General features: G+C 47.5%; 33 protein-coding genes and 2 pseudogenes (2 of these 35 cut by a window edge). 17 read left to right on the forward strand and 18 right to left on the reverse strand.

Annotated features, from left to right (window positions below):
* From NYE56_RS01345 to NYE56_RS01355, 3 genes are all read right to left on the reverse strand, one after another.
* Positions 1 to 655, reverse strand: the 5' portion of a protein-coding gene (locus NYE56_RS01345) for a TIGR03943 family putative permease subunit (protein ID WP_268555841.1). It extends 203 nt beyond the left edge of the window; the window shows 655 of its 858 coding nt (coding positions 1–655); the start codon lies at positions 653 to 655; the stop codon falls past the left edge of the window.
* A 4-nt stretch (positions 656 to 659) separates the two neighbouring features.
* Entirely contained in the window at positions 660 to 1544 is an 885-nt protein-coding gene (locus tag NYE56_RS01350; RefSeq protein WP_163189219.1) for a permease, read from the reverse strand.
* A gap of 99 nt (positions 1545 to 1643) precedes the next feature.
* Entirely contained in the window at positions 1644 to 2498 is an 855-nt protein-coding gene (locus tag NYE56_RS01355; RefSeq protein ID WP_335451350.1) for an alpha/beta fold hydrolase, read from the reverse strand.
* A 162-nt stretch (positions 2499 to 2660) separates the two neighbouring features.
* Between NYE56_RS01355 and ffoR the strand changes: the two genes are divergently transcribed.
* Entirely contained in the window at positions 2661 to 3671 is a 1011-nt protein-coding gene (ffoR, locus tag NYE56_RS01360) for a ferredoxin--NADP(+) reductase (protein WP_160244292.1), read from the forward strand.
* Between the two features lie 30 nt (positions 3672 to 3701).
* Here ffoR and cobA read toward each other — a convergent pair whose 3' ends face one another.
* From cobA to nasB, 5 genes are all read right to left on the reverse strand, one after another.
* Entirely contained in the window at positions 3702 to 5153 is a 1452-nt protein-coding gene (cobA, locus tag NYE56_RS01365) for a uroporphyrinogen-III C-methyltransferase (RefSeq protein WP_341283349.1), read from the reverse strand.
* 60 nt (positions 5154 to 5213) lie between these two features.
* Positions 5214 to 5534: a nitrite reductase small subunit NirD gene (nirD, locus tag NYE56_RS01370; protein ID WP_160221330.1), complete on the reverse strand. Its 321-nt coding sequence runs from the start codon at positions 5532 to 5534 to the stop codon at positions 5214 to 5216.
* A gap of 31 nt (positions 5535 to 5565) precedes the next feature.
* Positions 5566 to 7983, reverse strand: coding sequence for an NADPH-nitrite reductase (nasD, locus tag NYE56_RS01375; RefSeq protein WP_341283350.1), 2418 nt, complete (start codon positions 7981 to 7983; stop codon positions 5566 to 5568).
* 120 nt (positions 7984 to 8103) lie between these two features.
* Positions 8104 to 10236, reverse strand: coding sequence for an assimilatory nitrate reductase catalytic subunit NasC (gene nasC, locus NYE56_RS01380; protein ID WP_341283351.1), 2133 nt, complete (start codon positions 10234 to 10236; stop codon positions 8104 to 8106).
* 6 nt (positions 10237 to 10242) lie between these two features.
* Positions 10243 to 12558 (reverse strand): assimilatory nitrate reductase electron transfer subunit NasB, encoded by a 2316-nt coding sequence (gene nasB, locus NYE56_RS01385; protein WP_341283352.1) that lies wholly within the window; start codon positions 12556 to 12558, stop codon positions 10243 to 10245.
* 179 nt (positions 12559 to 12737) lie between these two features.
* Between nasB and NYE56_RS01390 the strand changes: the two genes are divergently transcribed.
* The 5 genes and pseudogenes from NYE56_RS01390 to zinU all read left to right on the forward strand — a co-directional run bounded on the left by NYE56_RS01390 (position 12738) and on the right by zinU (position 17169).
* The gene (locus NYE56_RS01390; protein WP_341283353.1) at positions 12738 to 13943 is read left to right on the forward strand and encodes an MFS transporter; all 1206 of its coding nucleotides are present in this window, start codon (positions 12738 to 12740) and stop codon (positions 13941 to 13943) included.
* Positions 13944 to 14059: 116 nt separating this feature from the next.
* Positions 14060 to 14974 carry a GTP cyclohydrolase FolE2 gene (gene folE2 / locus NYE56_RS01395; protein ID WP_341283354.1) on the forward strand — a complete coding sequence of 305 codons (915 nt, stop codon included), beginning with the start codon at positions 14060 to 14062 and terminating at the stop codon, positions 14972 to 14974.
* Positions 14971 to 15543, forward strand: a complete 573-nt coding sequence (locus NYE56_RS01400; RefSeq protein ID WP_341283355.1) for a L,D-transpeptidase — start codon at positions 14971 to 14973, stop codon at positions 15541 to 15543. The genes folE2 and NYE56_RS01400 overlap by 4 nt, the downstream gene beginning before the upstream one ends.
* 221 nt (positions 15544 to 15764) lie before the next feature.
* Positions 15765 to 15948, forward strand: a pseudogene (locus tag NYE56_RS01405) (hypothetical protein).
* A gap of 27 nt (positions 15949 to 15975) precedes the next feature.
* Positions 15976 to 17169 (forward strand): zinc metallochaperone ZinU, encoded by a 1194-nt coding sequence (gene zinU / locus NYE56_RS01410; RefSeq protein WP_047182063.1) that lies wholly within the window; start codon positions 15976 to 15978, stop codon positions 17167 to 17169.
* A gap of 49 nt (positions 17170 to 17218) precedes the next feature.
* Here the strand turns inward: zinU and NYE56_RS01415 are convergent, their stop codons facing one another.
* Positions 17219 to 17899: an amino acid ABC transporter permease gene (locus tag NYE56_RS01415; RefSeq protein ID WP_015382730.1), complete on the reverse strand. Its 681-nt coding sequence runs from the start codon at positions 17897 to 17899 to the stop codon at positions 17219 to 17221.
* Between the two features lie 9 nt (positions 17900 to 17908).
* Positions 17909 to 18772 carry a transporter substrate-binding domain-containing protein gene (locus NYE56_RS01420; RefSeq protein ID WP_009966510.1) on the reverse strand — a complete coding sequence of 288 codons (864 nt, stop codon included), beginning with the start codon at positions 18770 to 18772 and terminating at the stop codon, positions 17909 to 17911.
* Between the two features lie 161 nt (positions 18773 to 18933).
* On the opposite strand from NYE56_RS01420, the pseudogene NYE56_RS01425 reads away from it, so the two are divergent.
* The 4 genes and pseudogenes from NYE56_RS01425 (at position 18934) to bglC (ending at position 21604) form a co-directional block, all read left to right on the forward strand.
* Positions 18934 to 19130: pseudogene (locus NYE56_RS01425) on the forward strand (hypothetical protein).
* 48 nt (positions 19131 to 19178) lie between these two features.
* Positions 19179 to 19604 (forward strand): RDD family protein, encoded by a 426-nt coding sequence (locus NYE56_RS01430; RefSeq protein WP_341284371.1) that lies wholly within the window; start codon positions 19179 to 19181, stop codon positions 19602 to 19604.
* Positions 19605 to 19684: 80 nt separating this feature from the next.
* Positions 19685 to 20017, forward strand: a complete 333-nt coding sequence (locus NYE56_RS01435; protein WP_047182065.1) for a YckD family protein — start codon at positions 19685 to 19687, stop codon at positions 20015 to 20017.
* Between the two features lie 153 nt (positions 20018 to 20170).
* Positions 20171 to 21604 (forward strand): 6-phospho-beta-glucosidase, encoded by a 1434-nt coding sequence (gene bglC, locus NYE56_RS01440; RefSeq protein WP_123373936.1) that lies wholly within the window; start codon positions 20171 to 20173, stop codon positions 21602 to 21604.
* Between the two features lie 36 nt (positions 21605 to 21640).
* Here bglC and nin read toward each other — a convergent pair whose 3' ends face one another.
* From nin to hxlA, 5 genes are all read right to left on the reverse strand, one after another.
* Positions 21641 to 22039: a DNA-entry nuclease inhibitor gene (gene nin, locus NYE56_RS01445; RefSeq protein WP_341283356.1), complete on the reverse strand. Its 399-nt coding sequence runs from the start codon at positions 22037 to 22039 to the stop codon at positions 21641 to 21643.
* Positions 22040 to 22065: 26 nt separating this feature from the next.
* Complete coding sequence (gene nucA, locus NYE56_RS01450) at positions 22066 to 22515, reverse strand: DNA-entry nuclease (protein ID WP_014475770.1); 450 nt, start codon at positions 22513 to 22515, stop codon at positions 22066 to 22068.
* A gap of 167 nt (positions 22516 to 22682) precedes the next feature.
* The gene (tlpC, locus tag NYE56_RS01455; protein ID WP_341283357.1) at positions 22683 to 24404 is read right to left on the reverse strand and encodes a methyl-accepting chemotaxis protein TlpC; all 1722 of its coding nucleotides are present in this window, start codon (positions 24402 to 24404) and stop codon (positions 22683 to 22685) included.
* A gap of 110 nt (positions 24405 to 24514) precedes the next feature.
* Positions 24515 to 25072, reverse strand: a complete 558-nt coding sequence (hxlB, locus tag NYE56_RS01460; RefSeq protein ID WP_341283358.1) for a 6-phospho-3-hexuloisomerase — start codon at positions 25070 to 25072, stop codon at positions 24515 to 24517.
* A gap of 5 nt (positions 25073 to 25077) precedes the next feature.
* Complete coding sequence (gene hxlA, locus NYE56_RS01465) at positions 25078 to 25710, reverse strand: 3-hexulose-6-phosphate synthase (RefSeq protein WP_003234604.1); 633 nt, start codon at positions 25708 to 25710, stop codon at positions 25078 to 25080.
* Between the two features lie 231 nt (positions 25711 to 25941).
* Here hxlA and hxlR point away from each other — a divergent pair, with 231 nt between their 5' ends.
* The 6 genes from hxlR (at position 25942) to NYE56_RS01505 (ending at position 54353) form a co-directional block, all read left to right on the forward strand.
* Positions 25942 to 26304 carry a transcriptional activator HxlR gene (hxlR, locus tag NYE56_RS01470; protein ID WP_003246265.1) on the forward strand — a complete coding sequence of 121 codons (363 nt, stop codon included), beginning with the start codon at positions 25942 to 25944 and terminating at the stop codon, positions 26302 to 26304.
* 575 nt (positions 26305 to 26879) lie between these two features.
* Entirely contained in the window at positions 26880 to 37643 is a 10764-nt protein-coding gene (gene srfAA / locus NYE56_RS01475) for a surfactin non-ribosomal peptide synthetase SrfAA (RefSeq protein WP_341283359.1), read from the forward strand.
* Between the two features lie 12 nt (positions 37644 to 37655).
* Positions 37656 to 48404 carry a surfactin non-ribosomal peptide synthetase SrfAB gene (srfAB, locus tag NYE56_RS01490; protein ID WP_445684720.1) on the forward strand — a complete coding sequence of 3583 codons (10749 nt, stop codon included), beginning with the start codon at positions 37656 to 37658 and terminating at the stop codon, positions 48402 to 48404.
* A 36-nt stretch (positions 48405 to 48440) separates the two neighbouring features.
* Positions 48441 to 52268: a surfactin non-ribosomal peptide synthetase SrfAC gene (gene srfAC / locus NYE56_RS01495; RefSeq protein ID WP_341283360.1), complete on the forward strand. Its 3828-nt coding sequence runs from the start codon at positions 48441 to 48443 to the stop codon at positions 52266 to 52268.
* 28 nt (positions 52269 to 52296) lie between these two features.
* A complete protein-coding gene (srfAD, locus tag NYE56_RS01500; RefSeq protein WP_042977202.1) occupies positions 52297 to 53025 on the forward strand; it encodes a surfactin biosynthesis thioesterase SrfAD in 729 nt (242 codons plus the stop codon).
* Between the two features lie 101 nt (positions 53026 to 53126).
* On the forward strand, positions 53127 to 54353 hold the full coding sequence (locus tag NYE56_RS01505; protein ID WP_341283361.1) for an MFS transporter: 1227 nt from the start codon (positions 53127 to 53129) through the stop codon (positions 54351 to 54353).
* A gap of 14 nt (positions 54354 to 54367) precedes the next feature.
* On the opposite strand, the gene NYE56_RS01510 is transcribed toward NYE56_RS01505, so the two are convergent.
* Positions 54368 to 54925 carry a YcxB family protein gene (locus tag NYE56_RS01510; RefSeq protein ID WP_341283362.1) on the reverse strand — a complete coding sequence of 186 codons (558 nt, stop codon included), beginning with the start codon at positions 54923 to 54925 and terminating at the stop codon, positions 54368 to 54370.
* Positions 54926 to 54978: 53 nt separating this feature from the next.
* Entirely contained in the window at positions 54979 to 55917 is a 939-nt protein-coding gene (locus NYE56_RS01515; RefSeq protein WP_341283363.1) for a DMT family transporter, read from the reverse strand.
* Between the two features lie 123 nt (positions 55918 to 56040).
* On the opposite strand from NYE56_RS01515, the gene NYE56_RS01520 reads away from it, so the two are divergent.
* The gene (locus NYE56_RS01520) at positions 56041 to 57375 is read left to right on the forward strand and encodes an aminotransferase-like domain-containing protein (RefSeq protein WP_341283364.1); all 1335 of its coding nucleotides are present in this window, start codon (positions 56041 to 56043) and stop codon (positions 57373 to 57375) included.
* Here the strand turns inward: NYE56_RS01520 and NYE56_RS01525 are convergent.
* Positions 57370 to 57671 carry the 3' portion of a 4'-phosphopantetheinyl transferase gene (locus tag NYE56_RS01525; RefSeq protein WP_003234549.1) on the reverse strand. The gene runs 373 nt beyond the window's last position, so the window shows 302 of its 675 coding nt (coding positions 374–675); its start codon lies beyond the right edge, outside the window; it ends in the stop codon at positions 57370 to 57372. The two genes, NYE56_RS01520 and NYE56_RS01525, sit on opposite strands and share 6 nt — an antisense overlap.

Here is a 57671-nt window from a genome sequence, read left to right on the forward strand (position 1 = left end):
AGTGAATGATGCCAAACCTTAATACGAACAGCTGATTTTTGTTAATTGCGTTTCCTTTGTAAGCAAATCCATGAAAATCTATCGTCCGTCCGAGAAATTCACCCGGATAGTTATAGATGGTTTCCATTCCTTTTAGGAAATCGTCATCGGTCAGAGAAATCTCTTTTTTGCTGGAATACTTATTAAACAGCTGTTTCATTTGTTTGTCATAGCTGTCTTGCGCGTAATACAAGCTGGCATCAGGCCGCAAATACTGTGTTTGGGAGTAGTGATCTCCGCTCTCCATCGCCTTAAACGAGAACCCTTTTGTTTTGACTATGGATGAGTCAAGCGTTGCAATCGGGAAGAAGATGCCTGACACCAAAGGAAAAAGAAAAACAACATAAATCAAATAACGCTGATAAAATGGCTTGTTTTGTTCATGGTCATGCTCGTGATCATGGCCGCACCCGCAATCATGGTCATGGTGATGCCCGCTTTTTTCAGGCGACTTGATAAATAGATATGCTTGGACGGCGGTCAGAATAGCCAGCAGGAAGATCGCAATAAAGGAAAGATAGGCATATTTCATATTGATATATTTTGTTAGATTTCCTGAGGCATGCAGATGATAAAAGAAAAACGTAAATCCCATCAGCACAAATAAACGAAACATCCAATCACCCCTTTACCAGTAGTGATCCCGCTAAAACAATCACGACAATGTATGTAATCAGCAGGAAAACAAATCGTTTTTTGAAGGCCGCAAGCATCATCAATAGATTCTTAATATCCACCATTGCGCCAAAGACGAGAAAGGCGATTAACGATCCTAATGAAAATGTGCTGCTGAAGGAAGACGCGATGAACGCATCAACTTCTGAACAAAGCGACAGGACAAACGCCAGACCCATCATCACGAGGGAAGAGGATACATCATTCTGCCCGATCGCAAGCAGAGTGGATGTTTTGACATACGTCTGCATAGCGGCTGCGATAAAGGCGCCGATGATTAAATATTTCCCCACGGAGAAAAATTCATCAATGGCATGCCGCAAGGTCCCGCCCAGTTTTTGGAGCAAGGTGCCGTGATAATGATGGTGGTGCCCGGGTTCATCAGGCTTCAAAAGCTGGTTATCCTTAAATTGATAGGATAAGATGACCCCGATGATCAGCGAAACGGCGAGAGCCAGTCCGCCTCTGTAAAAGACAACGCTCCATCTATTCCCGAACGCAATATAAGTAGAAAATAAAACGATAGGATTAATGATAGGCGCGGTCAGCATGAAAGCAACGCCCGCATGCAGAGGAACTCCCTTTAACAGAAGCCGCCTCGTAATCGGGATGATGCCGCATTCGCAGGCGGGAAATAAAACGCCGGCCAGCGCACCGAATAAAACGGCGAGAAAACGGTTTTTCGGCATGATTCTTGCAATCATTTCTTCAGAAACAAACATTTGAATGATTCCGGAAAGTATGACGCCAATCAGAATAAACGGAATGGCTTCTATTAAAATGCTGATAAAAATAGAATTCAGCTGAAGAAAAGATGATTGTGCTGTCACAATAAAACCTCCGCTCATGTTAAGCTGCCTTTCTTATGATACCAGAAAAAAAGGCACTGCTTGTTTGACGGAGGAGGGGAAAGGATCGTTTCACTTTGGTTAGGATTCCAAAAAGCCGAGTAGGATACTGTCTGTTTCTGCAGCTTCTTTTCCGAGCCAAATCAGGTGTCCCCATGAGTGAAGCAAACAGAGAGCAGCGCCATGAATGTGCTCTTTTGCATGATGTGCATGTGACAAGTCAACCAATCCATCATAAACACTTTGCATAATCAGCACGGGACATATGATGGCTTGCAGGTCTTTTAAAGAGACAGCGGCGGTTTGTGACAAGTCAAGCAGAAATCCTTCACTCGAGCGCTGCCGGCTGTTCATTTTCCGAAATGCTTCTATGTCTTTTTCATTCATCAAGGACTTGATTCGCTGAAACGGAAGCGTGCTGAATTGGGGGCTCATAGCTCGAAACATCAAACGCGGGAAAGCGTTATTCAAAGAAGAAATCAGCTTCCATATCCACTTTTCCACCGGCGGGCGGAAGAGAATTCTCCCCAATTTATATTCAGTGTCTTTTGGGGTGAGCCACTCTTTGGTGACCGCGGATTGCAGGGTCAATGTATTTATTCTTTCCGGATAATGTGAGGCAAAGCATATGCCGCTCGGCCCTCCTGCTGAGATGGCGATCACATGGACACTGTAGATTTGTAAATGATCTAATAATTTCACATAGAAACGGCAGGCGTTGGCAAGACTTTTTCCAATTTCTTTTGACGTTCGTCCATAGCCGGGCCTTGAAGGCGTAATGATGGAATACCCTTGCTCAATCAACGCTGTGTATCCGAATTCCTCGTAACAATTTGAATGCCCGCCATGCATGACAAGGATGGGGGCACCCTTTCCAGCCACTGAATATTCTAGTGTATGTCCTTCGAAGGTGATCGTTTCGACTCGTCTTTTCATCTGTTTCACCCAATTGGTTTTTGCCTATTATAGGGTTTTCAGCAATTGATCACAAGGTGAAGAAATGAATAAACACAGGCTCGTGAAATATGATATACTTTGTGTTGATATTCATTCTCAATTAAAATGATTTGATATAGATGTGAACGGGAGGCAGGACGGATGGCTGAGAATCAAGAGGTATATGACGTTACGATAATAGGGGGCGGGCCGATTGGGCTGTTTACTGCTTTTTACTGCGGGATGCGGGAGCTGAAAACAAAGGTAATCGAATTTTTGCCGAAGCTCGGAGGGAAGGTGTCTTTATTCTTTCCTGAGAAAATCATTCGCGATATCGGCGGCATACCGGGGATTGCGGGAAAACAGCTGATCGAGCAGCTGAAGGAGCAAGCGGCAACGTTTGATCCTGATATCGTATTGAATCAGCGTGTGACCGGGTTTGAACGCCTGGATGACGGCACCATTGTACTGACGGGTTCTGAAGGGGAAAAGCACTATACAAGAACTGTGATTTTGGCTTGCGGCATGGGTACGCTTGAGGTCAATGAGTTTGACAGCGAGGATGCGGCCCGATATGCGGGCAAAAATCTTCATTATGGAGTGGAGAAGCTCGATGCGTTTAAAGGGAAACGCGTGGTGATATCAGGCGGCGGAGATACTGCGGTCGATTGGGCTAATGAGCTTGAACCGATTGCGGCGTCTGTGACTGTCGTTCATCGGCGTGAGGAATTCGGCGGAATGGAAAGCAGCGTGACGAAAATGAAGCAATCATCGGTGCGGGTGCTTACTCCTTATCGGCTGGAGCAGTTGAGCGGCAATGAAGAGCGCATCCAAAAAGTGAAGATTTGCCATACGGAGACTGGCCAGAGGGAAGAGATAGCGGTTGATGAACTGATCATTAATCATGGCTTCAAAATTGATCTCGGGCCGATGATGGAGTGGGGGCTGGAGATTGAGGAAGGCAGGGTGAAAGCTGACAGACATATGCGGACGAATCTTCCGGGCGTGTTTGTGGCGGGCGACGCGGCTTTTTATGAAAGCAAGCTGAGATTGATTGCCGGCGGATTTACGGAAGGCCCGACAGCAGTCAACAGTGCTAAGGCTTATTTGGATCCTAAGGCTGAGAATATGGCGATGTATTCAACCCATCATAAAAAATTGGTGAATAAATAAAACAGCCCTTGAAAAAAGGGCTGCCAGCCATCAGCTGTGAAGGAGCTTTTTCTGAGTCTGTTGATTCTGAATGAAAGCTAGCAATTCATCCTGTTCTTGTACAGCTGTGAATCCATAAGCTTCGGCAGCTGAGTCATCGCCTATACAGACGATAGGGGGCCGGCTTGCTGACGGTTCCGGCAAAATGCCAATTTGTTCGCCACCATTGATCAATTGCTGAACGGACAGCTTGTTTGGGCAAATGACCATGTGCAGCGGGGATTCACTGATGGTACGCTGAATCATGTGGGTGAACCGGTCATCTATGACGTTTTCATGAGTGATATAAAACGAACAGGATTCATGCTTTTGCATGAATTCCACTGCATGGCGGCTCCCAACAACCAGAGTTTTTTCTGAATCAGGCTCAGTGGTGGAGACGAGAAAGCCCCGTTTCTCAAGCTCTGTCTTTGCTTGCTCAGATGCTGCACTCAGTTTGGCTGTCAGCTGGCGGATGTCGATTTTCTGAGAAGCCAGTGCTCTGAAAAATTCACAAACTGCCCGGCGCGATGTGAAAAAAACGTCTTCAAAGGTGCCAATCTTTCGAAGAATGTCTTCATTGACAGGCATGTTTTCGGTCCGCCATTTCGGCCACTCGATGACATCGGCGCCGGAATGGCGCAGCTTGTCTGCAAGCGGGTCTTCATCTTCGCCATGAGTCACAACCATCAAATGCCGTCCGATGAGCGGTTTGCTTTCAAACCAGCTGTGTGTTTGAAAGTTGACGATGTCTCCGATGACGATAATCGCGGGGTTTGTAATCTGGTGTTCCTGCACTTTTTGCTGAATGTTCTCAAGTGTTCCTTTCACACTCCGCTGGCGGCCCCACGTTCCCCATTGGATGACAATGACAGGGACAGAAGGTGATTTCCCGTATGAAATAAGCTGCTGGCAAATATAAGACAAGTTCTTGACACCCATGTAAAAAACAAGGGTTTGAACGCTTCGGGCAAGCCCTTCCCAGTCAAGGTTCGGCGTGCCTTTTAATGATTTATCATGCGCTGTAATCATGGCAAAAGACGATGCGAAATCCCGATGCGTGACGGGGATGCCCGCATATAGCGGCGCTGCAATTCCAGAGGTGATTCCCGGCACCATTTCATAGCGAATGCCGTGCTCATGAAGAGCATCTGCTTCCTCGCCGACTCTGCCGAATACGCTCGGATCTCCGCCCTTCAAGCGAACGACGGTTAGCCCATTTAATGCTTTTTCAACCAGCAGGGCGTTAATTTCTTTTTGTTTCATAAAATGGCGGTCTGGCAGTTTTCCGCAATAAATAAACTGGCAGTCCGGTGATGCAAATTCGAGCAGCTTCGGGTTGGCGAGCCGGTCATATAAAATCACATCTGCTTCCTCGAGCGCCTGTTTTCCTTTGATGGTGAGCAGGCCTGGGTCGCCGGGTCCGGCTCCCACGAAATATACGATTCCGTTCTTCATGATCATGTCATCCTTCCGTCACTGTAAAAAATGAAGGACCACTAGAAAAGTGATCCGGTCTTTTGATCAATATACGAGATAAACATGTTCTCCTTCGATCAGCGTTTCATATGTTTTGACGCATCCGTGGTCAGGTTCTTGGACGATTCCGTCTTTTAAGGAAATTTTCCAGTCATGCATCGGGCAGAAAACATATTCACCGCTGACGATGCCTTCTGCCAGGACGCCGCCCTTATGCGGACAGCGGTTTTCGATGGCGCGGATGCTTCCGTCTGAAAGCTTGAAAACCGCGAGCTCCTTATCTTCAATATACACTGTTTTGCCTAATTGTTCAGGCAATTCTTCAATTTTTCCGATACATACTTTTGTTACGTCTTTGTTTACCATGTCCATTCCTCCTCAATGATTGTTTTTGTCATTATGATGTGGTCACGACATTTTCAAATAATTCTTTCGAGGTTTGTTTATCCTCTAAAAAGTCTTTCCACGGATCCTTGTGGACAGAGAGTGTTTCATTCATTCGATCGTTCAGCTCCTGCCGCTTTTCCGGATCGTTTAACACGGATTGGACATGGGATAAACCGACGCGCTCAAGCCATGCGGACGTACGCTCCAGATAGTTTGCGGTTTCCCTGTAATATTGCAGGTAAGCGCCTGCGTATTCTAAGACTTCTTCATTTGTTTTCACCTTCATCAGCAAATCGCCGGCACGCAAGTGGGTTCCGCCGTTTCCGCCGACATAAAGCTCCCAGCCTCCGTCGATGCCGACAACGCCAAGGTCCTTAATGCCGGATTCCGCACAGTTTCGCGGGCATGCAGACACGGCCATTTTGACTTTGTGCGGCGTGTTCAGCCCTTCGAATTTTTTCTCAAGCGCAATGCCCAGTGCCATGGAGTCTTGTGTGCCGAAGCGGCAGAATTGCTCGCCTACACATGTTTTCACTGTGCGGAGCGTTTTTCCGTACGCGTAGCCCGACGGCATATCAAGATCTTCCCATACCTTCGGAAGGTCTTCTTTTTTCACGCCGATAAGATCAATTCGCTGGCCGCCTGTCATTTTCACGAGCGGGATCTCATATTTGTCAACGACATCGGCAATCTTGCGCAAATCTGTGGAGTTGGTCACGCCGCCGTACATCCGAGGAACGACTGAGTATGTTCCGTCTTTTTGAATATTGGCGTGCATTCGTTCATTAACAAAGCGGGATGTCCGGTCATCCTCGTATTTGGTTGGATTGATCATGCCTAAGTAGTAGTTCAGAGCGGGCCGGCATTTGGAACAGCCTTCTGGCGTTTTCCAGCTGAGCACGTTCATGACTTCTCTTGTATGTGACAGCCCTTTGGCTTTGATTTCTTCTACGACTTCATCTCTCGACAATGTGGTGCAGCCGCAAATGGCTTCTTTTTGCGCTGACGCATCAAAGTCTGATCCGAGCGTATGCTGGAGGATTTCTTCTACGAGCGGCTTACAGCCTCCGCATGAGCGGGATGCGCCGGTGCATGCTTTGATTTCGTCCGTTGACGAGCAGCCCTTTTCCTGTATGGCTTGAATAATCGCACCTTTTGACACGCCGTTGCAGCCGCAGATGATTTCATCGTCGCTCATCGCTGCGGTTATGCTTGTGCCTGCTTCTTGGTTGAGAGGCTGTAAGATTGATATTTTAGAGGTTTCAGAGATATCGGCTTCTTTTTGAATCATAGAAAACAGGCGATTGCCTTCGCTGCTGTCGCCGAATAAAACAGCACCGACTATTTGATTGCCTCTCAGGACGATTTTTTTATAGATGCCGTCCTGCTCATCGAAGACTTTAATCGCTTTTTTCTCTTCTGATTCGTTAAAGTCACCGGCAGAGAAAACCTCGACGCCTGATACCTTTAACTGTGTGGAGAGAACGGAGCCCTCATACGGTTTTGTTTCGATGCCGCAAATATGCTTCGCCAGAACTTTTGCCTGTTCATAGAGCGGCGCCACAAGCCCGTAGGCGATTCCGCGGTGCTCGGCACATTCGCCAACCGCGTAAATGTGCGGGATTTCAGTCTGCATATAATCGTTGACGATGATGCCGCGGTTAACCGGAATGCCGCTCTCGGCGCCGAGTGTTGTATTCGGGCGGATGCCGACAGCCATGACGACTAAATCGGCTTCAATGCTTGTGCCATCTTTGAAGCGAAGGCCTTCGACACGGTCATCACCGACAATTTCTTCTGTTTGCTTTTCAAGTAAAAAGGTCATACCTTGTTTTTCTAACTCGTTTTGCAGCAGGCGTCCTGCCGTTGCATCAAGCTGGCGCTCCATCAGGAATGGGGCAAGGTGGATGACGGACACATCCATGCCAAGATTCAGCAGTCCGCGAGCTGCTTCCAAACCAAGAAGTCCTCCGCCGATGACGGCTGCTTTTTTATATTGTTTTGACGCGGCGAGCATTGTGTCTGTATCTTTTATATCCCGGAAAGCTGTGACGCCTTTTTTGTCTGCGCCCGGAATCGGAAGGATAAAAGGGACCGAGCCTGTCGCCAGGATCAATTCATCGTAAGGCTGGATTCTGTCTGCATCTGTGATGACTGTTTTGTTTTCCGTGTCCACTTTGATGACTGTTTCATTTGTATACAATTGAATGTTGTTTTCTTCGTACCAGTCCCAATCGTTTAACGTAATATCTTTAATATCTGTATCGCCTTGAAGCACTTTTGACAAAAGGATTCGGTTGTAATTGGGATGCGGTTCGGCACCGAAAATTGTGATCTGAAACTCGTCTTTAGCAACACTCAGTATCTCTTCAATGGCCCTTACCCCGGCCATTCCATTTCCAACAAGAACTAGCTGTTTTTTTCCCATCAGATGATCCGCTCCTTATCAATGTTTTTTCCAGCGTAGCACAGCAAAAAGGAATATTTAAGATACATGTTATAAAATGTAACAAAATATACGAAAAGTTCTAAAAATTTTATGAAAAATTTAAATAGGTCTGATTCGGACGGCGCATACCTTAAAGCCGGGCATTTTACAGGCTGGATCTAAGGCTTCCCCGATTAAATCATTCACATTTTGAGCGTCTGCCCAATGGATGGGAACAAAAACAGTATCTTTTCTGATTTGTTCTGATAATTTGCTGCGGACGGTGATGCTTCCCCGCGGCGATTCTATTTTTACCAGTACACGGTCCTCGATATTGTAGGTCGCTGCTGTTTGCGGATGGATTTCCATAAACGATTCAAAATGTCTCGCGGCAAGGGAGGCGCTTTTTCTTGTTTGGACGCCTGTTAAGTAGTGAGACATGACTCTGCCTGTCGTTAAATAAAGCGGATAATCGGCTGTCGGCTTCTCTTTTGGAACAGGCGGTTCGTTTGGAATCACACTTAATTCCGCTTTTTGATCCGGATGAGCAAATGATTCTGTAAACAAGCGCCCAGTTCCGGGATGATCAGATTCCGGACACGGCCAATGAATGCCGCCTTCACGTCTGAGCCTGCCGTATGAGATGCCTGAATAATCGGCAATCCCGCCTCGGCTCGCTTCTCTCAATTCATTAAAAATATCCTCCGCTGACGTATAAGAAAAGTAGCGGCCCTTGCCGAGAGCGGATGCGAGATCACAAATGATCTGCCAATCATGCTTTGCTTCGCCGGGACATGGCCGGCTTGCTTCTCTTAATGTCACGCGTCCTTCTACATTTGTCATGGTGCCTTCATCTTCTAAGTAAGAGGAGGCGGGTAAAATCACATCTGCGTATTTCGCAGTCTCAGAAATAAACAAATCGATTGCAACAAAGAATGTCAGTTTCCTTAAAGCCTTTTTCACGAGATTCGCATTTGGGCTGGAGACAGCAGGATTGGAGCACATGAGGAACAATCCTTTGATGTCGCCGTCATTGATTTTTTCCATCATTTCATAGGCTGAGACACCTTTTCGCGGCAGATCATCCTGATGGATTCCCCACACTTTCGCAACATGTGCCCGGTGTTGTTCGTTTTCAATAGATCGATAGCCCGGAAGCTGATCGGCTTTTTGGCCATGCTCTCTTGCACCTTGCCCGTTGCCTTGTCCGGTGATCGCCCCGTAACCTGAGTAAGGTTTGCCGATTTTTCCTGTGATCAGCACCATGTTTAAGAAGCCTTTCACAGCCGCTGTTCCATCGGTTTGCTGTTCAATCCCGCGGGCTGTAAACAGCATGCCGGACGTTTCCTTGGCAAACTTTACAGCAGCTTTTCTTATATCCACCAGCGGGACACTCGTCTGTTCGGCGATGTCATTCAGGTCCAACGAGTCAGTATGCTGCTTCAGCTCTTCGAATCCATTTGTTCGTGATTGAATGAAATCCTCGTTTATAAGCTGTTCGTCAATGATGATTTTGACGAGACCGTTGGCAAGGGCGGCGTCTGTGCCGGGTTTGATTTTCAGATGAAGATCGGCGATTTTTGTTGTTGCTGTTTCACGCGGATCAATGGCAATGATGTAAGCTCCGTTTTCTTTCGCTTTTTCAAAATATGGCATAATCGTAGGCTGGCACTCCGCGATATTGGTGCCGGCAAAAATGATCACACGGGTGTGGGGAATGTCTGATAAGGGATTCGTTAAGCCTCTGTCCGCGCCGAATGTTTGGTTGGCTGCGGTTGCTGCGGCGGACATACAAAGCCTCCCGTTGTAGTCGATGTATTTTGTCTGTAAGCCCACCCGTGCGAATTTCCCTAACAAATACGCCTCTTCATTTGTAATCGAGGCGCTTCCGTATACCGCCATGGCATCATGGCCGTGTTCTGCTTGGATCATTGTCACTTGGTCTTTCATGTAATTCAATGCTTCTTCCCAGGAAACAGGGATAAACTCGCCGTTTTTCTTCAGCAGAGGGCGGGTGATGCGAGAGGAGTTCAAGGCATGCTGGTGAGCATTCATGCCCTTCATGCATAGCCGGCCCTGTGTTGTAGGATTATCAATCCCGATCGCAGTGTACTTTTTGCGCGTGACGATGGTTTGTTCCACGAGCTGCATTTTGCACTGCATGCTGCAAAACGGGCATTGGGTGTCATATGTTTTTTCTGATTGGACGTCTTGCTGTTTATCACGGAAATATCTAAGCAGTCGTTCAGTCAAAATGCCTCATCCTTTCTTATATGCGCCCGTCTCTACAGTCGGGTTTTGAATCAGTGACAGATCTGTTTGGAGGCTTTCCAGCAGCTGTGCCCTTAGGTCTTCTTCGAATAGCACTTCTCTGATATGAACGATCCCGAGACGGTCTATCCACTGATGAACAACTTCTAAGTAATGAGCCGTTTCCCGATAATACTGGCTCAGTCCTTTGATCATGCTGGCAGTGCTGTCTTCGTTCTCAGTCACGCAAAACAGAGCTCCTGAACGGGCATGAGTTCCCCGGACGCCGCCGATGTGAATGTCCCAGCCAGCTTGTGTCCGAATTGCGCCGACATCTTGCAGGGCGGCATCGGTGCAGTCTGTTTCACATGATAAGCTGATAGAAATGGGAGCGGGTAAGGGAAGCGTCTCAAGTTGTCTTTCGATTTGGGCTGCCAGCTGCTGAATCGATCGATTTTGCCCGCATGTACATGCTTTGATGCTTTGCAGCGCGTGTCGGTGTTCATTGGTGTAAACGGGCATCTTCAGGTCTTTTTTTATGTTCGGGAGATCCGCAGGCTTGATCCCGGAAAGCTTCAGCCTTTGGCCGTGAGTGATGGATACGTCGGAAATGCTGTATGCCTCAATGATGTTGGCGATGGTTCTTAGCTGCTCCGCGTTTGTCCGCCCGCCGTACATTTGCGGAATCAGGATGCATGTCTCTTCAGTGGCTGGCTCAGGCTGGAAAAACCCAGGGTACAGCATTTCCAGATAGTATTGAATCGCAGGAACACAAGTACTGCATCCTTTTTTTGTTTTCCAGTCAAGCTGGTTCATCACTTCTGCCGGATTAGTGAATGGCCTGCGCTGAAGCTCAGCGATGATGTCGTCTTCTGTAAAATCAGTACAGCTGCAAAACGAAGGTGTGCCGGCGGGCTTCGTATATTCGCTGTTGGTCATGTACCTCAAAAGGTCTTCAACGAGCGGTTTGCATCCTCCGCAGGACCCAGTGGCTTTGGTGCAGTGCTTGACTTCCTCAACAGTTGTTAAGCTATTCGTGTGCACCGCGTCTTCAATCGCGCCTTTCGTCACTGTGTTGCATTGACAAATCGTTTCACTGGAAGGCATGGATTCAAATAAAGGGCCGCTTGTCTCCGGTTCGATGATCTGCTTTTTGACAATGGAGATGTCTCGTTGTTTAAGCAGGCTGTCGAGAAGCCGCTGCTTGTCACTGGTGTCTCCGAATAAAATAACGCCGGCCAGTTTGTCATCTACAAAAAGTGCTTTTTTATAAACACCTGCTTGTTCGTCGTAGATTTTGATGCTCGTCGTGCGTTCATCCTCTTGGATCTTTCCTGCTGACCACACATCGATTCCAGCTATTTTTAACGCCGCAGATGGTGCTGAGCCTTGATATTCCTCACATGGAATGCCGCAAATATGACTGGCGAGCGCTTTTCCCTGCTCATAAAGCGGAGCCACCAATCCGTACACCGTTCCGTTATGCTCAGCGCATTCACCAACGGCGTAGATATTCGGTTCGCTTGTCTGCATGAAGTCATTCACAATGATCCCGCGGTTCACTTTGATTCCAGCGGATACAGCCAATTCAATATTCGGTCTGACGCCGGCCGCCATCACAATCAAGTCTGCTTTTAATGAAGAGCCATCTTTAAAATGAATTCGGTCTGCCTTCGTGGTGCCGGAAATGGAGACGGTGTCTTTCTCCAAAAGAAAGGTTAGGCCTTTTTGTTCCAGCTCAATTTGCAGCAGCCGTGCCGCTGTTTGATCGAGCTGTTTTTGCATAATGCCGGCGGAGTGGTGAATGACGCTGACATCCATACCGAGATGCTGTAAACCGACTGCAGCTTCCAGTCCTAATAAGCCGGCTCCGATTACCGCAGCCTTTTGAAAGTGCTGGGCCATCTTCATCAGCGCTTGGCAGTCTTCTATTGTCCGAAATCCATAGACACCTTTTTTGTCTGCCCCGGGGATAGGGAGAATATGAGGGGAGGAGCCTGTTGCCACAATGAATTTGTCATAAGACAGGATGCGCTTGCGATCCGTTATGACCTGCTGCTGATCTGTATCAATTTGAATAACCGTTTCGCCTGTGTAAAGCGTGATCCCGTGCTTGTCGTACCAATCCTTGCTGTTCAGTGTAATGTCATCGAGTGACGCTTCACCCTGCAATACAGAGGATAAGAGAATGCGATTGTAATTGGGATGCGGCTCGCTTCCGAAAATGACAATCTCAAACATGTGGCGATTCAGCTTTAATACTTCTTCAATACAGCGGATTCCGGCCATGCCGTTTCCCGCTAACACCAATCGTTGTTTCTTCATGTATCAGACCTCCTTTGGCGAAGCTCGTAAGTTTTCTCCTATTAAAAATTATGTCACAATGCACTGTTAACGCATTAAACGTGTCACAAAAACTTACACATGTCTTTTCCAGAAAATAATGGTCCTATATCCTTGATTCAGAAAATGTAAAATAATGAGGGTCTAGAAAGGGGAATCTTATGAAGCTGTCGGAACTGAAAACTAGCGGTCATCCACTCACGTTGCTCTGTTCCTTTTTATACTTTGATGTCAGTTTTATGATATGGGTGATGCTTGGGGCGCTGGGTGTTTATATTTCTCAGGATTTTGGCCTGTCTCCTTTTGAGAAAGGGCTTGTCGTAGCTGTGCCGATTTTATCTGGATCTGTGTTTCGTATCATTCTTGGTATTTTAACGGACAGAATCGGACCGAAAAAAACGGCAGTGATCGGGATGCTGGTGACAATGATTCCGCTGCTTTGGGGGACATTCGGCGGCCGTTCCCTGACTGAACTGTATGCCATCGGGATTCTGCTTGGCGTGGCGGGGGCAAGCTTTGCTGTAGCGTTGCCTATGGCCAGCCGCTGGTATCCGCCTCATTTGCAGGGACTTGCGATGGGGATTGCCGGAGCTGGGAACAGCGGCACGTTGTTTGCTACCCTGTTTGGCCCTCGTCTGGCAGAGCAGTTCGGCTGGCACATTGTCATGGGAATTGCGCTTATTCCATTATTGATCGTCTTTATTCTTTTTGTATCCATGGCAAAGGATTCTCCTGCACAGCCGGCTCCGCAGCCGCTCAAAAGCTATCTGCATGTGTTTGGGCAAAAGGAAACATGGTTTTTCTGCCTGCTGTACAGCGTGACATTTGGCGGATTTGTCGGGCTCTCAAGCTTTTTATCTATTTTCTTTGTTGATCAATACCAGCTGTCAAAAATTCACTCGGGCGACTTCGTTACATTATGTGTGGCGGCGGGGAGCTTTTTCCGGCCTGTCGGGGGCTTGATTTCGGATCGTGTCGGCGGCACGAAAGTTCTTGCTGTACTGTTTGTCATCGTGGCACTGTGTATGGCCGGAGTCAGCAGCCTGCCATCTCTCTCAATGGTCATTGTTCTATTGTTTGTCGGAATGATGGGGCTCGGAATGGGTAACGGTGCAGTATTCCAGCTCGTGCCGCAGCGTTTTCGCAAAGAAATTGGCATGGTGACGGGAATCGTCGGTGCGGCCGGAGGAATCGGAGGGTTTTTCCTGCCGAACATCTTAGGATCTCTCAAACAGATGACAGGCACATATGCTATCGGTTTTATCACGTTTTCCTGTATCGCGCTGCTGGCGTTTGCACTTGTGCTTGCCGCAGGCTATTACTGGCGGAAAAGCTGGAGCGCGGAAAGCAGCCCGGCGGATGTTTAGGATTTTGACGGACACGCGTTTGTGCGTGTCTTTTTTATTTTCTCTTGATTTTCAACAGTGAACCGATCAAAATAAATAGTAATTATTACGATTTGTTAGTGAGAGGAGTTTTCTGAATGAATCAACATACGCTGCTCCCGAAAAAAACGGAGCGTCTTCAATACTTTGGATCGGTCAGTCCGATCAAAGGCGAGAAACCAGTGGAAAAAGAGAAAATGAAGGACCTGCAAAATATCAGGAAGGATTATTTTTTTGACATTCAGCATGTAGGTGTCGCTAATGTGTCCCATCCAGTCACAATCACTTCTGCCATGATGCCTGCCGAGCAAACAACGGCTGCGAACTTTAAAATGACTTGTAATTTGCCGAGAAATCAGAAGGGGATTAATATGAGCCGGTTAACAGAGCTGCTGCAAGTCTATCATCAAAACGGCTGGATTCTCTCATTTTCCTCTCTTCAGCAATTTACGAAAGAGCTTGCAGAAAACATGGACATATCATCTGCTACAGTTGAAGTGAGGTTTCCGTGGTTTTTCGAACGGAAAAGCCCGAAGCTTGAGAAAGCGGGTTTGATGCATGCTGATATATTCATGTCTGTCACCTATCGCAAAGATCAGCCGTTTAAACAGCGTGCCGGCATCTCAGCAAAAGTAACGACTCTGTGCCCTTGCTCCAAGGAAATCAGCGAATACAGTGCCCATAATCAGAGGGGAACGGTCAGCATTTGGGCAGATATTCACCCGGCCGCATCGCTGCCAAGTGATGTTAAAGCTGATTTGCTTCACGCCGCAGAATCAAATGCTTCTGCGAGACTGCATCCGGTATTGAAGCGGCCTGATGAAAAAGCCGTGACAGAAACGGCCTATGAAAATCCGAGGTTTGTTGAGGATCTCACCCGGCTGATTGCTGCAGATTTGTTTGAGCTTGAATGGGTGTCAGCCTTTGAGATTGAATGCCGCAATGAAGAATCGATCCATCTCCACGATGCCTATGCGAAGCTGTATTTTTCGAAGGAAGTGGATAAAATATGAAACTCTCATTATTCATTATTGCAGTTCTTATGCCAGTCAGCCTGCTGTCAGCCTGCTCCGATCATGCAGAAGAACACGCAAGTATCAATACAAAGAAAACGGTCGAAAACATAACGGACGTTCGAAAAAGCATTGATTGGACAAAGCCTTCGGGCGGAGAATACCCGGATATTAAACAGAAGCATGTCTGGATTGATGTGAATGTGAAGGAGCAGAAGGCTTACATCAAGGAAGGAAGCAACACCATCTATACAATGATGATCTCTTCTGGTCTTGATCAAACAAAAGATGATGCTACGCCAAAGGGCACCTTTTATGTAGAGCCTGAACGGGGAGAATGGTTTTTCTCCGAAGGATACCAGGAAGGCGCAGAATACTGGGTATCATGGAAAAATCACGGTGAATTTTTATTTCATAGTGTGCCAATGACTAAGGATCAAAAAGTCATCAAAATGGAAGCAGAAAAACTAGGAACGAAAGCATCTCACGGATGTATCAGGCTGACCATTCCAGATGCGAAATGGGTATATGAAAATATCCCTGAACATACAAAAGTGGTGATCAGCTGAATTGAAAACCGTTGACAAAAAGGAAAAAAGACCATACAATTTAAATCGTAACAATTACGTTTTGTGATAAATGCTTATCAATGGGTGTGCATCTGTGAAAAGCGGAAAGGCTAAGGATCTTGCTGTCATTGATCCCCATGAAGCGTCTCTTGAAAATTGAAAACGAAACCCAATCTACTTTTGATGAGATATTTGCGCTTTCCATCGGTTCAGCAACGCAAGTGGAGCAATTGCTTTATGCAAGCTGCGGTTTTCCGAATGTCGGCAAGGATTTGCGATGGGGAAAAAGGATTAAACGCGGTTGGAGCCTTTACAGATTTATAAATCGAGCGGCAGCGAGAAATGAGCGCGAAAAGCTGCTCTACACCATTGTACATACGGCGAAGTATACAATTTAAATCGTAATCATTCTATTTTAATGGAGGCACTATTATGAAAAAAATTCCGGTTACCGTACTGAGCGGTTATCTAGGTGCGGGAAAAACAACATTGCTGAACAGCATTCTGCAAAATCGCGAAGGCTTGAAAATAGCGGTTATCGTAAACGATATGAGCGAGGTGAACATTGACGCGGGTTTGGTTAAGCAGGAAGGGGGCCTTTCCAGAACAGATGAAAAGCTTGTGGAAATGTCAAACGGCTGCATTTGCTGCACGCTTCGCGAAGACTTATTAATTGAAGTTGAGAAACTGGCAAAAGACGGACGGTTTGATTATATCGTCATCGAATCGACAGGAATCAGCGAACCGATCCCGGTGGCCCAGACTTTCTCTTATATCGATGAAGAGATGGGAATCGATCTTACAAAATTCTGTCAGCTGGATACGATGGTGACAGTGGTTGATGCCAACCGTTTTTGGCATGATTATCAGTCAGGCGAAAGCCTTCTGGACCGCAAAGAGGCATTGGGGGAAGAGGATGAAAGAGAAATCGCCGACCTCTTGATTGATCAAATTGAGTTTTGCGATGTACTGATCTTAAATAAATGTGATTTGGTCAGCGAGCAAGAGCTCGAACAGCTTGAAAACGTTCTTCGTAAACTGCAGCCAAGAGCCAGGTTCATTCGTTCCGTCAAAGGAAATGTAAAACCGCAGGAGATTCTGCATACAGGGTTATTTAATTTCGAGGAAGCGAGCGGATCGGCCGGCTGGATTCAAGAGCTGACGGCAGGCCATGCGGAACACACCCCGGAAACAGAAGAATACGGTATCTCTTCATTTGTATATAAGAGACGTTTGCCGTTTCATTCTACACGGTTTTATCATTGGATGGATCAAATGCCAAAGAACGTGGTTCGTGCCAAAGGAATCGTCTGGTGCGCATCTCATAACAACCTCGCTTTGCTGATGTCGCAAGCAGGTCCGTCGGTTACGATTGAGCCTGTATCTTATTGGGTCGCGGCGCTGCCGAAGCTTGAGCAGGAGCAAGTCAAACAGCAGGAGCCGGAAATCCTGGAGGAGTGGGACCCGGAGTTCGGCGACCGCCTAACGCAGCTAGTTTTTATCGGAACTGACCTGGATGAAGAAACGATCACGAAAGAGCTTGATCAATGCCTGCTGACTGAGTATGAATTTGATTCCGACTGGTCGCTGTTTGAGGACCCGTTTAAATGGAAGCTGAATCAATAGAAAAAAAGCCGTCCCCTGGGGGAGCGGCTTTTTTTAATGAAACGTTTGTTTAAACATAATGAGCGTATTTTTTCTCAAGGATATTCTGAAAGACCGCGGCAATGGAGCAGATGGCCCAATAAATGAGAGCGGTCAGAATATACATGGTCATATAATCAAACTCTCTGCCCCCGATGATTTTCGCATGCTGGAGCAATTCCGGCACTGTAATCATCGCAGCGAGAGAGGACGCCTTGATTAAGTCGAGCAATACATTGGCAAGCGGAGGCAGCGCAATACGTATCGATTGCGGCAAAATGATGCCCCTCATCGTCTGCCAATAGGAAAGACCCAGCGAGGATGCGGCTTCCCACTGCCCTTTTTCGACGGATGAAATGGCTGAACGGTTAATTTCCGCAATGTAGGCGGCGCTGTTTAGGCTAAAGCCGATTAAAGCAGCCGTGACAGCGGAAAATTCAATGCCGATATAAGGAAACCCGAAATAAAGGATAAACAAAATCACCAAAATTGGAACGCCCCGCATAAATGAGATATAGAGCTTCGCCGGCCATCTTAACAAAGCAAGCTTAGACATTCTGGCGAGTGATATGAACAGGCCGATCACAGTTCCCGCAAACATGCTTACAAAAGAGATGAGCAGTGTATACCCAATGCCTTTTATGACATAAGGGAACGATTCAATAGCCAGCTTCGTGTTGAAAATATATTCCCATTGAATGCTACTAATCATGGCGTCCGATTACAAATCAACGTCCTGAACGTCGGCATCAATTTTTTTTGATACATCTGCTTTATTGAAGAATTGTTTCGACAGTTTAGTCAAAGAGCCATCCTTGCTCATCTCTTTCAATGCTTCGTTCATCTTTTTCTGAAGTGCCGCATTGCTTTTTTTCATGACAAGGGCCTGTTTGTTCGGCATGTACTTGATGTCAGGATGAATTGTAATGTTGAGATCCGGGAATGCCGCGAGCGCAAGTGTCTGCAGGTAATAGTCGTTTAAAATGACGTCAGTGCGTCCGTTGGCAACATCTTTTAAATATTGCTCATTCGTCGCATTATCATAAATCACTTCTTTGGCGCCGTATTTTCTCGCGACCTCCATGTAGACGGTTGTAGCCGCGCCAGCCGCTTTCTTCCCTTTTAAATCCTTAAGCGTTTTAATCCCGGATAAATCGTCTTTACGGACGATTGCCGTGCCGTATGAATATTTATATGGAGTAGAAAATGCGAACTTCTCCTCACGGTCCTTCGTCACATCGATGTCATTTGCGGCTGCGTCAACCTGTCCGCTGTTCACCGCTGTCAGCATCCCGTCAATGCCCATCTCCTTGAACTCAACCTTCAATCCCAGGCGTTTTGCCGCTTCACGAACGACTTCAACCTCGTAGCCTGTCAGCTTATCGGAGCCAGAGTCGGTATCATGATAAGAAGTGGGATAAAGCGTGCCTGATGTAGCGACTACGATTTTCCCTTTATCCTTAATCTGCTCCCAGCCTGTATCCTTGGAATCGGCTTCATTTTTGCCCGAACAGGCTGCCAATATAAGAAAGAAAGCCATTGTGAAACTGAATATAACGGCTTTGGAATGCATGAATGATTTCACCTATAGTTCCCCCAATCTGTTAATCAACTAAAAAGATAGCATTGAACATAAGGGGTTGCAATATGTTGATCGCGTTTTCAAAAAGTTCGAATTGTGTATACAAAAGGCATGGGTGGGTGTTTAAAAGCGTCTATGAAGGGAAGAGGTGATGAAAAAAGGAGTTGTCCAAGGATGAATGCCAGACGTACCAAGGAAACGCATGTGAAAGTGAAGGATGCAGCAGACCCGTCACTCATCTATGCCAATATCGGAAGAAATGGTCAAGAGACATGAAACCGATCTTCAGAATAATTTAAGTCTTGCTGATGCCCCTAAGGCATATGATATATTCGATGAGAAAGAAAATGGAAACATTTAAACCATAATGGGGAGTCAAATGATATTTTACAAACCAGCCTGATTTTGGATCAGACTTGGAGCTGCATTGTTAGACTACATTATAGTCTCCGTGCCTCTTTTGCTGATCTATTGGCTGATTACAGGAAAAGACCCGAATGACAGCATGTTCATCAGTTTGGTTGTTCTGCTGTACTCTATTTTGCTGCCGGTGTTTTGGCGCGGCTACCTTATCGGAAAAAGAATCTGCGGAATCAGAATCGTAAAAAAAGACGGATCACAAGTCAGCTTGTTAACAATGTTTTTACGGGTTATTGTAGCCGGCCTGGTTTACGTTATAACCTTCGGACTCGGCTTGATCGCCAGCCTGATTCTGATTGCCGTACGAGAAGACAAACGGACCCTGCATGATTTAATCGCGGGAACATATGTCACTTATGCGACGCCAGGTGAAGAAGAACTTAATGCTGACGAAGAGATTAGAAAGAGCGAATAATGGTTCGCTCTTTTTATTTTTATGCATAAAAAATACAAGGCAGCAAAACATATGAAAAATAGATTGGAGGAATAAACTGGATGAAACGAATAACCATCAACATCATCACAATGTTCATTGCAGCGGCTGTCATTTCTCTGACCGGTACAGCTGAGGCCGCTGAAAAACAGCAGCAGCCTCCCGCAAATGTTACACTGACAGATCAGCAAAAGAAAGAGGTTGAACAACTGGAAGCAGAGATTCTTAAAAAGCGCAAAGACGTGATCTCAAAGTATGTACAATATGGTGTCCTGCCTAAAGAAAGAGGAGAACACATCAAAAATCACTTGGACAAACACTTTGAAATGATGAAACAAAACGGCTTTGTTCCAAAGCACCATCCTCATCCGCATAAATTTGAAAAAAGACATTAAGATGGAAAGCATCCAATGGGAATTGGGTGCTTTTGCGTTATTTACAGGTAGGCAATATTAGCTGAGCTGTTCCGCGACTAACATCGAGTTGATCTGAAACGCGTTTCATAGCCTATGATAGGTTTATCAAATAATTCAGGAGTGATAAACACTATGATCCACCAGCATCCAGAATCTTTTCCGAAACATTTTTTGTGGGGCTCTGCTTCTGCAGCGTACCAGATTGAAGGCGCTTGGAATGAAGATGGCAAAGGCCCTTCTGTTTGGGATGTGTTTACGAAAATACCGGGCAAAACGTTTAAAGGAACCAATGGCGACATTGCGGTTGACCATTATCACCGATTTAAAGAAGATGTCGCTCTGATGGCTGAGATGGGGTTAAAAGCGTATCGATTTTCCGTCAGCTGGCCACGGGTTTTTCCAAAAGGAAAAGGAGAGATCAATGAAGCAGGTCTAGCGTTTTACGATAGACTGATTGATGAATTGCTTTCTCATCACATCGAGCCGGTTCTGACTTTATATCACTGGGATTTGCCTCAAGCGCTTATGGACGAATACGGCGGGTTTGAATCCAGAAACATCATAGAGGATTTTAATCACTACTGTATTACTCTTTATAAACGTTTTGGAGACAGGGTGAAATATTGGGTCACGTTAAACGAACAGAACTACAATTTTAATCACGGATTTATTACAGCCATGCATCCGCCTGGAGTGAAAGACAGAAAACGATTTTACGAAGCAAACCATATTGCGTTTCTGGCTAATGCAAAAGCCATCGAATCATTTAGAGAATATGTGCCTGAAGGCAAAATAGGTCCTAGCTTTGCTTATTCTCCGGCTTACCCTTTATCAAGCCATCCAGAGGATATACTGGCATTTGAAAACGCCGAAGAATTTACGAACAATTGGTGGCTTGACATGTATTGCTGGGGAACCTACCCGCAAATTCCATTCCGCTACTTGGAAAAACAGGGATGGGCGCCGACAATTGAAGCAGGAGATATGGATCTGCTCGCCAAAGGGAAGCCTGATTTTGTAGGTGTCAATTATTATCAGACGATCACCTATGAACGAAATCCGCTTGATGGTGTGTCTGAAGGGAAAATGAATACGACAGGCCAAAAGGGAACCAATCAGGAGACGGGGATACCCGGAGTGTTCAAAACGAAAAAAAATCCGCATCTGACAACTAGCAACTGGGATTGGACAATTGACCCAATTGGGCTGCGTATCGGTCTTCGCCGAATTACAAGCCGCTATCAGCTTCCAGTGTTTATAACAGAGAACGGTTTGGGTGAATTTGATAAAGTTGAGGACGGCACTGTACAGGATGATTATCGAATTGATTATTTGCGTTCGCATCTTGAGCAATGCAGACAAGCCATCAGTGACGGTGTCGATTTAATCGGCTATTGCAGCTGGTCGTTTACTGATCTGTTAAGCTGGCTGAACGGCTACCAAAAAAGATACGGATTTGTATATGTCAATCGTGATGAAGAAAGCACATCCGATTTAAAACGCTTGAAGAAAAAAAGCTTTTATTGGTATCAAGATGTCATCAAGACAAACGGAGAAAGTTTATAAAGAGTCCCTGAGAGTTATTCTCTCAGGGGTTTTTCATTACACAGAAACAGCATCAATAATATAAGTGTCGGCGTGCAAATCTGACATTTCAGCCGGCACAGTCCAGCATGTCAATTGATAGTCTCCTTTAGGCAGATCAAAGGACAGTCTTTTAGACATGATGCTTTCAATATGAATTCCGTTTTCTGTGACATGAAAAGGAACAGTCACTTTTTTTTCGTACGAGCTTACTGTTTCTGAACTGTTCAGGCGCAATAGAATAAAGGCCTTTGTATTTCGCTGTGCCTCAAAGGAAATAGCTCCGTCTGCCGCAGCATATCCTTTTTCAATCGCTTCGTCAGTCCAATCCATTACAGGAGGTGTAGTATCCTTTTGAAATACAGTAAATTGATGATATGAAATCGAAAGTTCTTGCGGCTTCCATGATTTGATCAATGTGCTGTTCCTCCTCTATGTACTGTTTACTGAATTGTGAATAAAACCTTTGTGCCGTCTGGGTAATCGGTAAGCTGATGCCCGACCCAAGAGCCTGCTCCGCGGTTGTCAGCGGGAGAAATGTATTCTACAGAAGCTCCCTCACCGCCTTCTTTGCACATGGCCATTGGCCATTCATCTCTGTCATACCCCTTTTTGGAAGGTACGTCCTTTAATGATTGCTCGCGGCGTTCCTCAGCTCCGTCTCTGTCGATAGTGCACACCTCTGAGTGCCCCTCATTTATCGCATCCTTAATATGCTTGGCCGTTTCGGGATAACGGTCAGAAGGGAAGGCGATTGTTTCATCATATTCTTTCGTTTGAGACGTTTTTTGATCAGCTGAGAAAAAGTCTCCTTTTATCAGGCCGACAGCTGCAGCTGCTATGATGACGATGACGAGAAGTATCGTTTTTATGATGTCCGTCGTGATGTTCACCTCCCGCTTTTAAAACTGACCCAAGAGTAATCCAGAAAGCATCTGGTGTAAAGGTTTAAATTTTATGTTTTACGATCAGTTTATTGCAGAAATCGTAATTTTAGCAGGTCGAAATATTTGTTTTCATCAAAATACGATTGCCAATTTACAATAATGATAGTAAGGCATCAGCTGTTTTCGGCTTGATTAATCATTTTAAATTGGCTTATGATACCGGTAAGCTCCTCAGCTAATTGAGACAGCGTTTCAGAAGCTGCGGTAATCTCCTCCATTGCAGCAAATTGCTCCTCTGTTAATGCAGCCGCTTGCCGGGTATTTTTAGTAGATTCTTTAATGTCGGCCGTATTGGCTGCAAAGGAATCATTTATATGATGTGCACTGGCTGAAATGTTTGTTACAGATGCTGATAAATCACTAATCTCGGCGCTGATTTCACCTGTTGCAGCTGCAATTTCCTTAAATGCATCTCTGGTGCGCTGGATCATGGTGACTCCTTCTGCAGCTTCTGTTTTCACATGCTCAACAGATCTTGCAGACCGGTTCATATCCTTTTGTATTTCTATGATCAGTTTTGAAATCTGCCCCGCAGACTGTTGAGACTCTTCTGCTAATTTCCGTACTTCATCAGCAACAACAGCAAAGCCTTTTCCTTGTTCACCGGCTCTGGCAGCTTCAATCGCTGCATTCAGCGCAAGCAGGTTTGTCTGATCGGCAATTTGGGTGATGACCGATAAAATTTGCTCAATTTGTTTAGAGCGGCCGTCTAACTGGTGTATGATTTCTCCGCTTTTCTGAATTGACTGGTGAATCGCATCCATTTGCGCCTGTACATTTGCAATTTCCTTTTGTCCAATGTCTGCTTTTGATTGAGCGAGCTGCCCTTTGTCAGCGATAGCGGCAGTATTTGCAGAAATATCCCGGATGTCTGCTGAAGCTTGTTTTAATGAGCTTTCACTGTTTTCAATTCGGGTGATCTGATCTTGGGCTCCATTTGCAATCTGCTGTACAGCTTCTGTGATCTTTTCTGAAGCTTGATTTGTTTCCTCTGCTCCGGCTGAGAGCTGCTGAGAGGCTGACGCAAGCTGAAGGGCTGATTGTTGTATGGTTTGTATGGTATCGTTCAGCTTCATTCTCATCTTATTATAATAGACGCTTAGTTCTGAAAGCTCGTCACCGGTTTTGTCTGACACCTCTATTGTCATATCTCCGTTTCCGGCACTTTCAAAGGCGCTTTTTAAAGCGTTCAGCCGCTTGTTGATTTTTCTGGTGAAAACCAAGACAAGGATGACTGATACCATAATGACGATAACAAGAACGATAGCGAATTGAGTGAAAAGTGATTGTGTAAGTGATGCTAAAATACTTTGATTAGCTCCGGTATACAGCATGCCGATGATGTTCCCATTTTGATCTTTTAACGGCATGTATGCAGTCTGATAAGAAGAACCTGCTACATCTGCTTGTCCGTAAAAACGCTTTCCTTTCTTTAAAACAGTGGCAATAACTTCAGAAGAAGCCTGGGTGCCGACAGCTCTTTCGCCATTCTTCATGACATTGGTTGCAACACGAGTATCGCCTTGGAAAATGGTAATGGTATCACCTGTTTTTTCACCAAGCAGATCAACAATATCTTCATTTCCATTGATTTGTGTTTGCCCTTTATAGAGCTTATTGTTTTTCACCTGCCAGTCGCCTGACATGACATCATCAATATAAGTGCTGCTTAAAGCGAGATCACCTTTCGCTTTTTCAGTTGCCATTTGTTTCATGCTTTCTGTAATTTCTTTAAGCATCACAGTGCCAACTGATGCCGAAAACAAAAGAATCACCACGAAAACGAGGCAAAGAATTTTAGTTCCTAGCTTCATCTTAAGTCGTTTTATCAACATAATTCCTCCTTTTGCGATTTGCAGGTCATATTACTTATCGGATTTTTAGGTTTAAAGTTTTATTTTAGAAAAAATAAAACCGGCCTGATCTTCAGGCCGGTTGTGTGATGCTATTCAAGGTTTGCGTGGTGAGTGAACATGGTTTCAGAATCGAGTCCTTTTTTCTCCATGAGTTTTAAAATCACTGCATCATAGAATAGCAGCAAAGTTTGTTCAAATAATGATCCCATTGGCTGAATGGTTTTATAGTTTCCGTTTGACTGGTCTTTAGGAGAACCAGGCATTCTGATGATGAGGTCCGCTTGTTTTCCGATACTTGATTCCGGATTGATGGTTAAAGCGGCAACAATTCCGTGTAAGCTTTTTGCTTTTGCTGCGGTATGAATCAAGCTCTTTGTCTCGCCTGATCCTGAGCCGATAATAACTAGATCTCCTTCGCCGAGCGGCGGAGTGAGAATCTCACCTACTATATGGGCGTTGAAGCCCATGTGCATCAATCTCATCGCGAAGGATTTTGCCATCAGGCCAGACCGCCCCGCACCCGCGGTGAAAATTTGGTGGGATGAAAGAATGTGATCGGCAAGCTGGTCAGCCTCTTCATTAGAAATATAAGCTGCTGAACGTTGTAACTCATTGAGAATTTCCGCTACGTATTCAGTCGTTTTCATCGGAGTTATCCTTGGACAATCAGCTGCTTCATTTTTGAAGCTGTTTCCGCCTTATCAGCTGCGCTTGTAATTCCGCCCCCAACAATGACAAGGTCAGGGTTTTGCTTGATCACTTCTGGCAGTGTATCAAGTTTGATGCCGCCCGCGATTGCGGTTTTTGCGTTTTTTACGGTATTTTTGATTGTCGTTAATTCTTCGAAAGAGTTTTTGCCCTCTGCTTGAAGATCATAGCCAGTGTGGACGCAGATGTAGTCAACACCGAGTGCGTCAATTTCTTTCGCACGGGATTCGATATCTTTCACGTTAATCATGTCCACTAAGATTTTCTTCTTTTGTTTTTTGGCTTCTTCTACTGCGCCTTTAATCGTTGCATCGTCTGTAGCCCCTAAAACGGTGATGATGTCAGCGCCTGCTTCCGACGCTTTCATAATTTCGTAGCCTCCGGCATCCATGATTTTCAGGTCTGCAAGAACCTTCAATTGAGGAAATGCTTCTTTTATTTCTTTAACGGCTCTTAGGCCTTCATTGATGACGACCGGTGTTCCGATTTCAACTACGTCGATGTATTGTTCTACCTCTTTGACGAGCTCAATGGCTTCTGGGATGTTGACGAGGTCTAATGCAAGCTGTAATTCCATTGTTGATCCACTCCCTTTTTCGAATTATTGTTCATTCTATAGGTTCCTTCTTTTGTTGAGAAGTAGGCACTTTAAAGTCAACAAGTTACTTGGAGGATACTGTGAGGAGAGACAATCAGATTTCTTTCGCTTGATTTTATGAGTGAGTATAATGAAAAAAGAGTCTGCAAAAAAGTAAGTAAGTGATGATACGTATCTAACATACAAAAAGGTTACTAAGGGGGGATTCTATTGAGCCGGATGGACGACAAAAGGTTTAATTGTGAGAAGGAATTAACGCTTGCAGTGATTGGCGGTAAATGGAAAATGCTCATTTTGTGGCATTTAGGAAAAGAAGGCACAAAACGGTTCAATGAATTAAAAACATTGATTCCTGATATTACGCAGAAGATCCTCGTGAATCAGCTGAGAGAGCTTGAGCAGGATATGATTGTTCACAGGGAAGTGTATCCGGTCGTCCCGCCGAAGGTTGAATATTCTCTGACCCCGCATGGAGAAAGCCTCATGCCTATTCTTGAAGCCATGTATGAGTGGGGGAAAGGCTATATGGAATTGATTGATATCGACAAAAATGTCATGAAAGAATCGTTGTAAGACGCTCTTCGCAAGGGTGTCTTTTTTTTGCCTTTTTTTCGGTTTTTGCGCGGTACACATAGTCATGTAAAGATTGTAAATTGCATTCAGCAATAAAAAAAGATTGAACGCAGCAGTTCGGTTTAAAAATTTTTATTTTTCTGTAAATAATGTTTAGTGGAAATAATTGCGGCATCCCGCAAAAATATCCCTGTAAATAAACTGGAATCTTTCGGCATCCCGCATGAAACTTTTCACCCATTTTTCGGTGATAAAAACATTTTTTTCATTTAAAGTGAACGGTAGTAAGATAAAAAATATTGAAAACAATGAATAAATAGCCAAAATTGTTTCCTATTAGGATGGGGGATGTTGCGGTCTTTATCCGCTTATGTTAAACGCCGCAATGCTGACTGACGGCTGCCCGTTTTAATAGCGGCAATCTGTTTTTTTGTTTGGAAGCACTGCTTTTTAAGTGTAGTACTTTGGGCTATTTCGGCTGTTAGTTCATAAGAATTAAAAGCTGATATGGATAAGAAAGAGAAAATGCGTTGCACATGTTCACTGCTTATAAAGATTAGGGGAGGTATGACAATATGGAAATAACTTTTTACCCTTTAACAGATGCACAAAAACGAATTTGGTACACAGAAAAATTTTATCCTCACACGAGCATTTCAAATCTTGCGGGGATTGGTAAGCTGGTTTCAGCTGATGCGATTGATTATGTACTTGTTGAGCAGGCGATTCAAGAGTTTATTCGCAGAAATGACGCCATGCGCCTTCGGTTGCGGCTAGATGAAAATGGGGAGCCTGTTCAATATATTAGCGAGTATCGGCCTGTTGATATAAAACATACTGACACTACTGAAGATCCGAATGCGATAGAGTTTATTTCACAATGGAGCCGGGAGGAAACGAAGAAACCGTTGCCGTTGTACGATTGTGATTTGTTCCGTTTTTCCTTGTTCACCATAAAGGAAAATGAAGTGTGGTTTTACGCAAATGTTCATCACGTGATTTCTGATGGCATCTCCATGAATATTCTCGGGAATGCGATCATGCACATTTATTTAGAATTAGCCAGCGGCTCAGAGACAAAAGAAGGAATCTCGCATTCATTTATCGATCATGTTTTATCTGAACAGGACTATGCTCAATCGAAGCGGTTTGAAAAGGACAAGGCGTTTTGGAACAAACAATTTGAATCGGTGCCTGAACTTGTTTCCTTGAAAAGGAATGCTTCCGCAGGAGGAAGTTTAGATGCTGAGAGGTTCTCTAAAGATGTGCCTGAAGCGCTTCATCAGCAGATTCTGTCGTTTTGTGAGGCGAATAAAGTCAGTGTTCTTTCGGTATTTCAATCGTTGCTCGCCGCCTATTTGTACAGGGTCAGCGGCCAGAATGATGTTGTGACGGGAACCTTTATGGGCAACCGGACAAATGCGAAAGAGAAGCAGATGCTTGGCATGTTTGTTTCTACGGTGCCGCTTCGGACAAACATTGACGGCGGGCAGGCGTTTTTAGAATTTGTCAAAGACCGGATGAAGGATCTCATGAAGACACTCCGCCACCAAAAGTACCCGTATAATCTCCTGGTCAACGATTTGCGTGAAACAAAGAGCTCTCTGACGAAGCTGTTTACGGTTTCTCTTGAATATCAGGTGATGCAGTGGCAAAAAGAAGAGGACCTTGCCTTTTTGACTGAGCCGATTTTCAGCGGCAGCGGTTTAAATGATGTCTCGATCCATGTGAAGGATCGATGGGATACTGGGAAACTCACCATAGATTTTGATTACCGCACTGATTTATTTTCAAGTGAAGAAATCAACATGATTTGTGAGCGCATGATTACAATGCTGGAGAACGCGTTAACGCATCCAGAACATACAATTGATGAATTAACGATGATTTCTGATGCGGAGAAAGAGAAGCTGCTTGCGAGGGCCGGCGGTAAATCTGTGAGCTACCGTAAGGACATGACGATCCCGGAACTGTTCCAAGAAAAGGCTGAGCAGCTTTCAGATCATCCAGCGGTTGTATTTGAAGATCGTACATTGTCCTATCGAACGTTACATGAACAATCCGCACGCATCGCCAATGTGCTGAAACAGAAAGGGGTTGGCCCGGACAGTCCTGTCGCGGTTTTGATTGAACGCTCTGAACGGATGATTACAGCTATCATGGGGATTTTAAAAGCCGGCGGAGCCTATGTGCCGATTGATCCGGGCTTTCCTGCTGAGCGCATTCAATATATTTTGGAGGACTGCGGGGCGGACTTCATCCTGACTGAATCGAAGGTTGCGGCGCCTGAAGCCGATGCTGAGCTGATTGACTTAGATCAGGCAATTGCAGAAGGTGCAGAAGAAAGCCTGAATGCAGATGTGAACGCACGGAATCTTGCCTACATTATTTACACATCGGGAACAACCGGACGCCCGAAAGGCGTTATGATCGAGCATCGTCAGGTTCATCATTTGGTTGAATCTCTGCAGCAGACGATTTATCAAAGCGGCAGCCAAACCCTGCGGATGGCATTGCTTGCGCCGTTCCACTTCGATGCGTCAGTGAAGCAGATCTTCGCGTCGCTTCTTTTGGGACAGACCCTTTATATCGTACCGAAAAAAACAGTGACGAACGGGACCGCCCTTGCTGCATATTATCGGAGAAACAGCATTGAGGCGACGGATGGAACACCGGCTCATTTGCAAATGCTGGTAGCAGCGGGCGATTTTGAAGGCCTAAAACTGAAACACATGCTGATCGGAGGAGAAGGCCTGTCATCTGTTATTGCGGACAAGCTGCTGAAGCTGTTTAAAGAAGCCGGCACAGCGCCTCGTTTGACCAATGTGTACGGGCCGACTGAAACGTGCGTTGACGCGTCTGTTCATCCGGTTATCCCTGAGAATGCAGTTCAATCAGCGTATGTGCCGATCGGGAAAGCGCTGGGGAATAATCGCTTATATATTTTGGATCAAAAAGGCCGGCTGCAGCCTGAAGGTGTGGCGGGCGAGCTTTATATCGCGGGAGACGGTGTGGGCCGAGGCTATTTACATTTGCCTGAATTAACGGAAGAGAAGTTTTTACAAGATCCATTCGTGCCGGGCGATCGCATGTACCGGACTGGGGACGTGGTGCGCTGGCTTCCAGATGGAACAATCGAATATTTAGGCAGAGAGGATGACCAGGTCAAAGTCCGCGGATACCGGATTGAGCTTGGGGAAATTGAAGCCGTGATTCAGCAGGCGCCAGACGTTGCAAAAGCCGTTGTTTTGGCACGCCCTGACGAACAGGGAAATCTTGAGGTTTGCGCATATGTTGTGCAGAAGTCTGGAAGCGAATTTGCGCCAGCCGGCTTGAGGGAGCATGCGGCCAGACAGCTTCCTGACTATATGGTGCCGGCTTACTTTACAGAAGTGACAGAAATTCCGCTGACGCCAAGCGGCAAAGTCGACCGCCGCAAGCTGTTTGCACTAGAGGTGAAGGCTGTCAGCGGCACTGCCTATACAGCGCCGCGAAATGAGACTGAAAAAGCAATCGCAGCCATTTGGCAGGACGTGCTGAACGTTGAGAAGGCGGGGATCTTTGACAATTTCTTTGAAACTGGCGGGCATTCATTGAAAGCCATGACCCTTTTAACAAAGATTCATAAGCAAACAGGCGTCGAGATTCCGCTTCAATATTTGTTTGAGCATCCGACGATTGCGGCTCTTGCAGAGGAGGCTGATCACAGAGAAAGCCGGGCATTTTCGGTGATTGAACCTGCTGAAAAACAGGAACATTATCCGCTTTCTCTGGCACAGCAGCGAACATATATCGTCAGCCAGTTCGAGGATGCGGGAGTCGGCTACAACATGCCGGCAGCAGCAATTCTGGAAGGGCCTTTAGATATTCAAAAGCTGGAGCGCGCATTTCGGGGGTTAATCCGACGCCACGAGTCATTGAGAGCATCATTTGTTCTTGAAAACAGCACGCCGAGACAGAAAATTCACGATAGCGTTGATTTCAACATCGAAATGATTGAAAGAGGCGGCCGCTCAGATGAGACAATTATGGCTTCATTCGTTCGGACATTTGATTTGGCGAAAGCGCCGCTGTTCAGAATCGGTTTGCTGGAGCTTGAAGAGAACCGTCATATGCTGCTGTTTGACATGCACCATTTGATTTCTGACGGTGTATCCATTGGCATTATGCTGGAGGAGTTAGCACGCATTTATAAAGGCGAACAGCTTCCTGAGCTTCGTCTTCAGTATAAGGACTACGCTGTATGGCAAAGCAGACAGGCTGCTGAAGGATACAAGAAGGACCAGGCTTATTGGAAGGAAGTCTTTGCAGGCGAGCTTCCGGTGCTTCAGCTTCTGTCCGATTACCCAAGACCGCCTGTTCAAAGCTTTGAAGGGGATCGGGTGTCAATCAAGCTGGATGCGGGGGTAAAGGATCGCCTCAATCGTTTGGCTGAACAAAACGGCGCCACTTTGTATATGGTGATGCTGTCCGCTTACTATACGCTTTTGTCAAAGTATACGGGGCAGGATGACATCATTGTCGGGACACCGTCAGCGGGCAGAAATCACTCCGATACAGAGGGCATTATCGGGATGTTCGTCAATACGCTTGCGATTCGCAGTGAGGTGAAGCAGGATGAGACGTTTACCCAATTGATCTCGCGTGTGCGCAAACGGGTGCTGGATGCCTTTTCTCATCAGGACTATCCGTTTGAGTGGCTTGTTGAAGATTTGAATATCCCGCGTGATGTTAGCAGGCATCCGCTGTTTGACACGATGTTCAGCCTTCAAAACGCGACAGAGGGTATCCCGGCTGTCGGCGATCTGTCCTTGTCTGTTCATGAGACCAATTTCAAGATTGCCAAATTTGATTTGACGGTGCAGGCGAGAGAAATCGATGAAGGCATTGAGCTTGATTTGGATTACAGCACGAAGCTGTTTAAACAAAGCACGGCAGACAGGCTGCTTACGCATTTTGCGCGTTTGCTTGAAGATGCTGCGGCTGATCCAGAGAAGCCGATTTCTGAGTATAAGCTTCTTTCTGAAGAGGAGGCTGCTTCGCAAATTCAGCAGTTTAACCCGGGCAGAACACCTTATCCTATGGATAAAACAATTGTTCAGCTGTTTGAGGAGCAAGCGGCGAATACGCCAGACCTCACTGCGCTTCAATATGAAGGCGAATCACTCACTTATCGTGAACTGAATGAACGGGCCAATCGTTTAGCCCGCGGCATTCTTTCTCTTGGAGCTGGCGAAGGCAGAACTGCGGCTGTCTTATGCGAGCGGTCAATGGATATGATTGTGTCGATCTTGGCAGTATTAAAATCAGGTTCGGCTTATGTTCCGATTGATCCGGAACATCCGATTCAGCGGATGCAGCATTTCTTCCGTGACAGCGGAGCAAAGGTGCTCCTCACTCAGAGGAAATTAAAGGCTTTGGCGGAAGAAGCGGAATTTAAGGGCGTTATCGTGCTAGCCGATGAGGAAGAAAGCTATCATGCCGATGCGCGCAATCTCGCACTGCCTCTTGATTCTGCAGCAATGGCCAACCTGACGTATACTTCCGGAACGACTGGAACACCTAAGGGGAATATCGTGACACATGCCAATATCCTCCGCACGGTGAAGGAAACGAATTATCTCAGCATTACAGAACAGGATACGATTCTCGGTCTTTCCAATTACGTGTTTGACGCGTTTATGTTCGATATGTTCGGCTCTTTGTTAAACGGAGCCAAGCTGGTGCTGATACCGAAGGAAACCGTTTTGGACATGGCTCGCCTGTCCCGCGTCATTGAACGGGAGAACATTAGCATTCTCATGATTACAACCGCTTTGTTCCACTTGCTTGTGGACTTGAATCCGGCGTGCTTGTCAACGCTTCGCAAGATTATGTTTGGCGGGGAACGGGCTTCGGTTGAGCATGTCAGAAAAGCTTTGCAAACGGTTGGAAAGGGCAAGCTCCTTCACATGTATGGGCCGTCTGAAAGCACGGTTTTCGCGACGTATCATCCGGTTGATGAATTGGAGGAGCACACGCTGTCTGTTCCGATTGGAAAACCGGTTAGCAATACGGAAGTATACATTCTTGACCGTATGGGACACGTGCAGCCTGCCGGGATTGCCGGAGAGCTTTGCGTCAGCGGCGAAGGGCTCGTGAAAGGCTATTACAACCGTCCAGAACTGACTGAGGAGAAATTTGTTCTCCATCCGTTTACATCCGGCGAACGCATGTATAAAACGGGAGACCTTGCGAGATGGCTGCCGAATGGCGACATCGAATTTATCGGGCGAATCGACCATCAGGTGAAGATTCGCGGACAGCGCATCGAGCTTGGAGAAATCGAACATCAGCTGCAAACCCATGATCGTGTTCAGGAAAGTGTTGTACTTGCCGTTGATCAAGGAGCGGGAGATAAACTGTTGTGTGCTTACTATGTCGGAGAAGGAGACATCTCATCACAAGAGATGAGAGAGCATGCTGCGAAGGACTTGCCGGCATATATGGTTCCTGCGGTGTTTATCCAAATGGACGAGCTGCCGCTGACAGGGAACGGAAAAATTGATCGGAGAGCGCTGCCGATTCCTGATGCCAACGTTTCAAGAGGTGTTTCATATGTTGCGCCACGCAATGAAACGGAACAAAAAGTCGCAGACATTTGGGCACAGGTGCTTCAGGCTGAACAAGTCGGCGTTTATGACCACTTCTTTGACATTGGCGGACATTCATTAGCAGGCATGAAGATGCTTGCCTTGGTTCATCAGGAACTGGGCGTTGAGCTGTCACTCAAGGATCTCTTCCAGTCACCGACGGTTGAGGGCTTGGCACAGGTGATTGCCTCTGCTGAAAAAGGGACAGCCGCAAGTATCAGCCCGGCAGAGAAACAAGATACGTATCCTGTTTCTTCACCGCAAAAACGGATGTACGTGCTTCAGCAGCTTGAGGATGCGCAAACGAGCTATAACATGCCGGCGGTTCTGCGCCTGACAGGTGAGCTTGATGTTGAAAGGCTTAACAGCGTCATGCAGCAGTTAATGCAGCGTCATGAAGCCTTGAGAACCACGTTTGAAATAAAAGATGGAGAAACGGTGCAGCGCATCTGGGAAGAGGCTGAGTGTGAGATAGCCTATTTCGAAGCCCCGGAAGAAGAGACAGAGCGGATCGTTTCTGAGTTTATTAAGCCTTTCAAAATCGACCAACTTCCACTGTTCAGAATAGGGCTTATCAAGCATTCAGACACTGAGCATGTGCTGCTGTTCGATATGCATCATATTATTTCTGACGGTGCGTCTGTCGGTGTGCTGATTGAGGAGCTTTCAAAGCTGTACGACGGAGAAACCCTTGAGCCGCTCCGTATTCAATATAAGGATTATGCCGTGTGGCAGCAGCAGTTCATTCAGTCTGAGCTTTACAAGAAGCAAGAAGAGCATTGGCTGAAGGAGCTGGACGGAGAGCTGCCGGTGCTGACGCTTCCGACTGATTACAGTCGGCCTGCCGTTCAAACATTTGAGGGAGACCGCATTGCATTTTCATTAGAAGCAGGCAAAGCTGATGCTCTGCGCAGGCTTGCAAAAGAAACGGATTCCACGCTTTACATGGTGCTTTTGGCTTCATACAGTGCATTTTTATCAAAACTTAGCGGGCAAGACGATATCATCGTCGGTTCACCTGTGGCCGGACGATCTCAAGCGGACGTCAGCCGCGTCATCGGAATGTTCGTCAATACATTGGCGCTTCGCACGTATCCGAAGGGTGAAAAGACCTTTGCTGACTATCTTAACGAAGTGAAAGAAACGGCACTCAGCGCTTTTGATGCGCAGGATTACCCGCTTGAGGATTTGATCGGAAATGTTCAAGTTCAGCGTGACACAAGCAGAAACCCGTTATTCGATGCAGTTTTTTCAATGCAAAATGCGAATATAAAGGATTTAACAATGAAAGGGATTCAGCTTGAGCCGCATCCGTTTGAACGGAAAACAGCCAAGTTTGACCTCACGCTGACGGCTGACGAAACCGACGGAGGGCTTACATTCGTACTCGAATACAATACAGCTCTGTTTAAGAAGGAAACGATTGAACGATGGAAGCAATATTGGATGGAGCTTTTAGATGCTGTTACTGGGAACCCGAACCAGCCGCTTTCCAGCCTGTCACTGGTCACCGAGACAGAAAAGCAAGCGCTTCTTGAGGCATGGAAGGGCAAAGCGCTGCCTGTGCCGACAGACAAAACGGTTCATCAGCTATTCGAAGAGACTGTCCAGCGCCATAAAGACCGCCCTGCCGTCACCTATAACGGCCAGTCCTGGACGTACGGCGAGCTGAATGCGAAGGCAAACCGTCTCGCGCGGATTCTGATGGACTGCGGCATCAGCCCGGATGACCGCGTCGGCATTCTCACGAAGCCGTCGCTTGAAATGTCCGCCGCGGTGCTCGGCGTCTTGAAAGCCGGAGCGGCGTTTGTGCCGATTGATCCTGACTACCCGGATCAGCGGATTGAGTATATTTTACAGGACAGCGGCGCGAAGCTTCTCTTGAAGCAGGAAGGCATTTCAGTGCCGGACAGCTATACGGGAGATGTCATTCTTCTCGACGGAAGCCGCACGATTCTAAGCCTGCCGCTTGATGAAAACGACGAGGGAAATCCAGAGACGGCTGTAACTGCGGAGAACTTGGCGTACATGATTTACACGTCTGGAACGACCGGACAGCCGAAGGGTGTCATGGTCGAGCACCATGCGCTTGTGAACCTGTGCTTCTGGCACCACGACGCGTTCAGCGTGACAGCGGAGGACCGCAGTGCGAAGTACGCGGGCTTTGGGTTCGACGCTTCCATTTGGGAGATGTTCCCGACCTGGACGATCGGTGCCGAACTTCACGTCATTGATGAAGCGATCCGCCTCGATATCGTCCGCCTGAACGATTATTTTGAAACGAACGGCGTAACGATCACGTTCCTGCCGACACAGCTTGCGGAACAGTTCATGGAGCTTGAGAACACATCACTTCGCGTATTGCTCACTGGGGGAGACAAGCTGAAGCGGGCAGTGAAAAAGCCGTACACACTCGTCAACAACTACGGGCCGACAGAGAATACGGTCGTTGCCACAAGCGCAGAAATCCATCCGGAGGAAGGCTCGCTTTCCATCGGAAGGGCGATTGCCAATACGAGAGTATACATTCTCGGCGAGGGCAATCAGGTGCAGCCGGAAGGCGTAGCCGGAGAGCTTTGCGTGGCGGGGCACGGGCTGGCACGCGGCTATCTGAATCGAGAAGACGAAACCGCGAAGCGGTTTGTCGCTGATCCGTTTGTGCCGGGTGAGCGCATGTACCGTACCGGCGATTTGGTGAAATGGACGTACGGCGGCATCGAATACATCGGCCGGATCGACCAGCAGGTCAAGGTCCGCGGCTACCGGATCGAGCTCTCAGAAATCGAAGTCCAGCTCGCCCAGCTTTCTGAGGTGCAGGATGCGGCGGTAACAGCTGTCAAAGATAAAGGCGGCAATACAGCGATCGCGGCGTATGTCACCCCGGAAACAGCTGATATAGAAGCGCTGAAATCAGCACTGAAGGAAACCCTGCCAGACTACATGATCCCGGCGTTCTGGGTGACGCTGAGCGAGCTTCCGGTTACGGCAAACGGCAAGGTGGACCGCAAAGCCTTGCCTGAGCCGGACATCGAAGCGGGAAGCGGAGAATACAAAGCGCCGACGACCGACATGGAAGAGCTGCTTGCCGGCATCTGGCAGGACGTGCTTGGAATGTCTGAAGTCGGTGTCACCGACAATTTCTTCTCGCTTGGCGGAGATTCCATCAAAGGAATTCAAATGGCGAGCCGCTTGAACCAGCACGGCTGGAAGCTGGAAATGAAAGATCTCTTCCAGCACCCGACGATCGAAGAGCTCACCCAGTACGTAGAGCGTGCCGAAGGCAAACAGGCAGACCAAGGCCCGGTGGAGGGCGAAGTCATCCTGACGCCGATCCAGCGCTGGTTCTATGAAAAGAACTTCACGGACAAGCACCACTGGAACCAATCGGTGATGCTTCACGCCAAGAAGGGTTTTGATCCTGAACGGGTGGAGAAAACATTGCAGGCGCTGATCGAGCATCATGACGCGCTCCGTATGGTCTTTCGTGAGGGACAGGAAGACGTCATTCAATACAACAGAGGTCTTGAAGCTGCTTCCGCTCAATTGGAGGTCATCCAGATTGAGGGCCAAGCTGCAGATTACGAAGACCGTATAGAGAGAGAAGCGGAGCGTTTGCAAAGCAGCATCGACTTGCAGGAAGGCGGCTTGTTAAAAGCAGGCTTGTTCCAAGCGGAAGACGGAGACCACTTGCTTCTTGCCATTCACCACTTAGTGGTTGACGGCGTGTCGTGGCGGATTTTACTGGAGGATTTCGCCGCAGTATATACACAGCTCGAGCAAGGCAATGAACCGGTTCTCCCGCAGAAAACACATTCATTTGCAGAGTATGCAGAGAGATTGCAAGACTTCGCGAACTCCAAAGCCTTTTTGAAAGAAAAAGAGTATTGGAGACAGCTTGAAGAACAAGCTGTCGCGGCAAAGCTTCCGAAAGACCGCGAATCTGGTGATCAGCGAATGAAACATACAAAGACAATTGAATTCTCGCTGACTGCTGAAGAGACAGAACAGCTCACCACAAAGGTGCATGAGGCATATCACACAGAAATGAATGATATTTTGCTGACGGCATTCGGATTGGCAATGAAGGAGTGGACGGGTCAGGATCGAGTAAATGTTCATTTAGAGGGGCACGGACGTGAAGAAATCATAGAAGACCTGACCATTTCCCGCACAGTCGGCTGGTTTACAAGTATGTACCCAATGGTGCTCGATATGAAGCATGCGGATGATCTGGGCTACCAGCTGAAGCAAATGAAAGAAGATATCAGACATGTGCCGAATAAGGGAGTCGGATACGGCATTCTGCGCTATCTGACGGCACCGGAACATAAAGAAGATGTGGCGTTCTCGATTCAGCCGGATGTCAGCTTCAATTATTTAGGTCAGTTTGACGAAATGTCGGATGCAGGTTTGTTTACGAGATCAGAGCTGCCATCAGGACAGTCATTAAGCCCTGAAACAGAAAAACCGAATGCGCTGGATGTTGTCGGATATATCGAAAACGGAAAACTGACGATGTCACTGGCCTATCATTCTCTTGAATTTCATGAAAAAACAGTACAAACATTCAGTGACAGCTTTAAAGCGCATCTTCTCAGAATCATTGAACATTGCCTATCTCAAGACGGTACGGAACTGACCCCGAGTGATCTTGGTGACGACGATTTGACGCTGGATGAGCTGGATAAATTAATGGAAATTTTCTAATAGAGGTGGCATATGAGCAAAAAATCGATTCAAAAGGTGTACGCACTGACACCAATGCAGGAGGGAATGCTGTATCATGCGATGCTTGATCCGCATTCTTCCTCGTACTTCACACAATTAGAGCTTGGGATTCACGGCGCTTTTGATCTTGAAATCTTTGAGAAAAGCGTCAATGAACTGATTCGGTCATACGATATTCTCCGTACGGTATTTGTGCATCAGCAGCTGCAAAAACCGCGTCAGGTCGTGTTAGCGGAACGCAAAACAAAGGTGCATTATGAGGATATCAGTCATGCAGATGAGAACCGCCAGAAGGAGCACATTGAGCGTTACAAACAAGACGTTCAGCGCCAAGGCTTTAACCTGGCAAAAGACATATTGTTCAAGGTGGCGGTTTTCCGCCTTGCTGCAGATCAGCTGTATCTTGTCTGGAGCAATCATCATATTATGATGGACGGCTGGAGCATGGGCGTCCTCATGAAAAGCCTGTTCCAAAACTATGAAGCGCTCAGAGCAGGAAGGACACCTGCAAACGGTCAAGGCAAGCCTTACTCCGACTACATCAAATGGCTTGGAAAACAGGACAATGAAGAAGCGGAGAGCTACTGGAGCGAGCGCTTGGCGGGTTTTGAACAGCCAAGCGTGCTCCCGGGCCGCCTGCCTGTAAAAAAAGACGAATACGTCAATAAAGAATATTCCTTTACATGGGACGAAACACTGGTTGCCCGCATTCAGAAAACCGCAAACCTTCATCAAGTGACAGGGCCTAACCTATTTCAGGCTGTTTGGGGCATTGTTCTCAGCAAATACAACTTTACGGATGATGTTGTCTTCGGAACGGTCGTCTCGGGACGACCGTCTGAAATCAACGGAATTGAAACGATGGCGGGGCTGTTTATCAACACCATTCCGGTGCGGGTGAAAGTTGAACGAGATGCTGCATTCGCTGATATTTTCACAGCTGTTCAGCAGCATGCAGTAGAGGCAGAGTGTTACGATTACGTGCCGCTCTATGAGATTCAAAAACGCTCAGCCCTTGATGGCAATCTCTTAAACCATCTGGTCGCGTTTGAAAATTATCCGCTTGATCAAGAGCTTGAAAACGGCAGCATGGAAGACCGCCTCGGGTTTTCGATTAAGGTAGAAAGCGCATTTGAACAAACGAGCTTCGATTTCAACCTGATTGTGTATCCGGGCAAAACGTGGACCGTCAAAATTAAATATAACGGAGCCGCCTTTGATTCCGCTTTTATCGAACGGACAGCGGAGCACCTTACCCGCATGATGGAAGCAGCTGTCGATCAGCCGGCCGCTTTTGTGCGTGAGTACGGGCTTGTGGGAGACGAAGAGCAGCGGCAAATTGTCGAGGTGTTTAACAGCACGAAAGCCGAACTCCCTGAAGGAATGGCTGTTCAACAAGTGTTTGAAGAGCAAGCGAAACGGACGCCGGCGAGCACTGCCGTCGTATATGAAGGAACCGTGCTGACGTACCGCGAGCTGAATGCAGCGGCTAACCGTCTGGCGAGAAAGCTTGTCGAACAAGGCCTTCAAAAAGGGGAAACAGCAGCGATTATGAACGATCGCTCAGTAGAAACCGTTGTCGGCATGCTGGCTGTGTTAAAAGCAGGCGCCGCATATGTGCCGCTTGATCCAGCGCTTCCGGGGGATCGTCTTCGTTTCATGGCAGAGGACAGCTCCGTTCGAATGGTTTTGACCGGAAATTCTTATACAGGGCAGGCACATCAGCTGCAAGTGCCGGTTCTTACACTGGACATAGGCATTGAAGATGGCGAAGCTGACAATCTCAACCTGCCATCCGCCCCGTCTGATTTGGCGTACATCATGTACACATCCGGTTCAACGGGCAAACCGAAAGGCGTCATGATCGAACATAAAAGCATTCTGCGCCTCGTCAAAAATGCCGGGTACGTTCCTGTTACTGAAGAGGACCGCATGGCGCAAACGGGAGCTGTCAGCTTTGATGCCGGAACGTTTGAGGTATTCGGCGCACTGCTGAATGGCGCAGCGCTTTATCCGGTCAAAAAAGAAACACTGCTTGATGCGAAACAATTTGCTGCATTCCTGCGTGAGCAAAGCATCACAACCATGTGGCTGACATCACCTTTATTCAACCAGCTTGCTGCAAAGGATGCGGGTATGTTCGGCACACTGCGCCATTTAATCATCGGCGGTGACGCCCTTGTCCCGCATATTGTCAGCAAAGTAAAACAGGCATCGCCGTCGCTTTCATTGTGGAACGGGTACGGCCCGACAGAAAACACGACGTTTTCAACCAGTTTTCTGATCGACCGCGAGTATGGCGGCTCTATCCCAATCGGGAAGCCGATCGGAAATTCCACTGCCTACATCCTGGATGAGCAGCAATGCCTGCAGCCAATCGGCGCGCCTGGTGAGCTTTGCGTAGGCGGAATCGGTGTAGCGCGTGGGTATGTCAATCTCCCTGAGCTGACGGAGAAGCAATTTCTCGAAGACCCGTTCAGACCGGGTGAGAGAATTTATCGCACTGGTGACTTAGCAAGATGGCTGCCGGACGGCAATATCGAATTTTTAGGCAGAATCGACAACCAAGTGAAGGTGCGCGGCTTCCGAATTGAGCTTGGCGAAATTGAAACAAAACTGAACATGGCTGAGCATGTGACAGAAGCTGCGGTGATCATCCGCAAGAACAAAGCAGACGAAAATGAAATTTGCGCGTACTTCACGGCGGATCGTGAAGTGGCTGTGAGCGAGCTGAGAAAAACACTGTCTCAGTCTTTGCCTGACTATATGGTCCCTGCCCACCTGATTCAAATGGACAGTCTGCCGCTCACGCCAAACGGGAAAATCAACAAAAAGGAACTGCCTGCACCGCAATCAGAAGCCGTGCAGCAGGAATACGCAGCACCAGAAACAGAGAGTGAAAAGAAATTAGCGGAGATCTGGGAAGGAATACTCGGCGTCAGAGCAGGCGTTACCGATAACTTCTTTATGATCGGCGGCCATTCTTTGAAAGCGATGATGATGACGGCGAAAATTCAAGAGCATTTTCATAAGGAAGTTCCGATAAAAGTGCTTTTTGAAAAGCCGACTATTCAAGAACTAGCACTGTATTTGGAAGAGAACGAGAGCAAGGAGGAGCAGACGTTTGAACCGATCAGGCAAGCATCTTATCAGCAGCATTATCCTGTATCCCCGGCCCAGCGGAGAATGTATATCCTCAATCAGCTTGGACAAGCAAACACAAGCTACAACGTCCCCGCTGTACTTCTGCTGGAGGGAGAAGTAGATAAAGACCGGCTTGAAAACGCGATTCAGCAATTGATCAACCGGCACGAAATCCTCCGTACATCGTTTGACATGATCGACGGAGAGGTTGTACAAACCGTTCATAAAAACATATCGTTCCAGCTGGAGGCTGCCAAGGGACGGGAAGAAGACGCGGAAGAGATCATCAAAGCATTCGTTCAGCCGTTTGAATTAAACCGCGCGCCGCTCGTCCGTTCGAAGCTTGTCCAGTTGGAAGAAAAACGCCACCTGCTGCTCATTGATATGCATCATATTATTACTGACGGAAGTTCAACAGGCATTCTAATCGGTGATCTTGCCAAAATATATCAAGGCGCAGATCTGGAACTGCCACAAATTCACTATAAAGATTACGCAGTTTGGCACAAAGAACAAACTAATTATCAAAAAGATGAGGAATACTGGCTCGATGTCTTTAAAGGCGAACTGCCAATACTGGATCTTCCCGCGGATTTCGAGCGGCCTGCTGAACGGAGCTTTGCGGGAGAGCGCGTGATGTTTGGGCTTGATAAGCAAATCACGGCTCAAATCAAATCACTCATGGCAGAAACAGATACGACAGTGTACATGTTTTTGCTGGCGGCGTTCAATGTACTCCTTTCCAAGTACGCGTCACAGGATGATATCATTGTTGGCTCGCCGACAGCTGGCAGAACACATCCTGATCTGCAAGGTGTGCCGGGTATGTTTGTCAACACGGTGGCACTCAGAACGGCACCAGCGGGAGATAAAACCTTCGCGCAATTTCTTGAAGAGGTCAAAACAGCCAGCCTTCAAGCATTCGAGCACCAGAGCTATCCGCTTGAGGAGTTGATTGAAAAGCTTCCGCTTACAAGGGATACAAGCAGAAGTCCGCTGTTCAGCGTGATGTTCAACATGCAGAATATGGAGATTCCTTCATTAAGATTAGGAGATTTGAAGATTTCCTCGTATTCCATGCTTCATCATGTTGCGAAATTTGATCTTTCCTTGGAAGCGGTCGAGCGTGAAGAGGATATCGGCCTAAGCTTTGACTATGCGACTGCCTTGTTTAAGGACGAGACGATCCGCCGCTGGAGCCGCCACTTTGTCAATATCATCAAAGCGGCCGCGGCTAATCCGAACGTTCGGCTGTCTGATGTAGATCTGCTTTCATCTGCAGAAACGGCTGCTTTGCTAGAAGAAAGACATATGACTCAAATTACCGAAGCAACCTTTGCAGCTCTTTTTGAAAAACAGGCCCAGCAAACACCTGACCATCCTGCGGTGAAGGCTGGCGGAAATCTGCTGACCTATCGCGAGCTTGATGAACAGGCGAACCAGCTGGCGCATCATCTTCGTGCCCAAGGGGCCGGAAATGAAGACATCGTCGCGATTGTTATGGACCGGTCAGCTGAGGTTATGGTATCGATTCTCGGTGTCATGAAGGCGGGGGCAGCTTTCCTTCCGATTGATCCTGATACACCTGAAGAACGAATCCGTTATTCATTAGAGGACAGCGGAGCAAAATTTGCGGTCGTGAATGAAAGAAACATGACGGCTATTGGCCAATATGAAGGGACAATCGTCAGCCTTGATGACGGTAAATGGAGACATGAAAGCAAGGAGCGCCCATCATCCATTTCCGGGTCTCGCAATCTTGCATACGTCATTTATACGTCCGGTACGACCGGAAAACCGAAGGGCGTGCAGATTGAGCATCGCAATCTGACAAACTATGTCTCTTGGTTTAGTGAAGAGGCGGGCCTGACGGAAAATGATAAGACTGTATTGCTTTCATCTTACGCATTTGACCTTGGCTATACGAGCATGTTCCCTGTACTTCTGGGCGGGGGCGAGCTCCATATCGTCCAGAAGGAAACCTATACGGCGCCGGATGAAATAGCGCACTATATCAAGGAGCATGGGATCACTTATATCAAACTGACACCGTCTCTGTTCCATACAATAGTGAACACCGCCAGTTTTGCAAAAGATGCGAACTTTGAATCCTTGCGCTTGATCGTCTTGGGAGGAGAAAAAATCATCCCGACTGATGTTCTCGCCTTCCGTAAGATGTATGGACATACCGAATTTATCAATCACTACGGCCCGACAGAAGTAACGATCGGCGCCATCGCCGGGCGGGTTGATCTGTCTGAGCCGGATGCATTTGCGAAACGCCCGACAATCGGACGGCCGATTGCGAATGCCGGCGCGCTTGTCTTAAATGAAGCATTGAAGCTTGTGCCGCCGGGAGCGAGCGGACAGCTCTATATCACGGGACAGGGGCTTGCGAGAGGGTATCTCAACAGGCCTCAGCTGACAGCCGAGAGATTTGTAGAAAATCCATATTCGCCGGGAAGCCTCATGTACAAAACCGGAGATGTCGTACGGAGACTTTCTGACGGTACGCTTGCATTTATCGGCCGGGCTGATGATCAGGTGAAAATCCGCGGCTACCGCATTGAGCCGAAAGAAATTGAAACGGTCATGCTCAGCCTCAGCGGAATTCAAGAAGCGGTTGTACTAGCGGTTTCCGAGGGCGGTCTTCAAGAGCTTTGCGCGTATTATACGTCGGAACAAGCTATTGAAAAAGCAGAACTCCGGAAGCAGCTTTCCCTAACACTGCCGTCTCATATGATTCCTGCTTTCTTTGTGCAGGTTGACGCGATTCCGCTGACGGCAAACGGAAAAACCGACAGAAACGCTTTGCCGAAGCCGAACGCGGCACAATCCGGAGGAAAGGCCTTGGCTGCACCGGAGACAGCGCTTGAAGAAAGCTTATGCCGCATTTGGCAGAAAACGCTTGGCATAGAAGCTATCGGCATTGACGACAATTTTTTCGATTTAGGCGGCCATTCATTAAAAGGGATGATGCTGATTGCCAACATTCAGGCGGAATTGGAGAAAAGCGTACCGCTTAAAGCACTGTTCGAGCAGCCGACTGTTCGCCAGCTGGCGGCTTATATGGAGGCGTCTGCCGTTTCAGGCGGCCATCAAGTCCTCAAACCGGCTGACAAGCAGGCTATGTATCCATTGTCATCCGCACAGAAACGGATGTACGTGCTCAATCAGCTTGACCGCCAGACGATAAGCTACAACATGCCATCTGTTCTTCTAATGGAAGGAGAGCTTGATATTTCGCGCCTGCGCGGCTCACTCAATCAGCTTGTGAATCGTCACGAATCATTGCGGACGTCATTTATGGAAGCTAATGGTGAGCCTGTTCAGCGCATCATTGAGAAGGCGGAGGTTGATCTTCATGTGTTTGAAGCCAAAGAAGACGAAGCGGACCAAAAGATTAAGGAATTTATCCGGCCATTCGACTTAAACGACGCACCGCTCATTCGCGCAGCTTTGCTTCGAATAGAAGCGAAAAAACATTTGCTGCTTTTAGATATGCATCATATCATCGCAGACGGCGTCTCAAGAGGCATTTTTGTAAAAGAATTGGCGCTGCTTTACAAAGGAGAGCAGCTTCCGCAGCCGGCGCTTCATTATAAAGATTTCGCCGTTTGGCAAAATGAAGCTGAGCAAAAAGAACGGATGAAGGAGCATGAGGCGTACTGGCTGTCAGTTCTTTCAGGCGAGCTGCCAGAGCTTGATCTCCCGCTCGATTACGCCCGTCCGCCTGTGCAAAGCTTTAAAGGAGATACGATCCGTTTCCGTACGGGAAGTGAGACGGCAAAGGCGGTAGAAAAACTGCTTGCGGAAACCGGAACGACCTTGCACATGGTGCTTCATGCTGTTTTCCACGTCTTTTTAAGCAAAATTTCCGGACAGCGGGATATCGTCATCGGCTCCGTTACTGCCGGCCGGACGAATGCTGATGTTCAGGACATGCCGGGAATGTTCGTCAATACACTTGCCCTGAGAATGGAAGCGAAAGAACAGCAAACATTTGCGGAGCTTTTGGAGCAAGCAAAGCAGACGAATCTGTCAGCGCTTGAGCATCAGGAGTATCCGTTTGAAGATCTGGTTAATCAGCTTGATCTCCCTCGGGATATGAGCCGAAACCCATTGTTTAATGTGATGGTGACGACAGAAAACCCTGATAAAGAACAGCTTACATTGCAAAATCTGAGCATTTCACCTTATGAGGCTCATCAGGGAACTTCTAAGTTTGATCTGACACTGGGCGGATTTACTGATGAAAATGGCATTGGCTTGCAGCTCGAATATGCGACAGATCTGTTCGCAAAAGAAACAGCTGAAAAATGGAGCGAATACGTTCTGCGGCTACTAAAGGCTGTTGCGGATAACCCGAACCAGCCGCTTTCCAGCCTGTCACTGGTCACTGAAACAGAAAAACAAGCGCTTCTTGAGGCATGGAAGGGTAAAGCGCTGCCTGTGCCGACAGACAAAACAGTTCATCAGCTATTCGAAGAGACTGTCCAGCGCCACAAAGACCGCCCGGCTGTTACATACAACGGCCAGTCTTGGACGTACGGCGAGCTGAATGCGAAGGCAAACCGTCTCGCGCGGATTCTGATGGACTGCGGCATCAGCCCGGATGACCGCGTCGGCATTCTCACGAAGCCGTCGCTTGAAATGTCCGCCGCGGTGCTCGGCGTCTTGAAAGCCGGAGCGGCGTTTGTGCCGATTGATCCTGACTACCCGGATCAGCGGATTGAGTATATTTTACAGGACAGCGGCGCGAAGCTTCTCTTGAAGCAAGAGGGGATTTCAGTGCCGGACAGCTTTACGGGAGATGTCATTCTTCTCGACGGAAGCCGCACGATTCTAAGCCTGCCGCTTGATGAAAACGACGAGGAAAATCCAGAGACCGCTGTAACTGCTGAGAACTTGGCGTACATGATTTACACGTCAGGAACGACCGGACAGCCGAAGGGTGTCATGGTCGAGCACCATGCGCTTGTGAACCTGTGCTTCTGGCACCACGACGCATTCAGCATGACAGCGGAGGACCGCAGTGCGAAGTACGCAGGCTTTGGATTTGACGCTTCCATTTGGGAGATGTTCCCGACCTGGACGATTGGTGCTGAGATTCACGTCATTGATGAAGCGATCCGCCTCGATATCGTCCGCCTGAACGATTATTTTGAAACGAACGGCATAACGATCACGTTCCTGCCGACACAGCTTGCGGAACAGTTCATGGAGCTTGAGAACACATCACTTCGCGTATTGCTCACTGGAGGAGACAAGCTGAAGCGGGCAGTGAAAAAGCCGTACACACTCGTCAACAACTACGGGCCGACAGAAAACACGGTCGTTGCCACGAGCGCAGAAATCCATCCGGAGGAAGGCTCGCTTTCCATCGGAAGGGCCATCGCCAATACGAGAGTGTACATTCTCGGCGAGGGCAATCAGGTGCAGCCGGAAGGCGTAGCCGGAGAGCTTTGCGTGGCGGGGCGCGGACTGGCACGCGGCTATCTGAATCGAGAAGACGAAACCGCGAAGCGGTTTGTCGCTGATCCGTTTGTGCCGGGTGAGCGCATGTACCGTACCGGCGATTTGGTGAAATGGACGGGCGGCGGCATCGAATACATCGGCCGGATCGATCAGCAGGTCAAGGTCCGCGGCTACCGGATCGAGCTCTCAGAAATTGAAGTCCAGCTCGCCCAGCTTTCTGAGGTACAGGATGCGGCAGTGACAGCTGTCAAAGATAAAGGTGGCAATACAGCAATCGCGGCGTATGTCACACCGGAAACAGCTGACATAGAAGCACTGAAATCAGCACTAAAGGAAACCCTGCCGGATTACATGATCCCGGCGTTCTGGGTGACGCTGAACGAGCTTCCGGTTACGGCAAACGGCAAGGTGGACCGCAAAGCCTTGCCTGAGCCGGACATCGAGGCGGGAAGCGGAGAATACAAAGCGCCGACGACTGACATGGAAGAGCTGCTTGCCGGCATCTGGCAGGACGTGCTTGGAATGTCTGAAGTCGGTGTCACTGACAATTTCTTCTCGCTTGGCGGAGATTCCATCAAAGGAATTCAAATGGCCAGTCGCTTGAACCAGCACGGCTGGAAGCTGGAAATGAAAGATCTCTTCCAGCATCCGACGATCGAAGAGCTTACCCAATATGTAGAGCGTGCCGAAGGCAAACAGGCAGACCAAGGCCCGGTGGAGGGCGAAGTCATCCTGACGCCGATCCAGCGCTGGTTCTTTGAAAAGAACTTCACGAACAAGCACCACTGGAACCAATCGGTGATGCTTCACGCCGCGAAGGGCTTTGACCCTGAACGGGTGGAGAAAACATTGCAGGCGCTGATCGAGCATCATGACGCGCTCCGCATGGTCTATCGTGAGGAAAACGAGGACATCGTTCAGGCGTATCAACCGATCAGTGAGAGCAAGGTCAGCTTCGAAATCGTGGATCTGTACGGCTCCGATGAAGAGATGCTGAGAAGCCAGATTAAGATTCTCGCGAACAAGCTGCAAAGCAGTCTCGATCTGCAAAACGGGCCGCTTCTAAAGGCGGAGCAATATCGCACAGAAGCTGGAGATCACCTGCTCATTGCTGTACACCATCTGGTGGTCGACGGTGTGTCATGGCGGATTTTGCTTGAAGACTTTGCTTCAGGCTACATGCAGGCTGAGAAAGAAGAGAGCCTTGTCTTCCCGCAAAAAACAAACTCCTTCAAGGATTGGGCGGAAGAACTGGAGGCATTCAGCCAATCAGCGCATCTTTTACAGCAGGCTGAATACTGGTCGCAAATTGCCGCTGAACAGGTTTCTCCTTTACCAAAGGATTGTGAAACAGAGCAGCGGATCGTCAAGGATACATCATCTGTCCTATGTGAATTAACGGAAGAAGACACGAAACATCTTTTAACAGATGTTCATCAGCCATATGGAACTGAAATCAACGATATTCTTCTCAGCGCGCTCGGTTTGACAATGAAAGAATGGACAAAGGGTGCCAAAATTGGCATTAACCTTGAGGGACACGGCCGGGAGGATATTATCCCGAATGTGAATATCTCCAGAACGGTCGGCTGGTTTACGGCACAATACCCTGTTGTGCTCGACATATCTGACGCAGATGCCTCGGCTGTGATCAAAACAGTCAAAGAAAACCTGCGCCGCATTCCGGACAAAGGTGTTGGCTACGGCATTCTTCGTTATTTCACAGAAACAGCGGAAACAAAGGGCTTCACACCGGAGATCAGCTTCAACTATTTGGGCCAATTTGACAGCGAAGTCAAAACCGATTTCTTTGAACCGTCCGCTTTCGATATGGGGCGCCAAGTAAGCGGAGAATCAGAGGCGCTGTACGCTTTAAGCTTCAGCGGCATGATCAGAAACGGCCGGTTTGTGCTTTCCTGCTCCTACAATGAAAAGGAGTTTGAAAGAGCCACGATTGAAGAGCGAATGGAACGGTTTAAAGAAAACCTCCTGATGTTAATCCGCCATTGCACGGAAAAAGAAGACAAGGAATTCACACCAAGCGACTTTAGCGCCGAAGACCTTGAAATGGACGAGATGGGAGATATCTTTGACATGCTTGAGGAGAATTTAAAATAAAACGCAAGGGAATTACAGAAGGCGGGAGCGAAACATATGAGTCAATTTAGCAAGGATCAGGTTCAAGATATGTATTACCTATCGCCGATGCAGGAAGGGATGCTTTTTCATGCCATCCTGAATCCCGGCCAAAGCTTTTACCTTGAACAAATCACGATGAAAGTAAAAGGCAGCTTGAATATCAAATGTCTTGAAGAAAGCATGAATGTGATCATGGACCGGTACGATGTATTTCGTACCGTGTTCATTCACGAAAAAGTAAAAAGACCTGTCCAAGTCGTATTGAAAAAACGGCAGTTCCATATAGAAGAAATCGATCTGACACACTTAACGGGCAGCGAGCAAACAGCCAAAATCAATGAGTACAAAGAACAGGATAAGATCAGGGGTTTTGATTTGACGCGGGATATTCCGATGCGGGCAGCCATTTTCAAGAAAGCTGAAGAAAGCTTTGAATGGGTGTGGAGCTACCACCACATTATTTTGGACGGATGGTGCTTCGGCATCGTCGTACAGGATCTATTTAAGGTATACAATGCTCTGCGCGAACAAAAGCCGTACAGCCTGCCCCCCGTCAAACCGTATAAAGACTACATCAAGTGGCTTGAAAAGCAGGATAAACAAGCATCACTGCGTTACTGGCGCGAGTATTTAGAGGACTTTGAAGGACAAACGACGTTTGCGGAGCAAAGAAAGAAACAAAAGGACGGCTATGAGCCGAAAGAACTTCTCTTTTCACTGCCGGAGGCGGAAACAAAGGCCTTTACCGAGCTTGCAAAATCGCAGCATACCACTTTAAGTACGGCGCTGCAGGCAGTCTGGAGCGTATTGATCAGCCGCTATCAGCAGTCTGGCGATTTGGCCTTCGGTACAGTTGTTTCAGGGCGTCCCGCGGAAATCAAAGGCGTTGAACATATGGTCGGGCTGTTTATCAACGTTGTCCCGAGACGTGTGAAGCTGTCTGAGGGTATCACATTTAACGGCTTGCTCAAGCAGCTGCAGGAGCAATCGCTGCAGTCTGAGCCGCATCAATATGTGCCGCTTTATGACATCCAAAGCCAGGCCGATCAGCCGAAACTGATTGACCACATTATTGTTTTTGAGAACTATCCGCTTCAGGATGCGAAAAATGAAGAAAGCAGTGAAAACGGCTTTGATATGGTGGATGTTCATGTTTTTGAGAAGTCGAATTATGATCTCAACCTGATGGCTTCCCCGGGAGATGAGATGCTGATTAAGCTTGCTTATAACGAGAATGTGTTTGATGAGGCGTTTATCTTGCGCTTGAAATCTCAGCTTCTCACAGCAATTCAGCAGCTCATCCAGAATCCGGATCAGCCTGTCAGCACGATCAACCTCGTTGACGACAGGGAGAGAGAATTTTTGCTAACCGGCTTAAACCCGCCGGCTCAAGCTCATGAAACAAAGCCTCTGACGGATTGGTTCAAGGAAGCAGTGAACGTCAATCCGGATGCACCTGCGCTTACGTATTCCGGCCAGACCCTGTCTTATCGCGAATTAGATGAGGAAGCGAACCGCCTTGCACGCCGGCTGCAAAAACACGGTGCGGGCAAAGGCTCTGTTGTAGCGCTGTACACGAAGCGCTCACTTGAATTGGTGATCGGCATTCTCGGTGTATTAAAGGCGGGAGCAGCCTATCTGCCGGTTGATCCGAAGCTGCCAGAGGACCGAATCTCGTATATGCTGGCTGACAGTGCGGCAGCCTGTCTTCTGACGCATCAGGAGATGAAAGAACAAGCGGCTGAGCTGCCGTATACAGGCACAACGCTCTTCATTGATGATCAAACACGGTTTGAAGAACAGGCAAGCGATCCTGCAACCGCGATTGATCCTAATGATCCGGCATATATCATGTACACGTCCGGCACAACCGGAAAGCCAAAGGGCAATATCACCACTCATGCCAATATTCAAGGATTGGTCAAGCATGTAGACTACATGGCATTTTCTGATCAGGATACGTTCTTGTCTGTTTCGAATTACGCCTTTGACGCATTTACCTTTGATTTCTATGCTTCTATGCTGAATGCGGCACGGCTCATTATCGCAGATGAACATACGCTGCTTGATACAGAACGGCTCACAGATCTGATCCTGCAAGAGAATGTCAATGTCATGTTTGCGACAACCGCACTATTTAATCTTCTCACAGATGCGGGAGAGGATTGGATGAAGGGGCTTCGCTGTATATTATTCGGCGGAGAGCGCGCGTCAGTGCCTCATGTCAGAAAAGCGCTGCGGATCATGGGGCCGGGCAAGCTGATTAACTGCTACGGGCCGACTGAGGGAACAGTGTTTGCGACAGCTCACGTCGTGCATGATCTGCCGGATTCCATCTCCTCATTGCCGATTGGAAAGCCGATCAGCAATGCCAGTGTTTATATTCTGAACGAGCAAAGCCAGCTCCAGCCATTCGGGGCGATCGGTGAACTGTGCATCAGCGGAATGGGCGTGTCAAAAGGGTATGTAAATCGTGCTGACCTCACGAAGGAAAAGTTTATCAAGAACCCGTTCAAGCCGGGAGAAACGCTTTACCGCACAGGGGATTTAGCACGCTGGCTGCCGGATGGAACGATTGAATACGCCGGCCGTATTGACGACCAGGTCAAAATACGCGGACACCGGATTGAGCTTGAAGAAATCGAAAAGCAGCTGCAGGAATACCCAGGTGTGAAAGATGCGGTCGTTGTGGCGGACCGCCATGAGTCTGGCGATGCATCAATCAATGCCTACCTCGTGAACCGAACGCAGCTTTCAGCTGAGGACGTGAAGGCGCACCTGAAAAAACAGCTTCCTGCTTACATGGTGCCGCAAACCTTTACCTTCTTGGATGAGCTTCCTTTAACGACGAACGGGAAAGTCAATAAACGGCTGCTCCCAAAACCTGATCAGGATCAGCTGGCGGAAGAATGGATTGGACCGCGGAACGAGATGGAGGAAACAATCGCACAAATCTGGTCTGAGGTTCTCGGCAGAAAGCAAATTGGCATTCATGACGATTTCTTTGCGCTCGGAGGGCATTCCTTGAAGGCCATGACCGCCGCTTCCCGCATCAAGAAAGAGCTCGGGATTGATCTTCCAGTAAAGCTTTTGTTTGAAGCGCCGACGATCGCCGGCATTTCAGCGTATGTGAAGAACGGGGGCCCTGATGGCTTGCAGGATGTAACGATAATGAATCAGGATCAGGAGCAGATCATTTTCGCATTCCCGCCGGTCTTGGGCTATGGCCTTATGTACCAAAATCTGTCCAGCCGCTTGCCGTCATACAAGCTGTGCGCCTTTGATTTTATTGAGGAGGAAGACCGGCTTGACCGCTATGCGGATTTGATCCAGAAGCTGCAGCCGGAAGGGCCTTTAACATTGTTTGGATATTCAGCGGGATGCAGCCTGGCGTTTGAAGCTGCGAAAAAGCTTGAGGAACAAGGCCGTATTGTTCAGCGGATCATCATGGTCGATTCCTATAAAAAACAAGGTGTCAGTGATCTGGACGGACGCACGGTTGAAAGTGATGTCGAAGCGTTGATGAATGTCAATCGGGACAATGAAGCGCTCAACAGCGAAGCCGTCAAACAAGGCCTCAAGCAAAAAACACATGCCTTTTACTCATACTACGTCAATCTGATCAGCACAGGCCAGGTGAAAGCAGATATTGATCTGTTGACTTCCGGCGCTGATTTTGACATGCCGGAATGGCTTGCATCATGGGAAGAAGCTACAACAGGTGCTTACCGTATGAAAAGAGGCTTCGGAACACACGCAGAAATGCTGCAGGGCGAAACGCTAGATAGGAATGCGGAGATTTTGCTCGAATTTCTTAATACACAAACCGTAACGGTTTCATAAAAGAAGTGATGAAAGGAGGAGACAGCCAATGAGCCAACTCTTCAAATCATTTGATGCGTCGGAAAAAACGCAGCTCATCTGTTTTCCGTTTGCCGGCGGCTACTCGGCGTCGTTTCGCCCTCTCCATGCTTTTTTGCAGGGGGAGTGCGAGATGCTCGCTGCCGAGCCGCCGGGACACGGCACGAATCAAACGTCAGCTATTGAGGATCTTGAAGAGCTGACGGATTTGTACAAGCAAGAACTGAACCTTCGCCCTGATCGGCCGTTTGTGCTGTTCGGACACAGTATGGGCGGAATGATCACCTTCAGGCTGGCGCAAAAGCTTGAGCGTGAAGGCATCTTTCCGCAGGCGGTTATCATTTCTGCAATCCAGCCGCCTCATATTCAGCGGAAGAAAGTGTCCCACCTGCCTGATGATCAGTTTCTCGATCATATTATCCAATTAGGCGGAATGCCCGCAGAGCTTGTTGAAAATAAGGAGGTCATGTCCTTTTTCCTGCCTTCTTTCCGATCAGATTACCGGGCTCTTGAACAATTTGAGCTTTTCGATCTGGCCCAGATCCAGTCGCCTGTTCATGTCTTTAACGGGCTTGATGATAAAAAATGCATACGAGATGCGGAAGGCTGGAAGAAATGGGCAAAAGACATCACATTCCATCAATTTGACGGCGGGCACATGTTCCTGCTGTCACAAACGGAAGAAGTCGCAGAACGGATTTTTGCGATCTTGAATCAGCATCCGATCATTCAACCGTGATCAAAAGCGGACAGCTTCGGCTGTTCCGCTTTTTTTTGTGTTGAATGCCAATTTTTGCATGGTATAATAGTCGAAATACTCAAAAAAAGGCAGGTCGAAACATGCGCACGTCTCCCAGGATGAAATGGTTTGTATTGCTGTTTACGTTTGTTTTCGCCATCGGAATGAACTCATTCAGAAATTCCTTTCAATTTTTTATGCTGCCAATGGCGGATGCCTTCCATGCCGACAGGTCACTGATCTCAGTTTCTGTCAGCATTTTTATGATCACAACCGGCATCGTCCAGTTTTTTGTCGGTTTTTTTATCGACCGTTTCAGTGTCAGAAAAATTATGGCGTTTGGAGCTGTCTGCATCAGCGCAAGCTTTTTGGTGCTTCCTTATTCACCGAATGTTCATGTGTTTTCCGCCATTTACGGTGTGCTTGGCGGAATCGGTTATTCCTGCGCGGTCGGCGTGACGACCCAGTATTTCATCAGCCGTTGGTTTGACATACACAAAGGTCTGGCGCTTGCTATTTTGACCAATGCCAACTCTGCGGGCCTGCTGCTTCTCTCGCCCATTTGGGCTGCGGCTCCGTATCATGCCGGATGGCAGAGCACCTATACGATTTTGGGAATCGTCATGGCGGCTGTTCTGCTGCCGCTCCTCGTCTTTGGGATGAAGCACCCGCCACATGCGCAAGCGGAGTCAGTGAAAAAATCTTATGATTGGCGGGGGTTTTGGAACGTGATGAAGCAATCCCGCCTCATTCATATCCTGTACTTCGGCGTGTTTACTTGCGGATTTACAATGGGAATTATTGATGCTCACCTCGTCCCGATACTGAAGGATGCGCATGTCTCTCATGTCAACGGAATGATGGCCGCGTTCGGGGCGTTTATCATCATTGGCGGGTTATTGGCAGGCTGGCTGTCCGATCTCCTCGGGAGCAGAAGCGTCATGCTATCCATCTTATTTTTCATTCGACTGCTCAGCCTCATTTGCCTGCTCATTCCCATTCTCGGAATTCATCACAGCGACCTTTGGTACTTCGGATTTATCCTGTTATTCGGGCTCAGTTACACAGGCGTGATCCCGCTGACCGCGGCGTCAATTTCGGAAAGCTATCAAACAGGATTGATCGGATCGCTGTTAGGCATCAATTTCTTTATCCATCAGGTTGCCGGAGCTCTCAGCGTGTATGCGGGCGGTTTGTTTTTTGACATGACTCATGGTTATTTGCTGATTGTCGCTGTGTGCATCGTGTTTGTGGGTTTATCAGCTGTAATAGAGCTGGTGCCGTTTTTAGATAAACAAAAGGCAAAAGAAACCCACCAATCAATATAAAAGGATCAGCACTGTCAATGCTGATCCTTTTTAAATTTGAGTTTTTTTGTTTCGGTATTTTTAAGGATAATCTCCTTGAATCTGTTCATCTCCACTTCGGAATGAAAAAAATGTTTTGGGATCGCAATATATTGGCCACTTGATGTATTGACCCTGAAGATATTTTTATATTCGAAAACAGCTGTGATTTCATCCCAATTGAAAATGAGGTCATATTTTTTAGAACATATACGAATTCCTTCTTGGTTCAGAGTATATGTTCTTTTAGATTTCATCCGTTCGTTCTTCTTGTGTGCTCTGGAAAACTTCACATATAGAAGAAGGAGGAGCAGCAGTGTAAACAGAACGGACATCACGATAATCAACATACTGTTCATAAACAAGTTAAGCGCGTCACTGCCATAAACGATACGGGGCCATCCGTTAATGAAGTTAACTGCAGCAAATATGGCGCAAAACAACAGAAAGTAAAAACATGATAATTTTGCGATTTGATAAAAAAAGATTTCTCTTACATCCTTAAAAGTGATTTCTCCTGGAAGATTGATACTTTCACTAGCATATTGAATCATACGGTAAACCTACACCTCTAACCATGTTTTTCCTTTCAGTCTAGCATAATTTCTCATTTTTTTGCAGGCATACCAGGGCGCTTTGTTTTTTTCTCCAGATTGATATTGCTCCCCACCACGCCAATCATAATACAAACAGCCCCGGCAAGATGATACCAGGCCAGGCTTTCGTTGAGAATCACAACTCCTGCAATCATCGTCACAATGGTAGATACATGATTAAAAGCGCTCATTTTAAACGCCTCAATTCGCGACAGCGTATAGTTAGACAGAAATGAAGTGACAAGTGAAGACAGCACGCCCAAATACACAATGGCGAGAACGAAGCCGGGCTCCCGGAACGGCAGAAAATAAGTGCCGACTGTTCCCGCCGATCCGTGACGCACAAGGGCGATGGCGTTGAAGACGACAAAGCCGATGGCTGACATGATGTAGGTGAGCTCGGTCAGCTTGAACCGCTGCGTCATTTTTCTGGCAGCAGTATTGTACATCGCTGAAGACAAAGCGGACAATAGGATCAGCAAAGACCCTTTTAAGCTGGCTGATTCCACGTCAACGCCTTTCATCACAAAAATAAACATGACGCCGGCAACGGATAAAACCGTGAACCCCTTTTGCGTCCACGTTGGGCGTTCTTTTAAAACATAAGCGGCAAAGACCATCGTGAAAATCGGAATGGCTGCCTGAATAATTCCCGCTTCAGAGGAGGACGAGTACACAAGGCCGAATGCCTGAAAGCTGAAAAATAACGCGGGATACAGCAGGGCGAGCGGCAAAATGGCAATGACGTCCTTTACGCGGATTGATAGCTTTACCCAGCCGAATAAGATCGGTACAGTCGCCGCAGCAAACGCAATGGTGAACCGATGCGCCAAAATATCAAACGGCTCTGCTGTTTGCAGTGCGATTTTTACGAATAGAAAGGATAAACCGATAATGAACGAATATAAAATAGCCGCTATATAAGCGGGGGCTTGCTGATGTTTAACCATAATGGGAAGTGCTCCTTTACCTGAATTGCAGCGCCGGTCGCTCCCTTTATTGTATGGCCGCGGTCAGAACGGTACAATGAGAAAAACAATGAACTGTACCGGTACAAAACAGGGGGAGAAGGCATGGAGAAATATATGAGTCTAGTAACGAGGATAGAGGAGATGATGCAAAGCACCGCCTATCAAGAAGGAGACAGGCTTCCATCTATCCGTCAGCTGTCCGCCCGCTACCAAGTCAGCAAAAGCACAGTGATCCGCGCGTTGCAGGAACTGGAAAAGCGCCACCTTATCTATTCTGTTCCGAAAAGCGGCTATTATATTGTGAAAAAGACAGGGAAATCAAAAAGCGGGCAGCTTGGCCCCATCGACTTTGCCACATCTGCGCCGGATCCAGATGTGTTTCCGTATCTTGATTTTCAGCACTGTATCAACAAAGCGATTGATACATACAAAAACGATTTGTTTATTTATGGGACGCCAAAGGGGCTTCCATCACTCATCCGCGTACTCCGAAAGCTCTTGGCCACTCAACAGGTATTTGCGGATGAACGGCATATTTTCATTACATCAGGTGTCCAGCAGGCGTTATCCTTGCTTTGTGCCATGCCGTTCCCAAATGGGAAAGAGAAGATCGCCATTGAACAGCCGGGCTACCATTTGATGGTCGAACAGCTTGAGACGGTCGGGATTCCCGCCATCGGAGTGAAACGAACGGAAGAAGGGCTTGATATAGCCGAGGTTGAGCGGTTATTTCAAACAGAATCGATTAAATTTTTTTATACGATGCCGCGCTTCCATAACCCGCTTGGCTGCTCATTGTCAGAGCGTGATAAACAGGAGCTTGTGAGACTGGCAGAAGCGTATGATGTCTATCTCGTTGAGGATGATTACCTCGGTGATCTGGAGGAAAATAAAAAGGCAGATCCGCTGTACGCATATGATCTGTCCTCACATGTCATCTATTTGAAAAGCTTCTCGAAAATGATGTTCCCCGGCCTCCGCGTGGGGGCGGCTGTTTTGCCCGAAGCGCTGACTGACACGTTCTATGCGTACAAAAAACTGAACGACATCGACTGTTCAATGATTTCTCAAGCAGCATTGGAGATTTACCTGAAAAGCGGTATGTACGGCAGGCATAAGGAGAAAATCAGAGATTCTTATAAAGAGCGGTCGCTGAGGCTACATCAAGCCATTCGAACTCACAGGCAGCTGGGAAGCGGACGCTTTACGTTCTCCAGCGGGCAGGCACCCTGTATGCACACCCATCTGGTGCTTCCTCAGGATCTGCCCGCCTCAAGAGTGATTCATAGACTGAAAAAACAAGGGGTTCTCCTTGAGGCGATAGACCGTCATTATTTATCAGATTATCCGAAAGAAAATCTATTAAAAATCAATATTTCCAATGTGAAAACGGAAGATATTGAGCGCGGTGTCAAGCTGTTGATGAGCCATTTATAAAAGCTCTTCGTACGAGACCATTGTGATATCCTCGGGGAAATCAGGGTGTGCGGCGCATACAGCCATTTTGTAGCCGGGATCGACCTCATACGTTTTGATATAGCATGGGGAATGGCTGTCCGGAAGCTCAATGGATACTTGTCCGTCCTGATGCAGGCGCACTGAAAAGGAATCAAGCGGAAGCGATAAGCCTTTGCCTTCCTGTTTGATAAAGCTTTCTTTCATTGACCATAGATGATAAAAATAGTCTGTCTGCTCGTCCTTGTCTTTTGCTAAAAGGTCGCTGTACTCTGTTT

The organism is Bacillus sp. FSL R5-0603 (genome assembly GCF_038050295.1).
Taxonomy (GTDB): Bacteria; Bacillota; Bacilli; order Bacillales; family Bacillaceae; genus Bacillus; species Bacillus subtilis.

Coding starts and splice junctions, on each gene's coding strand:
- bglC (WP_123373936.1), top strand. CDS start 20,171: ATGATCCACCAGCATCCAGAATCTTTTCCGAAACATTTTTTGTGGGGC.
- srfAD (WP_042977202.1), top strand. CDS start 52,297: ATGAGCCAACTCTTCAAATCATTTGATGCGTCGGAAAAAACGCAGCTC.
- folE2 (WP_341283354.1), top strand. CDS start 14,060: ATGAATCAACATACGCTGCTCCCGAAAAAAACGGAGCGTCTTCAATAC.
- NYE56_RS01390 (WP_341283353.1), top strand. CDS start 12,738: ATGAAGCTGTCGGAACTGAAAACTAGCGGTCATCCACTCACGTTGCTC.
- nasB (WP_341283352.1), bottom strand. CDS start 12,558: ATGAAGAAACAACGATTGGTGTTAGCGGGAAACGGCATGGCCGGAATC.
- tlpC (WP_341283357.1), bottom strand. CDS start 24,404: ATGTTGATAAAACGACTTAAGATGAAGCTAGGAACTAAAATTCTTTGC.
- nasD (WP_341283350.1), bottom strand. CDS start 7,983: ATGGGAAAAAAACAGCTAGTTCTTGTTGGAAATGGAATGGCCGGGGTA.
- NYE56_RS01435 (WP_047182065.1), top strand. CDS start 19,685: ATGAAACGAATAACCATCAACATCATCACAATGTTCATTGCAGCGGCT.
- cobA (WP_341283349.1), bottom strand. CDS start 5,153: ATGATCATGAAGAACGGAATCGTATATTTCGTGGGAGCCGGACCCGGC.
- NYE56_RS01400 (WP_341283355.1), top strand. CDS start 14,971: ATGAAACTCTCATTATTCATTATTGCAGTTCTTATGCCAGTCAGCCTG.
- hxlB (WP_341283358.1), bottom strand. CDS start 25,072: ATGAAAACGACTGAATACGTAGCGGAAATTCTCAATGAGTTACAACGT.
- NYE56_RS01510 (WP_341283362.1), bottom strand. CDS start 54,925: ATGATTCAATATGCTAGTGAAAGTATCAATCTTCCAGGAGAAATCACT.
- srfAB (WP_445684720.1), top strand. CDS start 37,656: ATGAGCAAAAAATCGATTCAAAAGGTGTACGCACTGACACCAATGCAG.
- NYE56_RS01520 (WP_341283364.1), top strand. CDS start 56,041: ATGGAGAAATATATGAGTCTAGTAACGAGGATAGAGGAGATGATGCAA.
- nirD (WP_160221330.1), bottom strand. CDS start 5,534: ATGGTAAACAAAGACGTAACAAAAGTATGTATCGGAAAAATTGAAGAA.
- srfAA (WP_341283359.1), top strand. CDS start 26,880: ATGGAAATAACTTTTTACCCTTTAACAGATGCACAAAAACGAATTTGG.
- hxlA (WP_003234604.1), bottom strand. CDS start 25,710: ATGGAATTACAGCTTGCATTAGACCTCGTCAACATCCCAGAAGCCATT.
- zinU (WP_047182063.1), top strand. CDS start 15,976: ATGAAAAAAATTCCGGTTACCGTACTGAGCGGTTATCTAGGTGCGGGA.
- NYE56_RS01415 (WP_015382730.1), bottom strand. CDS start 17,899: ATGATTAGTAGCATTCAATGGGAATATATTTTCAACACGAAGCTGGCT.
- NYE56_RS01355 (WP_335451350.1), bottom strand. CDS start 2,498: ATGAAAAGACGAGTCGAAACGATCACCTTCGAAGGACATACACTAGAA.
- NYE56_RS01515 (WP_341283363.1), bottom strand. CDS start 55,917: ATGGTTAAACATCAGCAAGCCCCCGCTTATATAGCGGCTATTTTATAT.
- srfAC (WP_341283360.1), top strand. CDS start 48,441: ATGAGTCAATTTAGCAAGGATCAGGTTCAAGATATGTATTACCTATCG.
- ffoR (WP_160244292.1), top strand. CDS start 2,661: ATGGCTGAGAATCAAGAGGTATATGACGTTACGATAATAGGGGGCGGG.
- NYE56_RS01505 (WP_341283361.1), top strand. CDS start 53,127: ATGCGCACGTCTCCCAGGATGAAATGGTTTGTATTGCTGTTTACGTTT.